Annotated in this window: 51 protein-coding genes (2 of these 51 cut by a window edge); 21 read left to right on the top strand and 30 right to left on the bottom strand. The window is 72.6% G+C overall.

Going from position 1 to position 55686, the window contains the following annotated elements:
* Both ACFYP3_RS21135 and ACFYP3_RS21140 read right to left on the bottom strand, forming a co-directional pair.
* Positions 1–1394, bottom strand: partial view of a serine/threonine-protein kinase gene (locus tag ACFYP3_RS21135; RefSeq protein WP_388834618.1) — the 5' portion only. Its footprint begins 412 nt before the window's first position; the window shows 1394 of its 1806 coding nt (coding positions 1–1394); the start codon lies at positions 1392–1394; its stop codon lies beyond the left edge, outside the window.
* Between the two features lie 200 nt (positions 1395–1594).
* Positions 1595–2458: a menaquinone biosynthetic enzyme MqnA/MqnD family protein gene (locus ACFYP3_RS21140; protein WP_388834620.1), complete on the bottom strand. Its 864-nt coding sequence runs from the start codon at positions 2456–2458 to the stop codon at positions 1595–1597.
* Positions 2459–2695: 237 nt separating this feature from the next.
* Here ACFYP3_RS21140 and ACFYP3_RS21145 point away from each other — a divergent pair, with 237 nt between their 5' ends.
* Positions 2696–2899: a cold-shock protein gene (locus ACFYP3_RS21145; RefSeq protein WP_030162033.1), complete on the top strand. Its 204-nt coding sequence runs from the start codon at positions 2696–2698 to the stop codon at positions 2897–2899.
* A gap of 255 nt (positions 2900–3154) precedes the next feature.
* Here the strand turns inward: ACFYP3_RS21145 and ACFYP3_RS21150 are convergent, their stop codons facing one another.
* Positions 3155–4816 carry a lytic transglycosylase domain-containing protein gene (locus ACFYP3_RS21150; protein ID WP_388834621.1) on the bottom strand — a complete coding sequence of 554 codons (1662 nt, stop codon included), beginning with the start codon at positions 4814–4816 and terminating at the stop codon, positions 3155–3157.
* 230 nt (positions 4817–5046) lie between these two features.
* Positions 5047–7788 carry a PKD domain-containing protein gene (locus tag ACFYP3_RS21155; RefSeq protein ID WP_388834624.1) on the bottom strand — a complete coding sequence of 914 codons (2742 nt, stop codon included), beginning with the start codon at positions 7786–7788 and terminating at the stop codon, positions 5047–5049.
* 311 nt (positions 7789–8099) lie between these two features.
* On the opposite strand from ACFYP3_RS21155, the gene ACFYP3_RS21160 reads away from it, so the two are divergent.
* From ACFYP3_RS21160 to ACFYP3_RS21170, 3 genes are all read left to right on the top strand, one after another.
* Positions 8100–8696 (top strand): dihydrofolate reductase family protein, encoded by a 597-nt coding sequence (locus tag ACFYP3_RS21160; protein WP_388834627.1) that lies wholly within the window; start codon positions 8100–8102, stop codon positions 8694–8696.
* Positions 8697–8823: 127 nt separating this feature from the next.
* Positions 8824–10191: a kelch repeat-containing protein gene (locus ACFYP3_RS21165; protein ID WP_388834630.1), complete on the top strand. Its 1368-nt coding sequence runs from the start codon at positions 8824–8826 to the stop codon at positions 10189–10191.
* Positions 10192–10384: 193 nt separating this feature from the next.
* Positions 10385–11584, top strand: coding sequence for a Kelch repeat-containing protein (locus ACFYP3_RS21170; protein ID WP_388834632.1), 1200 nt, complete (start codon positions 10385–10387; stop codon positions 11582–11584).
* 58 nt (positions 11585–11642) lie between these two features.
* Here the strand turns inward: ACFYP3_RS21170 and ACFYP3_RS21175 are convergent, their stop codons facing one another.
* The 3 genes from ACFYP3_RS21175 to ACFYP3_RS21185 form a co-directional block, all read right to left on the bottom strand.
* Positions 11643–12191 (bottom strand): hypothetical protein, encoded by a 549-nt coding sequence (locus tag ACFYP3_RS21175; RefSeq protein WP_388834634.1) that lies wholly within the window; start codon positions 12189–12191, stop codon positions 11643–11645.
* Positions 12192–12291: 100 nt separating this feature from the next.
* The gene (locus ACFYP3_RS21180) at positions 12292–12915 is read right to left on the bottom strand and encodes a histidine phosphatase family protein (RefSeq protein ID WP_388834636.1); all 624 of its coding nucleotides are present in this window, start codon (positions 12913–12915) and stop codon (positions 12292–12294) included.
* 602 nt (positions 12916–13517) lie between these two features.
* Positions 13518–15380 (bottom strand): AMP-dependent synthetase/ligase, encoded by a 1863-nt coding sequence (locus ACFYP3_RS21185; protein WP_388834639.1) that lies wholly within the window; start codon positions 15378–15380, stop codon positions 13518–13520.
* Positions 15381–15531: 151 nt separating this feature from the next.
* On the opposite strand from ACFYP3_RS21185, the gene ACFYP3_RS21190 reads away from it, so the two are divergent.
* From ACFYP3_RS21190 to ACFYP3_RS21200, 3 genes are all read left to right on the top strand, one after another.
* The gene (locus tag ACFYP3_RS21190; protein WP_388834641.1) at positions 15532–16542 is read left to right on the top strand and encodes an AraC family transcriptional regulator; all 1011 of its coding nucleotides are present in this window, start codon (positions 15532–15534) and stop codon (positions 16540–16542) included.
* Positions 16543–17422: 880 nt separating this feature from the next.
* A complete protein-coding gene (locus ACFYP3_RS21195) occupies positions 17423–17608 on the top strand; it encodes a hypothetical protein (RefSeq protein WP_388834644.1) in 186 nt (61 codons plus the stop codon).
* A gap of 146 nt (positions 17609–17754) precedes the next feature.
* Positions 17755–18924, top strand: coding sequence for a lipase family protein (locus ACFYP3_RS21200; RefSeq protein WP_388834646.1), 1170 nt, complete (start codon positions 17755–17757; stop codon positions 18922–18924).
* A gap of 89 nt (positions 18925–19013) precedes the next feature.
* Here ACFYP3_RS21200 and ACFYP3_RS21205 read toward each other — a convergent pair whose 3' ends face one another.
* From ACFYP3_RS21205 to ACFYP3_RS21215, 3 genes are all read right to left on the bottom strand, one after another.
* Positions 19014–20924: an AMP-dependent synthetase/ligase gene (locus ACFYP3_RS21205; RefSeq protein WP_388834648.1), complete on the bottom strand. Its 1911-nt coding sequence runs from the start codon at positions 20922–20924 to the stop codon at positions 19014–19016.
* Between the two features lie 170 nt (positions 20925–21094).
* Entirely contained in the window at positions 21095–22093 is a 999-nt protein-coding gene (locus ACFYP3_RS21210; protein ID WP_388834651.1) for a DUF1648 domain-containing protein, read from the bottom strand.
* A gap of 158 nt (positions 22094–22251) precedes the next feature.
* Positions 22252–23097, bottom strand: coding sequence for a helix-turn-helix domain-containing protein (locus ACFYP3_RS21215; RefSeq protein ID WP_388834653.1), 846 nt, complete (start codon positions 23095–23097; stop codon positions 22252–22254).
* Between the two features lie 431 nt (positions 23098–23528).
* Between ACFYP3_RS21215 and ACFYP3_RS21220 the strand changes: the two genes are divergently transcribed.
* From ACFYP3_RS21220 to ACFYP3_RS21235, 4 genes are read left to right on the top strand one after another with little or no spacing between them, the layout of a single operon-like run.
* Positions 23529–23957: a hypothetical protein gene (locus tag ACFYP3_RS21220; protein WP_388834656.1), complete on the top strand. Its 429-nt coding sequence runs from the start codon at positions 23529–23531 to the stop codon at positions 23955–23957.
* Positions 23954–25342, top strand: coding sequence for a hypothetical protein (locus tag ACFYP3_RS21225; protein WP_388834659.1), 1389 nt, complete (start codon positions 23954–23956; stop codon positions 25340–25342). Before ACFYP3_RS21220 ends, ACFYP3_RS21225 begins: the two co-directional genes overlap by 4 nt.
* The gene (locus ACFYP3_RS21230) at positions 25339–25659 is read left to right on the top strand and encodes a hypothetical protein (protein ID WP_388834662.1); all 321 of its coding nucleotides are present in this window, start codon (positions 25339–25341) and stop codon (positions 25657–25659) included. The genes ACFYP3_RS21225 and ACFYP3_RS21230 overlap by 4 nt, the downstream gene beginning before the upstream one ends.
* Positions 25656–25970, top strand: a complete 315-nt coding sequence (locus tag ACFYP3_RS21235) for a hypothetical protein (RefSeq protein ID WP_388834665.1) — start codon at positions 25656–25658, stop codon at positions 25968–25970. Before ACFYP3_RS21230 ends, ACFYP3_RS21235 begins: the two co-directional genes overlap by 4 nt.
* 112 nt (positions 25971–26082) lie before the next feature.
* Here the strand turns inward: ACFYP3_RS21235 and ACFYP3_RS21240 are convergent, their stop codons facing one another.
* The 5 genes from ACFYP3_RS21240 to ACFYP3_RS21260 form a co-directional block, all read right to left on the bottom strand.
* The gene (locus tag ACFYP3_RS21240) at positions 26083–27405 is read right to left on the bottom strand and encodes a dicarboxylate/amino acid:cation symporter (protein WP_388834668.1); all 1323 of its coding nucleotides are present in this window, start codon (positions 27403–27405) and stop codon (positions 26083–26085) included.
* Positions 27406–27779: 374 nt separating this feature from the next.
* A complete protein-coding gene (locus ACFYP3_RS21245; RefSeq protein ID WP_388834808.1) occupies positions 27780–28052 on the bottom strand; it encodes a DUF4229 domain-containing protein in 273 nt (90 codons plus the stop codon).
* 151 nt (positions 28053–28203) lie between these two features.
* A complete protein-coding gene (locus ACFYP3_RS21250) occupies positions 28204–28728 on the bottom strand; it encodes a GNAT family N-acetyltransferase (RefSeq protein WP_388834671.1) in 525 nt (174 codons plus the stop codon).
* Between the two features lie 108 nt (positions 28729–28836).
* Complete coding sequence (mqnE, locus tag ACFYP3_RS21255) at positions 28837–30000, bottom strand: aminofutalosine synthase MqnE (protein ID WP_069920704.1); 1164 nt, start codon at positions 29998–30000, stop codon at positions 28837–28839.
* Between the two features lie 60 nt (positions 30001–30060).
* Positions 30061–30516: an Lrp/AsnC family transcriptional regulator gene (locus tag ACFYP3_RS21260; RefSeq protein ID WP_030710106.1), complete on the bottom strand. Its 456-nt coding sequence runs from the start codon at positions 30514–30516 to the stop codon at positions 30061–30063.
* A gap of 122 nt (positions 30517–30638) precedes the next feature.
* Between ACFYP3_RS21260 and ACFYP3_RS21265 the strand changes: the two genes are divergently transcribed.
* Positions 30639–30773 (top strand): hypothetical protein, encoded by a 135-nt coding sequence (locus ACFYP3_RS21265; protein ID WP_267884487.1) that lies wholly within the window; start codon positions 30639–30641, stop codon positions 30771–30773.
* Here the strand turns inward: ACFYP3_RS21265 and ACFYP3_RS21270 are convergent.
* A complete protein-coding gene (locus tag ACFYP3_RS21270; protein WP_388834674.1) occupies positions 30770–31459 on the bottom strand; it encodes a UbiX family flavin prenyltransferase in 690 nt (229 codons plus the stop codon). The genes ACFYP3_RS21265 and ACFYP3_RS21270 overlap by 4 nt on opposite strands.
* Before the next feature lie 91 nt (positions 31460–31550).
* On the opposite strand from ACFYP3_RS21270, the gene ACFYP3_RS21275 reads away from it, so the two are divergent.
* Positions 31551–32171 carry a rhomboid family intramembrane serine protease gene (locus ACFYP3_RS21275; protein WP_388834677.1) on the top strand — a complete coding sequence of 207 codons (621 nt, stop codon included), beginning with the start codon at positions 31551–31553 and terminating at the stop codon, positions 32169–32171.
* Positions 32172–32236: 65 nt separating this feature from the next.
* Here the strand turns inward: ACFYP3_RS21275 and mqnP are convergent, their stop codons facing one another.
* From mqnP to ACFYP3_RS21295, 4 genes are read right to left on the bottom strand one after another with little or no spacing between them, the layout of a single operon-like run.
* Entirely contained in the window at positions 32237–33160 is a 924-nt protein-coding gene (gene mqnP / locus ACFYP3_RS21280; protein ID WP_388834680.1) for a menaquinone biosynthesis prenyltransferase MqnP, read from the bottom strand.
* Positions 33157–33447: a hypothetical protein gene (locus ACFYP3_RS21285; protein ID WP_388834683.1), complete on the bottom strand. Its 291-nt coding sequence runs from the start codon at positions 33445–33447 to the stop codon at positions 33157–33159. Before ACFYP3_RS21285 ends, mqnP begins: the two co-directional genes overlap by 4 nt.
* Positions 33444–33923: a hypothetical protein gene (locus tag ACFYP3_RS21290; RefSeq protein ID WP_388834685.1), complete on the bottom strand. Its 480-nt coding sequence runs from the start codon at positions 33921–33923 to the stop codon at positions 33444–33446. Before ACFYP3_RS21290 ends, ACFYP3_RS21285 begins: the two co-directional genes overlap by 4 nt.
* A complete protein-coding gene (locus tag ACFYP3_RS21295; RefSeq protein WP_388834688.1) occupies positions 33920–35377 on the bottom strand; it encodes a menaquinone biosynthesis decarboxylase in 1458 nt (485 codons plus the stop codon). Before ACFYP3_RS21295 ends, ACFYP3_RS21290 begins: the two co-directional genes overlap by 4 nt.
* A 90-nt stretch (positions 35378–35467) precedes the next feature.
* On the opposite strand from ACFYP3_RS21295, the gene ACFYP3_RS21300 reads away from it, so the two are divergent.
* The gene (locus tag ACFYP3_RS21300; RefSeq protein ID WP_388834691.1) at positions 35468–35791 is read left to right on the top strand and encodes a PLD nuclease N-terminal domain-containing protein; all 324 of its coding nucleotides are present in this window, start codon (positions 35468–35470) and stop codon (positions 35789–35791) included.
* A 10-nt stretch (positions 35792–35801) separates the two neighbouring features.
* Here ACFYP3_RS21300 and ACFYP3_RS21305 read toward each other — a convergent pair whose 3' ends face one another.
* Positions 35802–36173 carry a cupin domain-containing protein gene (locus ACFYP3_RS21305; RefSeq protein WP_388834694.1) on the bottom strand — a complete coding sequence of 124 codons (372 nt, stop codon included), beginning with the start codon at positions 36171–36173 and terminating at the stop codon, positions 35802–35804.
* Between the two features lie 159 nt (positions 36174–36332).
* Here ACFYP3_RS21305 and ACFYP3_RS21310 point away from each other — a divergent pair, with 159 nt between their 5' ends.
* Positions 36333–36734, top strand: a complete 402-nt coding sequence (locus ACFYP3_RS21310) for a MarR family winged helix-turn-helix transcriptional regulator (RefSeq protein ID WP_388834811.1) — start codon at positions 36333–36335, stop codon at positions 36732–36734.
* A 30-nt stretch (positions 36735–36764) separates the two neighbouring features.
* Here the strand turns inward: ACFYP3_RS21310 and ACFYP3_RS21315 are convergent, their stop codons facing one another.
* From ACFYP3_RS21315 to hemL, 8 genes are all read right to left on the bottom strand, one after another.
* On the bottom strand, positions 36765–37268 hold the full coding sequence (locus tag ACFYP3_RS21315; RefSeq protein ID WP_388834697.1) for an SRPBCC domain-containing protein: 504 nt from the start codon (positions 37266–37268) through the stop codon (positions 36765–36767).
* A 25-nt stretch (positions 37269–37293) separates the two neighbouring features.
* Entirely contained in the window at positions 37294–38418 is a 1125-nt protein-coding gene (gene ccsB / locus ACFYP3_RS21320) for a c-type cytochrome biogenesis protein CcsB (RefSeq protein ID WP_388834700.1), read from the bottom strand.
* Positions 38415–40157, bottom strand: a complete 1743-nt coding sequence (locus ACFYP3_RS21325) for a cytochrome c biogenesis protein ResB (protein ID WP_388834703.1) — start codon at positions 40155–40157, stop codon at positions 38415–38417. The genes ccsB and ACFYP3_RS21325 overlap by 4 nt, the downstream gene beginning before the upstream one ends.
* A 13-nt stretch (positions 40158–40170) precedes the next feature.
* Positions 40171–40944 carry a cytochrome c biogenesis CcdA family protein gene (locus tag ACFYP3_RS21330; RefSeq protein ID WP_388834705.1) on the bottom strand — a complete coding sequence of 258 codons (774 nt, stop codon included), beginning with the start codon at positions 40942–40944 and terminating at the stop codon, positions 40171–40173.
* Positions 40945–40948: 4 nt separating this feature from the next.
* The gene (locus ACFYP3_RS21335; RefSeq protein ID WP_388834708.1) at positions 40949–41587 is read right to left on the bottom strand and encodes a TlpA family protein disulfide reductase; all 639 of its coding nucleotides are present in this window, start codon (positions 41585–41587) and stop codon (positions 40949–40951) included.
* 132 nt (positions 41588–41719) lie between these two features.
* Complete coding sequence (locus tag ACFYP3_RS21340) at positions 41720–42946, bottom strand: hypothetical protein (protein WP_388834711.1); 1227 nt, start codon at positions 42944–42946, stop codon at positions 41720–41722.
* A 180-nt stretch (positions 42947–43126) separates the two neighbouring features.
* Positions 43127–43807, bottom strand: a complete 681-nt coding sequence (locus ACFYP3_RS21345; RefSeq protein WP_388834714.1) for a histidine phosphatase family protein — start codon at positions 43805–43807, stop codon at positions 43127–43129.
* The gene (hemL, locus tag ACFYP3_RS21350; RefSeq protein ID WP_388834717.1) at positions 43804–45126 is read right to left on the bottom strand and encodes a glutamate-1-semialdehyde 2,1-aminomutase; all 1323 of its coding nucleotides are present in this window, start codon (positions 45124–45126) and stop codon (positions 43804–43806) included. The genes ACFYP3_RS21345 and hemL overlap by 4 nt, the downstream gene beginning before the upstream one ends.
* Positions 45127–45260: 134 nt before the next feature.
* On the opposite strand from hemL, the gene ACFYP3_RS21355 reads away from it, so the two are divergent.
* A complete protein-coding gene (locus ACFYP3_RS21355; RefSeq protein ID WP_078892851.1) occupies positions 45261–45869 on the top strand; it encodes a hypothetical protein in 609 nt (202 codons plus the stop codon).
* A gap of 504 nt (positions 45870–46373) precedes the next feature.
* Here the strand turns inward: ACFYP3_RS21355 and ACFYP3_RS21360 are convergent.
* The gene (locus ACFYP3_RS21360) at positions 46374–47795 is read right to left on the bottom strand and encodes a hydrolytic protein (protein ID WP_388834720.1); all 1422 of its coding nucleotides are present in this window, start codon (positions 47793–47795) and stop codon (positions 46374–46376) included.
* Between the two features lie 166 nt (positions 47796–47961).
* Between ACFYP3_RS21360 and ACFYP3_RS21365 the strand changes: the two genes are divergently transcribed.
* The 5 genes from ACFYP3_RS21365 to ACFYP3_RS21385 form a co-directional block, all read left to right on the top strand.
* Positions 47962–48633 carry a response regulator transcription factor gene (locus tag ACFYP3_RS21365; protein WP_388834724.1) on the top strand — a complete coding sequence of 224 codons (672 nt, stop codon included), beginning with the start codon at positions 47962–47964 and terminating at the stop codon, positions 48631–48633.
* Positions 48634–48821: 188 nt separating this feature from the next.
* Entirely contained in the window at positions 48822–52004 is a 3183-nt protein-coding gene (locus ACFYP3_RS21370; RefSeq protein WP_388834726.1) for a hypothetical protein, read from the top strand.
* Entirely contained in the window at positions 52001–52765 is a 765-nt protein-coding gene (locus ACFYP3_RS21375; RefSeq protein WP_388834729.1) for a DUF4255 domain-containing protein, read from the top strand. Before ACFYP3_RS21370 ends, ACFYP3_RS21375 begins: the two co-directional genes overlap by 4 nt.
* The gene (locus tag ACFYP3_RS21380) at positions 52762–54855 is read left to right on the top strand and encodes an ATP-binding protein (RefSeq protein ID WP_388834731.1); all 2094 of its coding nucleotides are present in this window, start codon (positions 52762–52764) and stop codon (positions 54853–54855) included. The genes ACFYP3_RS21375 and ACFYP3_RS21380 overlap by 4 nt, the downstream gene beginning before the upstream one ends.
* A gap of 157 nt (positions 54856–55012) precedes the next feature.
* Positions 55013–55686, top strand: partial view of a phage tail sheath family protein gene (locus tag ACFYP3_RS21385; RefSeq protein ID WP_388834734.1) — the 5' portion only. The gene runs 883 nt beyond the window's last position; the window shows 674 of its 1557 coding nt (coding positions 1–674); its start codon is at positions 55013–55015; its stop codon lies off the right edge, out of view.

A 55686-nucleotide genomic window follows, 5' to 3' on the forward strand; every position in this document is an offset into this window, starting at 1 on the left:
GTGGCGCCGGGGGCCGCGGAGCCGGAGGGGCGCGGGCCGCCGTCCGAGGCGACGTCCCGCCCCTTGTCCCCCTGGCCGGGCAGCAGGCCCATCCCGTACAGCCCGCCGGACAGCCCAGCGAGCACGGCGGCCGCGGCGAGGACGAGGGTGCAGCTGAAGCGACGGCCGGCCGCCCTGACGCTGACCTGCCGGCCCCCCGTCCCCTCCGCGGCGGTCCGCTGCCCTGGCAGGCCGTACGGGCCGGCGCCGCCGGCGCCCGACCCCGAGCCCGCGGTCTCGGTCGGCGCCCCGAACACCCCGGGCGCCGAGCCCTGGCTGCCGTGGCTCCCCTGGCTCCCGTACGACTGGTACGGGCCGGGCGCGGCGAAGCCGGCGCCCGCCGGGCCCCCGTACGAGGCGGCCGTGAACGGCACCGGACCCGACGGGGCGTCCGGCGCGGCGCCGCCGCCGTACGACGGGTCGGGCGCCCCGAAGCCGGCCACCTGCCCGGTCCCGCCCCCGGTGGAGTCGGCGTCGAGGTCCAGCAGGGCCACCGCGGCCCGGCTGGCCTCCTCGACCAGGGGCGCGGGAAGCCAGCCGGGGGCGCCCAGCGCACCGCCGAGGGCCGCCGCGACCGCCTCGGGGGACGGGCGGTCGGCCGGCGCCTTGGCCAGGCAGGCCGCGATCAGCTCGCGCAGTTCGCCGGCGGCCAGCGCGCCGAGCTCGGGCGGCTCGTGCACCACCTTGTAGAGGAGGGTCGCCGAGTTGTCCCCGGTGAAGGGCGGCCGCCCGGTCGCCGCGAAGGCCAGGACCGCGCCGAGCGAGAACACGTCGGCCGCGCCGGTGACGCCCTTGCCGAGGATCTGCTCGGGCGACATGTAGCCGGGCGAGCCGACGGAGACCCCGGTGGAGGTGAGCGAGGCCGTGCCGTCCGTGGCCCGCGCGATCCCGAAGTCGATCAGGCGCGGGCCGTCGAGGGTGAGCATCACGTTCGACGGCTTCACGTCCCGGTGGACGAGGCCCAGCCCGTGCACGGCCACCAGGGCGCGGGCCAGACCCGCGCCGACGGCCCGTACCGAGGACTCCGGGAGCGGCCCGTGCGCGGCCAGCGCCCGGTCCAGGGAGGGCCCGGCCACGTATCCGGTGGCCACCCACGGCACCGGTGCCTCCGGGTCCGCGTCCAGCACCGGCGCGGTCCACTCGCCGCCCACCCGCCGGGCCGCCTCCACCTCGCGGCGGAACCGGGCGCGGAACTCCTCGTCGGAGGCGAAGTGCGGGTGCACGATCTTGACGGCGACGGTCCGGCCGCCCGCACTGCGCCCCAGGTAGACCCGGCCCATGCCACCCGCGCCGAGCCGGCCGAGCAGCCGGTACGCGCCGATGGTCCGCGGCTCGCCGGCTTCGAGCGGCTGCATCGCGTCCCCCAATCCCCCGTGATCGCGGGCGCCTTGTGCCACCCGGCCGAGCAGCAGCCTAGGCCGTGCGGGCAGGGGGGAAGGGCCCCGTCACCCTTTTGCATTTCCCGTCCGCGATCAGAAATGCAAAAAGGCGTGAATTCCCGGGAAACTTCGCATTCGCCCGACCGAACCCGCGGTCTACCGCTCGGTAAACCGGATCAGCACTCCTGGACCACCGAGCTCAGCAGCTCCACGGCCACGTCGGCGGCATACCCCGTCGTGGCTCCGGTGCGGCGCGCGAATTCCCGTACGCCGGCCAGCTGATCGGGGCCGAAACGGAAGTCGAGCGTCGTGAAGTACCGCTCCAGCAGATCCGCGTCGAAGGCCTCCCAGCGGGCCGCCTGCTCGGCGACCTTGGTGACCTCTTCCAGGGAGACGTCGCGGGAGGCGAGGAAGGCCTCGTGGACCTCGCGCACGACGCCGGGCTCACGGGCGAGGTAGTCCTTGCGGGCGGCCCAGACCGCGAAGACGAACGGCAGTCCGGTCCACTCCTTCCACATGTGTCCCAGGTCGTGCACGGTCAGCCCGAGCCGGGGCGCGTCGTGGAGCGAGGCGCGCAGCGCGGCGTCGCCGATCAGCACGGCCGCGTCCGCCTCCTGCATCATCACGCTCAGGTCGGGCGGGCAGGTGTAGTAGTCGGGACGTACCCCGTACTGCTCGGAAAGCAGCAGCTGAGCGAGTCGTACGGACGTACGCGAGGTGGAGCCGAGGGCGACGCGGGCTCCGTCGAGCTGCTCCAGGGGCACCTGCGAGACGATCACGCAGGACATCACGGGGCCGTCGCAGCCGACCGCGATGTCGGGGAAGGCGACGAGCTGGTCGGCGTTGCGGAGGAACTCCACGAGGGTGATCGGACCCATGTCCAGGTCGCCCTGGACGAGGCGCTCACTGAGCTTCTCGGGGGAGTCCTTGCTCAGCTCCAGGTCCAGCAGCGTGCCGGTTCTGGCCAGGCCCCAGTAGAGGGGAAGGCAGTTCAGGAACTGAATGTGGCCGACGCGGGGCCGGCTGCGGTAGACGTCCACATCGCGAGACTAGCCCCCGCATCCGCGTCAGCCTTCGGGCGGGTCTCAAACGTCCGGGTGACGTGATCTTTCCCTCTGGTCTCCGCCGCAGGGTGCGTGCTAGGCTCGACGCAAGTTGCAGTTTGGTTTCCCTTGCAGTACGAGGCCTGCGGAGAATGTGACCCGCAGGCTTTTGTAGTTTTCAGACTTCTTAGCAGGTTCTGGAGCAGGGCGACCCTTTGGCCCATAGGAGGGCTCATGGCTACCGGAACCGTGAAGTGGTTCAACGCTGAAAAGGGCTTCGGCTTCATCGCCCAGGACGGCGGCGGCCCGGATGTCTTCGTCCACTACTCCGCGATCAACGCCTCTGGCTTCCGCTCCCTCGAGGAGAACCAGATGGTGAACTTCGACGTCACGCAGGGTCCGAAGGGCCCGCAGGCGGAGAACGTCACCCCGGCCTAGTCGCCTGGGCCAACCTGTCGCGGGTTGGAAAAGCAGTACCCAAGGAGCCCTGTCACCTCTGCGCGAGCGGAGCGGCAGGGCTCCTGCCTTTTCCCTCCCGGGGTGGGGGGCGGGTACGGCAGTGGCCCCCGGCACCTTGACGGTGCCGGGGGCCACTTGCCGTACGGGCCGGGGCCCGGGCCGGTCGGCGCCGCGGGCCCCCTTGCTGCCGGGTGCCCCGGGGACCGGTGCGCGGCCTTGGGGCGCGCGGTCGGTCTAGGCCGGGGGCTGGGGCGTGGTGGGGGCGGTGATCTTGATGTCCAGGATCAGGGTCACGTTCTCCTTGGTGGTCAGGCGCAAGGAGTACGTGCCCGGGGCCACATCCGTGGTGAAGAGCTCCGGCAGGACGATCTTGCCGTCGGCGACCGTCTTGGGGAGCACGCGGCCGAAGACCTTCTTGCCGTCCTCGTCCTTGAAGTACGGGGCCTTCGCGGTCGCCGCGTCCACCGGCACCCACCTGCCGTCCGCGTCCTTCACGACCAGGTCGGCGACCGTCTCCGTGCCCGCGACGGCCTTGCCCGCGGCCGTGGCGAGGACCTCCACGCCCTTGAGGCTCGTACCGGCGACCACCTCCAGCGGCTTCGAACCCTCCGGGCGCGACAGCTTGTCGGCGACCGTCACCGTGACGCGGCCCTCGAAGTTCTTCGTGAGCCTGGTGGTGGTGTCGTAGGCGGAGGCGCGCAGCGTGAAGGTGCCCGCCCTGGGGCCCGCTTTCAGGCCGGGTGCGGCGGCGATGCCGTCCGCGTCCGTCTTGATCACCCGGGACTTCTCCGTCCCGAAGAGGGTGCCGCCGGTGGTGTCCTCCTCGACCGCGAAGATCACTTCGCGGTCGGCGGCGGGCTTGCCGTCGCTCAGGAGCAGCTTGACCTTCGGGACCACGGTGAAGGCCGCGCCGGCCTCGGCCGTCAGCCCGGGCCCGTCGAGCACCGTCAGGTCCTGCAGGTGCGGGGCCGGCTTCTCCGGGGTCGGAGTCGGGGTCGGCGTGGGCGTGGGCGTCGGGGTGGGGGTCGGCGTCGGGGTCGGCGTCGGCTTGGGCGTCGGGCTCGGCGTGATCGGGGTGTGCGGCGGGGTCGGCAGGGTGCCCGGCTGCACGGGCGGGTAGTTCCCCGCCGGCGGGTTCGGGACTTCGGCGGCGCCGCCGTTCTGGTACTGCCGCATGTAGCCGAGCACGGTGTTCACGTACTCGCGGGAGTTGTTGTAGCTGAGGATGGCCGCGTCGAGCTTGGCCTGGTTCGACAGGTCCCGGTCGCCCGCGCACAGGTAGAGCCCGGCGCCGAGCGCGGCGTCGTAGATGTTGTTCGGGTCGCGCTTGGCGTCGCCGTTGCCGTCGGCGCCCCAGGTGGCCCAGGTGGACGGGATGAACTGGAGCGGGCCGACGGCGCGGTCGTAGACGGTGTCCCCGTCGAACTCGCCCTTGTCGGTGTCCCGGATCTCGGCGAAGCCGTTGCCGTCGAGGCGGGGGCCGCGGATCGGCTTCTCGGTGTAGCCGTCGGCCTTGAGCCCGTAGCCGGACGCGTGGACGGACTCGACCCGTCCGATGCCGGCGAGCAGCTGCCAGGGCAGCTTGCAGCCGGGGAGCGCGGCCGCCACCGAGAGTTCGGCGCGGTGATAGGCGTCGAGGGCGGTCGCGGGTATCCCGCTGGCCCCCTCCTGCGCGCCCGCGCCGGTGGGCGGCGGGTCCGCGACGATGTCGGGCAGGTCCAGCCGGGCGTCACCGCGGTCGGTGGCCTGCGGGCTGTCCGGAGTCGGCTCGGACTCGCCCGCGTCGGCGGTCGACGGATTGGTCACGACCGCGGCGGTGGTCAGGCTGGCCGCGAGGGCGGCCGTGCACAGGACCTTGCGCGAGGTGTTGACGAGGTGACGGTGAAGCGGCTTCACAGTGCGGCGATCCCCCCAGGAGCCGTCAAAGGTGTACGGCAGGTCTAGCCGTGAATATCCACTGTCTATCAGGTATTAGAACCCGACTCGCCGTCACGCCGACAGATGTGACGCACCATTCGTCTCGGCTTCACCGGGCTCTCGCGGCCGAACGGTCCGACACCTCAACTCCCCTGACCGGATTGCCCCGATCGGAAGTGGTTTCCGATCGGGGCTCCGGTGTGCACCGCTTACGGCCGACTGTAGGTGAAGTAGCCGAGCAGGTCGGTGATCACGTGGTTGCTGCCGCCCCAGCTGTTCCAGATGCTGACCTTGCCGTCCCCGACGGGGGTGATGACGTGGTTGGGAACGGTCTCGCCGGGCCGGGTGTTGAGGCTGCTCGCGTCCGTGCGGGCGGTCCCGTACCCGTGGACGGTGAGGAAGCCGGCGTCGCTCGTGTCGGTCGCGGTGACGTTCAGGGCCGCGCCGACGGCGTCGGCCGGCAGACCGGCGACGGTGGTGGTCGCGCCGGGGGCGAGCTTGCCGGTGGTGCGGGTGTCGGCCAGCCGCTTGGGGACGACGGGGGTGAAGAAGGCGCCGCCGCCGCCGTCGAGGTAGTAGCCGACCGCGTCGACGATCAGGTCGGTGGAACCGGCGTTGTTGTAGAGGGTGATGGTGCCGTCGGGGCCGACCGGGACGATGACCTGGTTGGACTTGTCCTTGCCCGGCTCCGGGTTCAGGTTCGAGGTGGCGGGCCGCTTCGCCGGGTCCGCGTAGGCGATCACGTGCGTGGGGGCCGTGGCACCGGTGCTGGTCAGGTTGAGCGCGACGGCGGTGGCGTCCGGCGGAATGCTCCGCACGCCCGCGACCTTCACGGTCCGGGTCTGGCCGCCGCCCAGCGCGCCGCCCGCGGTACGGGTGTCGGCGAGCCGGGTCGGGGTGAGCGGGGTGAACCGGTGCCCGGTGTTGGGCTGGTAGTAGCCGACGAAGTCGACGACGACGTGCCCCTGGCCGGAGTTGAGCTGGGCGAGGACCTTGCCGTCGGCGCCGATGGGCACGGTGACGGTGTTGGACGAGGTGCCGCCCGCGCGGACGTTCACGTTCGAGGTGGCCGGGCGCGGCTGGCCCGAGGGCCAGACGTTCAGGTGGGTGTCCTGGGCGGCGCCGGTCACGGTCACGTTCAGGACGGCCGCGGTCGCCCCGCCCGTGTGGTGGGGGCCCGAGCTGTAGTAGACGATCGGCAGGGTCACCGGGGTCGCGGTGCCGGCCTGCACCGGGGTGCCCGCGGTACGGGTGTCCAGGACGCGGAACGGGTGCAGGGGCACGTAACCGGACGCGGCGTACGCGACCGGCACGGTCCGGCCGACCGTGGAGGTGGCGCCCTGGGCGTCCTTGAGGGTCACGGTCACCTGGTAGTCGCCGGGCTGCGCGTAGGCGTGCCGGACGGGTTCCAGCGCGGACACCCGCTCCTTGGCTCCGTCGCCGAAGTCCACGTCGACCTGCTGGACCGGCCACGGTGCGGCGGAGGTCCGCGGGTCGACCTCGACCGTCAGCGGGGCGACGTACGCCCGCGGGTCCTCGGCGGTGGGCAGGAACGGCTTGGAGGTGAGGGCGGCCGTCAGCGGACCGGGCGCGGTCACCTTGGCCGGGGACCCGGCGCCGACCTTCTGGTTGGCGTCGTTGTACGCGGTCACGGTCGCCGTGCACGCGCAGGGCGCGCCGTACACGTGCGTGGCGGTGCGCTCCTTGGTGACGACCGGGGCGGACCCGTCACCGAAGTCGAAGTGGTAGGTGAGCGGACCGGACCACGCGCTGACCGCGGTGGCCGTCGCCTTCACGGTGGTGCCGGCCGGCGCCCACGGCTGGTCGAGCTCCAGCCGGACGCTCTGCAGCCAGTCCTGGGCCTCGCGCGCACCGCGGTCGAGGTATCCGCCGTCCTTGCCGGTGTTGGGCACCCGGGGGTCGTCGACGACCGGGTATCCCTTGGAGTCGGTGAGCAGCACGCCGGGTGCCGTCGCGTCCGCGGAGTCGACGGCCTTCGTGCCGACTTCCTCGGCCGACGGGACCACGATGTCCCGGCCGCCCTGGCCGGTCGCGGCGTGGAACGCCGCCTGGTCCTGGTGGGCGGCCCCGCCCCACTTGTAGACCTGTCCGGCCCGGAAATCGCCCGCGACCAGGTTGTAGTCGGATCGGGTGCCGTCCGCGGCGCTCTGCGACACCGTGATACCGCCGCGTCCCAGGGCCGGGTCGCACGGACCGGACAGGGTCTTGGCGTTGATCAGGTTGTTGAACACGGCGGAGCCGGACGAACCGCCGCTGAGCGAGACGGCCGTGCCGCAGCCCAGGGAGACGGAGTTGTTCGTGACGACCGTGCCGGGGGCGTCCACCACGGCGAGCGGATCCGGCTTGTCGCCCTGGATCTCGTTGCGGCTGAGTACGGTGCGCTGGGCGCCGCCCTCGATCCGGACGTGGCCGTACAGCACGGCCCGGCTGACGCGCACGTCCGTGCTCGCGTCGCCGACCACGAGGGACGCCGCGCCCGTCGGGGCGATCGTCCTGATCCGCTCCAGCTCGACGTCGGTGGAGCGGCTGACCTTGAGGCCGCCGTTGGCGTTCAGGTCGCGGAGGACCACGTGCGCGGCACCGCTGAGGGTGAGGGCGTGCGGGCCCAGGCTCACCGCGCTGCCCACCGGCCCGTCGGCCACGAAGCTGACCGGCTTGCCCGGTGCGCCGGAGCTGCCGATGGTGAGGGCCTCGTCGTAGGTCCTGCCCGTCTTGATCCGCACGGTCTGACCGGGAGCCACGGCCTTGGCCGCCGCCGAGATGGTGCAGAAGGGCACGGCCTGCGAGCCGGGGCCGCTGTCCGCGCAGGAGGAGCCGGCGGAGTTGTTGACGTAGAGCGCGGGCGGGGCCTCGGCGGCCGCGGCGGACGGAACACCGAGAAGGGGGACGAGACCTGCGGTGAGCAGGACCGTCGCACGAGTGGGACGCACCAGGGGGTTTCCTTCAGGCCAGAAGTGACGTGGGGTCACGCCGGTCGCGGCGCCGCACGACTGGTAGACGTTCTGTTCCCCCAGCGTCAGTCGGGCGCGCGCGAGCTCGGACAGACATCGATCATCATCCCTCGCCGAACCGGCCACTGTCACCGTTTTCGGCCACGGTCGGCAGGTGTCGGCGTGACCCACGTCACCGCCGCGAGCGCGTGGGACGCGATGAATTCCGGCGAGCGCGGCAGTCTCTCCTTCGTACGCACCGACCGCGTACCCGCCGACCGGCGTGAAGAGCTCGTAGAAGAGGAACCGCCATGCGCGTCGTCGTCACCGAATTCATGAGCCTCGACGGCGTCGTCCAGGCCCCCGGCGGTCAGGGCGAGGACGACGACGGCGGCTTCGCCCACGGCGGCTGGTCGCACCCCTTCTTCGACGCGGAGGTGGTGGGCGGCGCCTTCGCCGAGGCCGTGGCGAAGGCCGAGGCACTGCTCTTCGGCCGCCGCACCTGGCAGACGATGGCCGCGGCGTGGCCCGACCGCGCCGGCGACCCGTTCGCCGACCAGATGAACGCCATCCCGAAGTACGTGGTGTCCGCGACCCTGGGCGAGGACGAGCTGACCTGGAACAACACCACGCTCATCGCCGGCGCCGAGGCGGTGGACCGCATCCGCGAGCTGCGCACGGGGGACGGCGGCGACCTGGTGGTCATGGGCAGCCCCACCCTCGTGCGCACCCTGCTGGGCGAGGGCCTGGTCGACGAGCTCCGGCTCATGATCATGCCGGTGCTCCTGGGCGGCGGTAAGTCGATCTTCCCGGCCGACGGCGGGCTGCGCACCCTCGAACTGGCCTCCACCACCATCAGCCCGGCGGGCGTCCACGTGTGCACCTACCGGCCGGTGACCCGGGGTTAGGTCGTCGCCGGGGCGTTGAGGCAGATGACCGTCACGGCGCGCGACATCATATGACCCTATGTAATTTCGCGAATGCCCAGCCTTCCACCTCGGCAGACCGTGCCGAGGCATGCCCGAGAGGTGCCCCATGAGGCGCATTGCGCGAAGTGACCAAGACGAATCGCCGCCCGGTCGGGCCGCTCCGGCCGGTCCGGCCCGCCGGACCGGGCATCGCGGCTGGCGGCGGCTCGCCGTCGCCGCCCTGGCCCCGCTGCTGGCCCTCTCGGCGACCACGGCGACGGCCCAGGGCGTGTGGGTGCACGTCCCGAACATGCCGACGGCGCGTTCCGGGCTGGCGAGCACCGGGGCGGACTGCCCGGAAGGGCTGCGCGGCACCTGCGTGTACGCCGCCGGCGGCAACCAGGCTCCGGAGAAGTTCGAGGCGTACAGCCCCGCCAGCGGCACCTGGGCCACGCTGCCGGCCCTGAAGACCCCCCGCCACCACGCCGCGGCGACGACGGCGCCCTGCCCCAACGGGGTGCGCGGCGACTGCGTCTACGTCCTCGGGGGTGCAGGCGGGGGTCCGGCGCTCGACGTCGCCGAGGCCTACAGCACCGAGACCAACGTCTGGCTGTCCCTGAGGGACATGAACGACGCCCGCACCAACGCGGCGGCGGCCACGGCGCCGTGCCCCGAAGGACTGCAGGGCACGTGCGTCTACGCCTACGGCGGCAACGACACCGGCTCGGCGGAGGCGTACAACCCGGCCACCAACACCTGGGCCTCCGTGGCGACCCTGCCGACCCCCCGCAGCGACCACGCCGGCGCGTCCGCGCGCTGCCCCGGCGACACGAACCCCCGGCACCTCTGCGTGTACGCCATCAGCGGGACCAACGCCAACCCCCTCTCGGTGGACTTCTACGACCCCGTCAACAACCAGTGGGGGCCCGCGGCCGAGATCCCGACCGCCCGTGTCTCCGGAAGGGCGGCGACGGCGCCCTGCCCCGACGGCATGAGCAACGGCTGCATCTACACCGTGGGCGGGAACGCGCCCGCTCTCACCACGGTCGAGGCCTACACCCCGGTGACCAACGTCTGGGTGACGCTGCCCTCCACACCGACGGGTCACACGGAACACGGCGTGGCTGCGGCGCCGTGCCCCAAGGACACCAGGAACCACTGCGTGTACGCCGTCGGCGGCGTCCTCGCCGAGTCCGGCACGAGCACGACCGAGGCCTTCGCGATCGAGCGGGAGAACGCCCGGCCCCAGACGAGGCCGGAGCCCCTCCCCGCGCCCACGACCGCGAACGGCCCGCGACCGGACCCCGCACAAGCCCCGCCGCGCAAGCCGGACGCGAAGCCGCAGCCCGACGGGAAGCCCTGGCAGAGGCCCGAGCCCAAGCCCGACGCCAAGCCGGCGCCCAGGCCCCCGGCCGCCGACCCGGACACGGGTCTCGACCCGGACCTCGACCCGGAGCTCGACCTTCCAACTGACGAGACGGAAGACGTCCGCTAGTCACACCCCTCCCCCCTGGGCCGGCGCCGCCACGGCGCCGGCCCTGCGCGTCGTACGGCCGACCGGGTAGGACTCCGGCATTTCACTCGTCACGCTCAGCAACCATCACATGATCCTATGTAACGTCGCGATGCCCCCTTTCCGCCGCGGCAGACCGTGCCGAGGCCGCCACGAGAGGTACCCCATGAGGCGCATGCAGCGAAGCGACCGACAGGACTCCCCGCCCGGCCGGAGCAGACGCCGCCCCACCTGGCGACGCCTCGCCGTCGCCGCCCTGGCCCCCTTGCTGGCCCTGACCGCGACGACCGCGACCGCCCAGGGCGTCTGGGTGACCGTCGCGCCCCTGCCGACGGTCCGCGTCGCCCACGCCGCTACGTCGGCGCACTGCCCGGAGGGGCTGCGCGGCACCTGCGTGTACGCCGTCGGCGGCAGCGAAGCCGGCCTTGACAGCGGCAAGGCCGAGGCGTACAGCCCCGCCACCAACACCTGGGCCACGCTGCCACCGCTGAAGACCCCCCGCTCCTTCCTCTCGGCCACGACGGCGCCCTGCCCCGGCGGGGTGAAGGGCGACTGCGTGTACGCCATCGGCGGCACCGGCCCCCTGGGCGCCCCTTCGAGGACCACGGAGGCGTACAGCACGGAGACCGGTGTCTGGCTGAGCCTGCCCCCCGTGCCGACCGCCCGTATCGCACCGGCCGCGGCCACCGCACCCTGCACCGAGGGGCTGGGTCTGGGGGGCACCTGCGTGTACGTCTTCGGCGGGAGCGTCGCCGCCGGCACGGGTCTCACCACGGTGGAGGCGTACAGCCCGGCCACCAACCACTGGGCCACGGTCACGTCCCTGCAGATCGGCCGTGCCAACCATGCCGGCGCCGCCGCCCCCTGCCCCGCCGATCTGGGCCTGCGGGGCACCTGCGTGTACGCCATCGGCGGAGTGCCCGCCAACGCCCGCTCCTCGGTGGAGGTCTACAGCCCGGTCCTGAACGGCTGGCGGCACCTCCCCGACATCCCGACGGGCCGCGACGACGGGCCCGGCGCGACCACCGCGCCCTGCCCCGAAGGCATCAGCGACGGCTGCGTGTACGTCCTGGGAGGCGCCGGCGCCGGCGGCCTGCTGAACAACTTCGAGGCCTACAGCCCCGTCTCCAACACCTGGGTGACCCTGCCCTCGATCCCCACGGGCCACCGGCAGACGGCCGCCGCCACGGCGCCGTGCCCCAAGCGGCCGAAGAGCAGCTGCGTGTACGCCGTCGCCGGCTTCGTCGACAGCACCCTGGACTCGGGCACCACCGAGGCGTTCGCGATCGAACGCCCGCCCGCCGGGCACCGTCCGCAACCCGCTCCCACCCGGCCGCCGACCGGCCCGGTCACCCTCCCCGCGCCCGCTCCGTAGACCGGGTCGCGCCGCACCGGCCCGCCTGCCGGAACAGCTCGCTCCGGCAGGGGGACCGTCAGAAGAGGAACGTGGCGATCCCGACCAGCATCCCGGCCACCGCACCGAGCACCATGGCGCCGAACAGGCCGACCATGCCCGCGAGGAAGTACACCTCTCCGTCCTCGACCCTGCCGCGGCGGGCACAGGAGAACAACCAGGACGCAAGCGTCAGGAACGGCACGAGGAGCAGCCCGGTGGCGGTGCCGAAGTCGAACACGGCGCTGCCCGAGAGCTCGTAGGCCTTCCCCCGGGCCGTCCTGACCTCCACGTCGGTGCCGAACCGATACTTCTCATCGGCCGTGTCCAGCACGATCTCGCGCCCCTGCTCCCCGGGGTCCCGGGGGGTGTACCACCCCGTGCAGTCGGTGCCCGTCGTGTAGCCCTCCGCGTCGGTGGCCTCCTCGCACCGGTGGATCGAGACGACCCCGTCCACCGGCCCGAAGCCGAGTACGGCGGCCATCTGCGGCCCGGGCAGCAGCCACACCAACCACCCGGCCACCGCGAGCGTCCCGACGACCCCGACCCCGGCCGCCCCCCGCCCCCACCTCCGCACGCCAGCGCGCACAACGCCCTCCCTCTCCCCCGGGGCGATACCCGCGCGGGGCGGCGCGTAACGCGCGGCGCGCGGCCGGGTCGAAGTCGAGCGGTGACGAGTCCGGACCGCCTTAGAAGTGCAGCTCGGGCGGGAAGCCGGTCCAGCGGAGTTCGGCGGGGAGGTGCCGCATGTCGTTGGAGAAGAGGACGGAGGCGGGCCGATCGGGCACGTACCGGATGACCGTCAGGGCGGCGTTGGCGTGGTTGAGGCCGAGCCAGCGCCACTTCGGCGCGTGCATGGCCTCGCGGACGAGCCAGGCGATCAGGAAGTTGTGGGTGACGACCAGTTCGTGGCGGTCCTCTTCGCCGTCCACCGGACCGGTGAACAGCTCCATCGCCTCCCGCACCAGCCCAGGTCCCCGCTCCCGCTCCTCGTCCGAGGCGCCTTCGAGAAAGCGGAGGTAGAGGTCGGCGGATTCCGGGGGGAACTCCTCCCTCTGCGGCACGTACGGGACGTAGTCCCCGGCAGCCTCCGACCGGTGCAGGGGAACGTCCTCCAGCTGGTCGACGATCAGCTGCGCCGTCTGCTCGGCCCGGGGCAGCGGACCGTGATGCACGGCAACGAGCGGGACGTCTCGAAGTCGTCGGCCGAGCAGCGTGGCCTGCCGACGCCCGTCCGCCGTCAGCCCGCTCTCGTCCGGCAGCGCCTCGCCGTGCCGGACGAGATGGAGGTACCGCGTGGCCGTGCCCGTCATTCCGAACTCCCCCGCCGTGATCGATCTTGTGCACCAGTGGACGCCACCCCTCCCCGTGCCGGTTCCTCGCCCCAGAAACGTGTGCCCAACCCAGGCCGGCGGCCAGCCGCCGAGCCGACCGAAGCGGTTAGCGATCGACGGCGGCTTATGCCCAACCCAGGAAGACAGCCAGCCGCCGAGCCGACCGAAGCGCGTAGCGATCGACGGCGACTTATGCCCAGCCCAGGAAGGCCGGCAGACGCCAAGCCGACCGAAGCGCGTAGCGATCGAAGGCGGCTTATGCCCAACCCAGGAAGGCAGCCAGCCGCCAAGACGGCCGAAGCGCGTAGCGATCCGGGGCGCACCCGGACCCCACCCCGGCCGGAGGTCACGGACGTGCCCGCCTCCCTCCCGCCCGCCCGGCCCGTTCCTTCAGGGGTTTCCCGGCTGTCTTCGTGTTTTCGTGGCGGGTCGGTCGGTCAAGGGTGGCCGCAGGCCATCGCGCAGCGACGCGACGAAGGAGCGCCCTTGAGGGACCGACCCGCCACGGAAGGACGATGAGACCGACGGGAAACCCACCCGCACCCGCACCGCACCGCACCGCACCCCCAACGCCCGCCCCCTCACCCCCCGTACAGCCCCTCGATCACCTCCGCGTAGCGTTCCGCCACCGCCGCGCGGCGGAGTTTCAGGGTCGGGGTCAAGGTGCCCGCGGCGGTGGTGAAGTCCTCCGGGAGGATGTGGAAGGCGCGGATGCGGGCCGGGCGGGAGACCGTGGCGTTGGCTTCGGCCACCGCCGCTTCGATCAGGGCGCGGACCGCCGGGTGCGTGGCCGGGGTGGGCCCCGGGTCGAGGCCCTCGCGCGTCGCCCAGGCCGCGATCTCCTCCGCGTCCAGGGTGATCAGGGCGACCGGGTAGGGGCGGCGGTCGCCGATCAGGACCGCGCGGGAGACGTAGCGCGAGCGCTGGACGGCGAACTCGACCTCTGTCGGGGTGAGGTTCTTCCCGGCGGAGGTGATGATCAGCTCCTTCTTCCGGCCCGTGATGCGCAGGTAGCCGTCCGCGTCGAGTTCCCCCAGGTCACCGGTGTGCAGCCAGCCCTCCCCGTCCAGTGCGCGCGCCGTCGCGGCGGCGTTCGCGTGGTAGCCCGGGAACACCATCACCCCGCGCGCCAGCACCTCACCGTCCTGCGCTATCCGTACCTCGCAGCCCGCGATCGGGCGCCCGACCGTCCCGTGGCGCACCGCCTCCGGGTGGTTGAGGGAGATGACCCCGCCCGACTCCGTCATCCCGTACCCCTCGAAGACGGTGATCCCGCAGGCGCGCAGGAAGTCCAGGGTCGCCGGGGCGATCGGGGCGCCGCCGGTGAGCGCCCACTTCAGCCGGCCTCCGAAGGCGGCCCTGACCAGGGAGTAGAGGGACTTCTCCGCCGCCTCGTACGCCGCCCGCCGGTCCTCCGGCAGCCGGCCGTCCGCCGCGAGCACGCCCACCCGTACCGCCTCCTCGAAGCGTTCGCGGCCGCCCTCCCGGGACTCCGCCAGCGCGAGCACCACCGAGTGCAGCTTCTCGAACAGCCGCGGGACGGAGGGGAGATGGGTCGGCGCGACCTCCGCGATCTCCGTGAGCACGTCCTCGATCCGGCCGCCGAAGTAGCACAGCTCCCCGCCCTCCAGCAGGGTCGTGTACTGGATCAGCTGGGCGAGCATGTGCGCGAGGGGCAGGTACAGGTACGTGGAGTCGCCCGGCCCGCCCTTGATGAGGGGGACGGTGGCGTCCTGGATGGCGCCCAGGTTCCCGTGGGTGAGGGGGACGGTGGCGTCCTGGATGGCGCCCAGGTTCCCGTGGGTGAGGCGGCAGCCCTTGGGCAGGCCCGTCGTGCCCGAGGTGTAGACGATCGACGCGTCCGCGGCGGGGGTCACGGCCTCCGCGCGGGCCCGCAGCACGGCCTCGGCACACTCCACTCTCTCCACCCCCTCGACCCCAGCCACCCCCTCGTCCCCAACCACCCCCTCGACCCCAACCACCCCCTCCACCTCGACCAACCCACGCCCCACCCCCGGCAGTTCGTCCATCAGCACCACCGACCGCAGCGCGGGCAGTTTCGCCCGGAGCGCCCCGACGCGTTCCGCTTGTCGCCCGTCGTCGCAGACCACGACGACGGCTTCCGAGTCCGAGAGGACCCAGGCGAGTTCCTCCTCCCCCGCCGTCGGGTAGACCGGTACGAGGGCCGCGCCCGCCGCGAGCACCCCGAAGTGCGTGTACGTCCACTGCGGCCGGGTCTCCGCCAGTACGGCGACCCGCTCCCCGGCGGCGACGCCCAGGCCGAGCAGCGCGCACCCGACGGCCCGTACCTCCGCGGCCAGTTCCCCGTACGTACGGGTCTGCCACCCGCCCTCCGGCGACCGGAACCGCAGGGCCGTCTCCGGCCCGTACCGCGCCTCGGTCCACTGGGTGAACACCGCCAGCGTGCTCGGCCGACCGTCCATCGCATGCCCTCCGGGGAGTTGGTGACCCCCGACGCTAGGCAGGCGCACGGCCGCCACGGCATGACCGGAAGCGTCACCCCCGCTGACCCGAGCGCTCACCGGTCCGCGCACGTCCGTATCGCCCCGCGCCGCCGCGGGCTACCGTCGAAGCATGGGGAGGCGGACGATCACCGTGCACCACGTACGCGCCCTGCTCGCGGGGGCGCGCGGCAGCGGCATCGACACCGTGCCGCTGCTCCAGGAGGCGCAGATCCCGCCGCTGCTGCTGGGCGACGACCGGGCACGGATCACACCCGCGCAGTTCGCCCGGCTGTTCCGGGCGCTGTACCGGACCACGCAGGACGAGTTCCTCGCGCTGAGCGCGGTGCCGAGCCGTCCCGGCACCTTCGCCATGATGTGTCACGCCTCGCTCGGCTGTGGTGACCTGGGCGCGGCGACGGAGCGGGCGGCGGCCTTCTACGGGCTGTTCCCGGGCGGGCCGGAGCTGGCGCTCGAAGTGGCGGGCGGCGAGGCCCGCTTCACGGTGCGCAACGACTTCGCGCGGGACGAGGACCGTTTCCTCACCGAGTGCGTGCTCGCGATCTGGCACCGGCTGAGCAGCTGGCTGGTGGGGCGGCGCATCCCGCTGGCGTACGCCGCGTTCGCCTATCCCCCGCCGCCGCACGAGGAGGAGTACGAGGTCCTCTTCGACTGCCCGGTCCGTTTCCGCGCGGACCGTACGGGCGCCGCCTTCGACGCGCACTGGCTGACCGCGCCGCTCGTACGGGACGAGCCCGCGCTGGACGCGATGCTCCGGCGCGCGCCGTTCGACCTGCTGTCGCGCCCCGAGTACGGGACCACGGTCGCGGAGCAGGTACGCCGGACCCTGACGCAGCGGCTGCGGACGTCGCCGCGGCTGCCCGCGCTCGGCGAGGTGGCGGCGCGGCTCGCGGTGTCCCCGGCGACGTTGCGGCGCCGGCTCCAGCAGGAGGGGACCTCGTTCCAGCAGCTGAAGGACCACGTGCGGCGGGACGCGGCGATCGCGGGCCTGGCGGAGAGCGGCGAGCCGATCGCGGAACTCGCGGCGCGGCTGGGCTTCTCGGAGGACACGGCCTTCCACCGCGCCTTCCGCCGCTGGACGGGCACGACCCCGGGCGCCTACCGCATCGCGTCGAGCGGCTAGCCGGAGCCGCCCCGCCCAAAGGCCGGGGCCCTCCGGGCCGGGAACCCGAGAGCCCGGGAACCCGGGAACCCGGGAACCCGAGAGCCCGGGAACCCGAGAGGCCGGGAGGCCGGGAACCCGAGAGGCCGGGAGGCCGGGAACCCGAGAGGCCGGGAGGCCGGGAGGCCGGGAACCCGGGAGGCCGGGAACCCGGGAGGCCGGGAACCCGGGAGGCCGGGAACCCGGGAGGCCGGGAACCCGGGAGGCCGGGAGGCCGGGAGGCCGGGAGGCCGGGAGGCCGGGAACCCGGGAGGCCGGGAGGCCGGGAGGCCGGGAGGCCGGGAACCCGGGAACCCGGGAACCCGGGAACCCGGGAGGCCGGGAACCCGGGAGGCCGGGAACCCGGGAACCCGAGAGGCCGGGAGGCCGGGAGGCCGGGAGGCCGGGAGGCCGGGAGGCCGGGAGGCCGGGAGGCCGGGAGGCCGGGAACCCGGGAGGCCGGGAGGCCGGGAGGCCGGGAACCCGGGAGGCCGGGAGCCCGGGAGCCCGGGAGCCCGGGAACCCGGGAGGCCGGGAGGCCGGGAGGCCGGGAGGCCGGGAGGCCGGGAGGCCGGGAGGCCGGGGAGCCCGGGAGGCCGGGGAGCCCGGGAGGCCGGGAGGCCGGGGAGCCCGGGAGGCCGGGAGGCCGGGAGGCCGGGGAGCCCGGGAGGCCGGGGAGCCCGGGAGGCCGGGCTCGGGGCGATTTGGGCAGCTCCGGGCTGCTGTCAAGTCCCGGGATTCAGTGGCGTGACGCCGGGTCCCGGGTGGAGCGCAATGGATGCACCGGCTCGGGCCCCTCTACCCGCTACCCGCTCGCCACCGCCATCGGCATCGCCATCGGCATCGCCTGAAGGAGAACGTCATGACCAGCATCCATCGCCTCGCTCTCCTCAGGGCCGCCATCGCCGTGGGAGCCATACGCGTGGCCCCCAGTGCCATCGGCGACTCCACCCCGGCCATCCCCTCCACCGGGACCCTCATCCCCATGAGGCCCGCCCGCACCGGGCCCGATTCCGCCGAGGGGACGGCGCAGGCGAGGGCCGCCTGAGACGGCAGCCCAGGCGGGGTGCGGCCTCGGCCCCGTGCGTTTTCGGGCCAGGAAAGCTGAGCTGCGCGGTCAGCGACCTTCCTGCTGGTCGGTCACTACCTTCGGCTCACCGATCCCCGCACGGAACGAGCCTCCGGGAGCCCCCCATGCGTTTGCGCAGCACCGCCCTCGCCGCCGTGGCCGCCCTGGCCGTCTCGGCGGTTCCGGCCGCGATCCCCACCGCCGGCGCCGCCCCCGCCTCCGCCCCCGCCTCCGCCTCCGCCCCCGGTGACATCGTCGCCAGCGCCCCGTCCGCCTTCCACCCGTTGCCCGGCCAGCCCACCAACACCCGGGCCTGGAAGATCCACTACCGCTCGACCACGGCCGACGGGGCCCCGAACGTCGTCTCCGGCACCGTCATCGTCCCGCAGGACGGCCGGACCGGCCCGCGCCCCCTGATCACGTACGCCGTCGGCACGGTCGGCCTCGGCGACTCCTGCGCGCCGAGCGACAACCTCCCGCGCGGCACCGCCATGGAAGCCAACCTCATCCAGCAGCTCACCCTCCGCGGCTGGGCCGTGGTCGTCACCGACTACGAGGGCCTCGGCACGCCGGGCGTCCACACCTACACGGTCGGCCGCTCCGCCGGGCACGCCGTCCTCGACGCGGCCCGCGCCGCCCAGCGGCTGCCCGGGACGGGCCTGTCGCCGACCGACCCGGTCGGCATCATGGGCTACTCCCAGGGCGGGCAGGCCAGCAGCTGGGCCGCCGAGCTGCAGGGCGCGTACGCCCCCGAGCTCCAGGTGAAGGGCACGGCCACCGGCGGTGTCCCCGCCGACCTGCTGGAGGTCGCCGACTTCAACAACGGCTCCTACGGCGCCGGGCTCATCTTCATGGCGGCCGCCGGCCAGGACGCGGCCTTCCCGGAGCTGAAGCTGGACTCCTACCTCAACCCGGCGGGCCGGCTGCTGGTCGCCGGGATGAAGGAGAACTGCGTGGCGATCGACGCCGTCGCCGGCTCCTTCAAGCGGATCTCCGACCTGACCACGCGTGACCCGCTCGCCCAGCCGGACTGGCGGGCCCGGCTGAACCAGAGCCGCCTCGGGCGGACGGCCCCGGCCGCGCCGGTGTACCAGTACCACGCGCTCGGCGACGAGTTGATCCCGTACGGGGTGGGCCGGCGGCTGCGCTCCGACTGGTGCGCCCGCGGCGCGAACCTCGAATTCGACACCGTCTGGGTCGGTGAACACGTCAGCGGCGTGATCACGCACTCGCTGGCGGCGGGGGACTGGCTGGCGGACCGCTTCGCCGGCCGTACCACGCACGCCAACTGCTGATCCGGCACGCCGCACGACGCCCCGTCGGGGGGATCACTCCCCCACGGGGCGGGGGCAGCAGAGCCCGGCCACACCCGCCCGGCCCGCCGCTAGGCGTTCCGCGGTCCGCGGTACAGCTCCTCGATCCGGTCCGCGTAGTCGCGGGCGACCGCGCCCCGCTTGAGTTTCATCGACGGGGTCAGGTGGCCGCGCGCCTCCGTGAAGTCGCCGGGCAGGACGGCGAAGCGGCGGATCGACTCGGCCCGCGACACCAGCCGGTTCGCCTCGTCGACCGCCCGCTGGAGGTCCGCCAGCAGTGCCTCGTCCCGCACCAGCTCGCGCATCGGCACGCCCTGCTTCTTGTGCATCTGGCGCCAGTGCTGCAGTCCGTCCGGCTCCAGGGTGATCAGCGCGGTGATGTACGGGCGGTTGTCGCCGACCACCATGCACTGGCCGACCAGCGGGTGGGCGCGCAGCCAGTCCTCCAGGGGGGCGGGGGCCACGTTCTTGCCGCCGGAGGTGATGATCAGGTCCTTCTTGCGGCCGGTGATGGTGAGGTACCCGTCGGCGTCGAGCTCCCCGATGTCGCCGGTGGCCAGCCAGCTGCCGTACGGGAGGGCGTGCCCGCTGTTCCAGTAGCCGGCGAAGACGTGTCCGCCGGCCAGCAGCACCTCGCCGTCTTCCGCGATGTGTACGGCCGTGCCCGGGAGCGGCCAGCCCACCGTGCCGAGTCGGGGGTGCTGGGGCGGGGTCACGGTGCTCGCGCCGGTGGTCTCCGTCAGTCCGTAGCCCTCGAAGACCTCGATGCCGGCGCCGGTGTAGAACGCGGCGAGCCGCCGGCCGAGCGGGGAGCCGCCGCTCAGGATGTAGCGGACGCGGCCGCCGAGCGCGGCCCGGATCCGTCGGTAGACGAGCGGGTCGTACAGGGCGCGGCCGGCGCGCAGCGCGAGCCCGGGGGCCTTGCCCTTGGCCAGCTCGCCGAGGCGCTGTGCGATGCGGGCGGCCCGGTCGAAGGAGGAGGCCCGGCCCATGCTCTCGGCGGTGGCCCGGGCGGTGTTGTAGACCTTCTCCAGCACGTACGGGATGGCCAGGAGGAAGGTCGGCCGGAAGCCGGCGAGGTCGGCGAGGAGGTCGTCGGTGCTGATGCTGGGCGCGTGTCCGAGCTTGACGCGGGCCCGCAGGCAGCCGACGGCGACCATGCGTCCGAAGACGTGGCTGAGCGGGAGGAAGAGGAGGGTGGAGGCCGGGTCCCTGCTGACGGACTTGAAGACGGGGTGCAGCAGTTCGACCGCGTTGTCGACCTGGGCGAAGAAGTTGGCGTGGGTGATCACGCATCCCTTGGGCTGCCCGGTGGTGCCGGAGGTGTAGATGAGGGTGGCGACGCTGTCGGGGGTACGGGCGGCCCGCCGGTTGTGCACCACGGCGTCGGGGATGCGTTCCCCGGCCTTGATCAGCCGGGCCACGGCGCCGGTGTCGAATTCCCACAGGTGCGCGAGCCAGGGCAGGTGGGCCCGCTCGTTGCTGATGAGCCGGGCCTGTGTCGTGTCCTCGACGGCGCAGGCCGCGGCTCCGGAGTCCTGGATGATCCAGCGGGCCTGGAGGGCGGAGGACGTGGGGTAGATCGGTACGGTGACCAGCCCGGCGGCCCATCCGGCGAAGTCGAGCAGGGTCCACTCGTAGGTCGTGCGGGCCATGATCGCCAGCCGGTCACCCTCGCGCAGTCCCTCGGCGATCAGGCCCTTGGCGACGGCGAGCACCTCGGCCGCGAACTCGGCGGCCGAGACGTCGCGCCAGGACCCGTCCCGCTCCTTGCGGGCGAGGACCGCTTCGCGGGGGGCCTGGTGGGCGTTGTCGAAGGGGATGTCCCCGAGGGATCCCTGCTGCGGCGGTCCCACGAGCGCGGGGACCCGTACCTCGCGCACCACCCCGTCGATGACGGTCTTGACGGGTTCGACGGGGCTGACGCGGCTGGCGGTACCAGCGGGGCTGACGGGGCTGGCGGGCTTCAGCTCGGCTCCCATGGCGCACTCTCCTTGGCTCGGCACGAGCGTTACCGCGGGTAATTTACGGAGCGGTAACCCGGTCCGACCAGCCCCCGGAGCCCTTCTTCACGGACGCTCCACCCCACTGACACCGATCGGTGCCACTGCCACCGATCTGTGTGCACACGTGGAGATCACCGCCGAACCCGTCACGTGGCGCGCGGGTGTCTCGCCTGGGGTGCCTGACGGGCGCCGGTCACGAGGGAGTTGAGGAGGGCCGCGCCGCGGGCGGCGTCGTCGACGCTCACCGCGAAGTCCTTGCCGCGGGAGCGGACGACCAGGCATTGCCCGGCGCGCAGCATCACCGTCGTGCCGAGCCCGCTGAGCCTGTAGCCCCAGCCGCCGACCTGGGCGGGCGTCCGTTCCTCGGCGCGGGCCGATTCGATGTCCGCGGCGGCCCAGCGCCGTACGGGCCACCCGAGCGGCCCGAAGCCGACCTCCAGCCCCCGCCCCGTGACCCGTGCCCGTACGGAGGAGAAGGCGAGCGTCAGAGCCGCGGCGACGCCGAACGGCGCGACGAGCCGCCACGCGGGCCCGAGCAGCCCGCCCGCCCCGGCGACCGCGGCGACGGCCGCGACGGCTCCGAGGACGGCGGCGGTGAGCCGGAGCCACGGGTTCGAGGTCCGGGCGAGCCATACGAGCCGCTCGCCCGCGGGGACGTCCATGACGGGAGCACCGGCGGACGGGCTCACGGGCGCCACCCGCCCCTGACGGTGGACCCACGCGCCGGCAAGGGCCGCCAGGACCGCCGCGGCGAGCACCGCCGCCCCCACCCGGCCGTCCAACGGATCGGCCTGCCGCCAGTCCTCGTGGTCCAGGTTGGCCCGTACGATCGCGGCCTGCGTGCCGGCCAGGAGCACACCGCCGGGCAGCAGTACGACCCGGGCCCGGGGCCGAGCCACGGCGAACACGGCGACCCCCAGGGCCAGTACGGCCCAGATCGCCACCGGGAGGGCCAGCGACTCCCCGAACGACATGGAGCCGTCGGGCACCCCGGACGCGCCGACCCCGCCGCCCCAGTGGGTGGCCAACCGATCGGGCAGCCGTGCGCTCGCCGTCAGGGGCAGTGCCACCAGCACCACCCCGACCCCGGCCACCCAGGCGGCCAGCCCTAACGCCCCGCCCCTGCCCGTGCCCGTCCAGCTCACGGCGCCCCCTTGATCAGTTCGATGAGATCGTCCTTGCCGTAGCCCAGGCGCGCCCCGTCGGCCACGGTCACCCCGCGCCCCGCCGGAACTCCGGCATCCCTTCGTCGCGCAGGGCTGGCACCATATTGCTCACCCGCTCCAGCTGGTGGGGAGACGGCCTAGGCGGCGGCCGGCGGACAGTCGCGGCACCAGCCCGGGGCCGGGGCGCGGAAGGCGCGATCGCAGTTGTCGCAGTTCTGGAGGGGATCCGGCCGTCTGGGCCGCCGGACCACCGGGGTGGGCGGCAGGTGCGGCGGGAGCAGTTCGGTGAGCCGGTACGCGAGGACGGCCGCGGGGTCGCGCATGCGGTCGGGGAGGCCGCCGGACAGCGCTCGGGCCACCGCCTCCGGGTCGGCACCGCGCTTCAGCCAGGCCGACACCCCCGGGACGAGCCGCCGTACGTCGCGCTCGGCCAGCAGGAGCCGCGGGTCGTGCCGTCGCAGCCCGGCGAGCAGATCGGCCGCGCCGTGGTGCAACGCCCGCGGCACGGGCAGACCATCGAAGGCCCGGTCCCTCCGAGCCGACGCCGGCTCCGCACCCGGCTCCGGACCCGGCATCGGCCCCGGACTCGGCAAAGGCCCCAGGACCGGTGGAGGCGCCGCGAGCGGGGGCGGGGGCGGGGCAACCGGACCCGGCGGGTCGTCGCAGGGCAGCGGGTCACCGGAAGGCGGCGGGGGACCGTCCGGAGTCGGCGGGCGGTCGGGATCAGCGACGCCCCCCGGCCTGTTGTACGAGAACGTCCGGGTCACCACCCGCCCGCTGGCCAGCCGCTCGCGCCGCCGTTCCAGGTAGCCGTACCGCTCCAACTCCCGCAGGGCGGAAGCGATCCGCACCTCCCCCTCGCGAAAGCGTTCCGTGAGCGCCTTGATCCCGACGGGGGCCCCGTCGGGCAGCGACTGGATGTAGCTGCCGACCCCGATCGCCGTCGCCGACAGATCGGCGTGCTGGAGGAGGTGGTTGCCCACCACGGTGAAGTCACGCCGGTGCGGCGTGTTGACGTGAATGACACCGGATCGGGGGGTCCCGGATCGAACACGGGCCGCTGCGCGCGTCGGCGCGCTAAGGTGCTGGGGAGCCATTGGGAAGTGGTTTCGACTTCCTTGTTGGTCAGGCCCTCGGCCGGGATGCCAGTCCCGCCGGGGGCCGTCTCGTGTCTGAGGTGGTCGGGCCGAGCATATGCCCGCCAACCCTCCCCGAATCCAGCCCTGTTGGCACGTTTCACCCATCCGAGCGACATGCTCCGGGTTTGGTGGGGTTGGTTGGTTCTTTCCCCCGGTTCTTTGGGTCTTCACACGTCCGCCCCCACCGCATCGCGGCTCTCCGCGACCCCGTGCGAGCCATCCCGCACCCCCCTGCGATTTAACATGCGCATGACCACCACAGCAGGGGGGAAGTCATGACGTTCGACGCGGAGTGGGCCGAGTGCAAGGCCGCCGCGCAGGCCGGGGAGCAGCCCGTTCCCCCGCGCCTCCCCGGACCTGCGCCCGCCGGGGACCTGGTGGTCGGGGCGCCGTCCGTCAACGGCAACGCGAACCTGCTGATCGAGATCGCCGCACTGCTGCACGAGGGCCGTCCCGACGGCGACGCCAGCACGATGGCCCGCGCGCCCCGCGCGCACCCCGATGTCGCGGCGCAGGCCCTGCGCTTCGCACGGTTCGCCGACGACCAGTTCAAGGACACGGTGGCCCTGTTCGCCGGCCTGGCCACCCGCCTGAAGACGGCCGGCACCGGCTTCGCCCGCGTCGACGACGACACCGCCGCCGCGTTCCTCCGCATGGTCGTCGACGCCGGCGTGTACGTGAAGCCGGAGGACAAGGACCGTTGAGCGGCGGCCTGAGCCACCACGCGGACGTCCGCTTCCTCGCCGAGTGCAGTCCCGCGCTCGTCGAGCGCAACGCCGACGAGTTCCGCCGGCTGCGCGAGCTCCTCGTACAGGTCGAGGAACCCGCCCTGCGGGCGGAGCGGCACACCCATTGGCACAGCGAGGGGAGCGAGACGTACCGCTCGCGCCTCACCGACGCCCGGGAGTTGGTGACGCACATGGCCGAGGCCTTCGACAAGGCCGCGAGCGCCCTGCACGCCTACGCCCTGGCCCTCGCCACCGCCATGTCCCACTACGGCAACGGCACGCGGTCGGAGCGGGCGCTCGCCTCGCTCATCGCCACCAAGGGCGTCGCGATCACCAAGGTCGCGCAGGAGGCGGAACCGATGCGCCAGTGGGAGGACATGCGCGCGACGACCGGCGTCCTCGACTTCCTGGCCGAGGTCACCCTGGACGTGGACGACATCCGCGACGAGGCGAACCGGCTCCACGACGACGCGGGCGGCAGCTTCCACCTGGCCCGGACGGTGGAACGGGAGGCGCGCGAGGCCTGTGTCCACGCGCTGAAGCAGGCGTACGAGCTGATGCCCGCGCTGCGGATCCGCGGCGGCGAACGGCCCGACCTGTACGCCGCCATGGCGGACCTGCGCCGGGAGGGCGAGGAGGCGCGCACCAGCCCGCTGACGCACCTGCCGGGCGGCGCCCCGAAGCGGGAGGTGCACGGGACGGTCGGGGACACCTACATGTCGCCGGAGCTCAAGGACATCCGCACGCGCATCGCCGGCCTGCCGCAGGGCGAGGACATGTACTGGAACCCGCCGGAGGGAGACGCGGAGAAGGCCCGGTGGATCTCCCGCAACAAGGAGGTCCTGCGGGCCGCCGCCGAGCACGCGGGACTGCCCGAGGAGCTGGTCGCGGGCATCGCCTGGAACGAGATATCCGGGCAGCCCGGCTACGCCGACGACGTCACGGACCACCTGCGCCGCGCGGCCGCCTTCCCACTGAGCCCCCTCACGCCCGAGAACCTTCCCCACCGGCTCGGCGGCGTGCCCGACCAGACCTCCTTCGGGCCGATCGCCATCCAGCTGCGGCGCGGCGCCGAGGTACTCGGCTACGACCCCGAGCACCTCACGGACGCCCAGCGCGACCTGGTGGAGGAGTCCCTCCAGGACCACCGGCAGAACGCGTTCATCGCCGCCGGCCACCTGGCCAGGATCAAGGCGGAGACGGCGTACGCGGACGTACCGGCCGACCAGTTGACCGGGGCCCAGATGCGCGAGATCGCGGCCCGCTACAACGGCGGCCCGTACTGGGAGTCGCGGAAGGCCCAGAACTACGGCGATGATTTCACCGACGGACTGGGCCAGGTGAAGGAAGCGATGCGATGACGCACCCGCGCGCGGGCGTCGACCTGCCCGGGGACCACGGCCCGCTGAAGTGGGTCGTCGGGGTCCCGCTCGCCCTCGTCAACCTGCTCGACGCCTTCTTCGTCTACACGGCGGTGCGTTACGGGCCTGCGGCCGGGTGGGACGACCAGGGGTACGCGGGGACGACGGCGGTGTGTCTGCTCGCCCTCGGCCTCAGCGTGACCGGGTTCCTCCTCACCCTCGTCCCGCCGGTCCGTCGGATGCTGGGCCCGTGGTGGTTCGTCCCGCCGGTCGTCCTCGGGGCGGTCGCCTGGATCCGGATGGTGACGCTGTCATGAGGCTCCCCCGCGAGAGCGTCGACCTGCCCGAGGACCGGGGCTGTCTGCAGTGGGTGCTCGGCGTCCCGCTCGTACTGCTCTACGTCCCGGCCGCGTTCGCGTGCTACGTCGCCCTGGCCCTGCGGCCCGGGTCGCCGTACGACCCGATCCGCGACGACGCCCGGTTCATGGGCGACTGCTCCGTCGTGCTGTGTCTGCTCGGGCTGCTGATCACGATCACCCCGGTGTTCCGGCGGACGATGGGCCGGTGGTGGTTCGCCGTGCCGTTCCTGCTCGCGACGGTCGCGTACTTCCGCGCCCGGACCGTCTGACGGCCCGGAACCAGGGACCGGAACGAGGGATTGGGACCAGGATCCGGAACCCGCTCCGGACGCGCCGCAGCCCCCGCCCGGACGGGGGCGGGGGCTGCGGCGAGAGCGGTGATCAGGCCGCGACGGCGACCTGGGTCGGGGCGGGGGCGGGCTCCTCGTCCAGCGGGGAGGCCGAGGCGGAGGCGTAGGCCTCCTTGTCCAGGATCCCCTCGCGGGCCGAGACGATGACCGGGACCAGGGCCTGGCCGGCCACGTTCGTGGCGGTGCGGATCATGTCCAGGATCGGGTCGATCGCCATCAGCAGGCCGACGCCCGCGAGCGGCAGGCCCAGCGTGGAGAGGGTCAGTGTCAGCATGACCGTCGCGCCCGTCAGACCGGCCGTGGCGGCCGAGCCGATGACCGAGACGAAGACGATGAGCAGGTACTCCTTGATGCCCAGCTGTACGTCGAAGATCTGCGCGATGAAGATCGCGGCGAGCGCCGGGTAGATCGCGGCGCAGCCGTCCATCTTGGTGGTGGCGCCGAACGGGACGGCGAAGGAGGCGTATTCCTTCGGGACGCCGAGGCGTTCGGTGACCTTCTGGGTGACCGGCATGGTGCCGACCGAGGAGCGGGAGACGAAGGCCAGCTGGATCGCGGGCCAGGCGCCCTTGAAGAACTGGACGGGGTTGACCTTGGCGACCGTGGCGAGCAGCAGCGGGTAGACGCCGAACATCACGAGGGCGCAGCCGATGTAGATGTCGGCGGTGAAGGTCGCGTACTTGCCGATCAGGTCCCAGCCGTACGTGGCGATCGCGGTGCCGATGAGGCCGATGGTGCCGATCGGGGCGAGGCGGATGACCCACCACAGGGCCTTCTGGAGCAGTTCCAGGGCGGACTCGGCGAGGTCGAGGACGGGCTTCGCCTTGCTGCCCAGCTGGAGGGCGGCGATGCCGGCGACGACGGCCAGGAAGACGATCTGAAGGACCTTCAGGTCGGTGAACGGCGTGACGATGTCCGTCGGCACGATCCCGGTCAGGAAGTCGATCCAGGAGCCGGTCTTCTTGGGCTCCTTGCCGTCGGCCGCGGTGAGGCCGGTGCCCGAACCCGGGTCGGTGAGCAGGCCGATCGCGAGGCCGATGCCGACCGCGATCAGCGAGGTGATCATGAACCAGAGCAGCGTGCGGGTGGCGAGCCGCGCGGCGTTGTTCACCTTCCGCAGGTTGGTGATCGACACCAGGATCGCGAAGAAGACGAGCGGGGCGATGGCCAGCTTCAGCAGCTGGACGAAGATGTCGCCGGTCTTCTCCAGCGTGGTGGCGAGCCAGCTGATGTCCTGGCTGCGGGCTATCCAGCCGAAGAGGACACCGAGGGCGAGACCGGCGACGATCTGGGCCCAGAAGGGGAACTTGAACGAGGCCTTGGCAGGGGCCTGGGGGGTCGCGGACACGGACACTCTCCGGAGGTGGCGCACAAAGACGAGGGGGGAAGTGCTGCGGTTTGTGATGCGGTGCGGCAGCAGCCGGAAGGAGCCGGCCGGGACCGCTGCTGTATCGATTCAGCTCAACAGCAACAGGCCGCGGGCGCGCGGCGGCAGAGGTCGACGTGCAGGCGCGTCACGAGCAGGAGGCTCGTGGTCATCGGGTGCGCAGCTGTGGTCAACATGTTCAACACGCTAACACTTCTCCTTTGGGAATCTCAAAGGGGCCCTTTGAGACAACGGCGCACGAGGCCCTCTTGCGCCGACCCGGAAAACACCACCGCCCCAGCGTTACGGGCGGTATTCCCGGTGCTGGGGCGGTTCGGTGTGTGATGAACCCGACTGTGGCGTTACGAGCGCACGCGCGCCGCGTCGTCGACCTCGTCCTCCTGGCTGCGGTTCGCGGCGAGCTTCTCCTTCGCACCCGCTACGCGCCCGGAGATCTGCCGGGACATCTCGTCGCGCTGCTTGCGCAGGAGCACGAAGGAGAGCGGCGCGGAGAGGACGAGGGCGAGCAGCACGATCCAGGCGGCGTTGGCGTCGCCGAGGCCGGCGGGCACCCAGCCGAGCCGGACGAGACCTGCGACGACGACGAGGCATCCGACGAAGATGCCCAGGCGCATCGCGGTGTATCGGATCGCTGCGCTCGGCTTGAGGGACACGGTGACCCCTTCTCTCTCGTCGTGGTCGTACGTCGGCTGGTGCCCGTCCAGTGAAGCACGTCGGGCCCGCACCGCGGCCCTCCGGGGTACGGGGCGGGCGGCACCCGGCCCGTCAGTACAGCGGCAGCAGCATCGTGATGTCGTCGCGGTCGTCGCCCGGGGCCACCCGGACGGCGCCGGGGACGCGGCCGACCTCCTTGTAGCCGCAGGCCGCGTAGAAGTGCTCCAGGCCGTGACCGCCGCGGCAGGTGAGGCGGATGGCGTCGACGCCCCCGAGGGAGCGGGCCGCGGCCTCCGTCGCGGCCATCAGGTCGCGCCCGTAGCCCTTGCCCTGATGGCGCGGATGGACCATGACCGTGTACGCCCACAGCCAGTGGAGCTGCAGCCGGTGGGCGTTGCGGGTGAGGAAGGCGGTCGCGGCGACCGAGCCGTCCTCGTCGTGCCCGACGAGCAGGCGGCAGCTCCCGTCGGCGACGCCGACGAGGTGCTTGTCGAGTGCGGGGCGGATGTCGTCGAAGGTGACCGGCGGTACGAAGCCCACGGCGCCGCCCGCGTTCGAGACGTCGGCCCACAGCCCGAGGATTCCATCACGCAGGGAAGGGTCGACGACCGGGTCCAGGGTGAAAGTAAGGGTCATTTTCCAAGTTTACCCATTACCTCATCGGCCCGTCCAGAAAAAGTTAAACCCCGGCCCATGGGCCGGGGTTAACTCGCCGGGAGGGGGTCGGACCAGGCCGACGGGGCGTCAGACGCGCATGGCCTGCGGGGTCTCGCGCAGCCCCGCGTCCGGACCGGGGTACTCACGGATGATCTCGTAGCGCGTGTTGCGCTCGACCGGGCGGAAGCCCGCTTCCCGGATCAGCTCCAGCAGGTCCTCGCGGCCCAGCTTGTTCGGGGTGCCGTAGTTGTCCGCGTCGTGCGTGATCTTGTACTCGACGACCGAGCCGTCCATGTCGTCCGCGCCGTGCTGGAGCGCGAGCTGGGCGGTCTGCACGCCGTGCATCACCCAGAAGACCTTGACGTGCGGCACGTTGTCGAAGAGCAGGCGCGAGACGGCGAAGGTCTTCAGCGCCTCGGCACCGGTCGCCATCGTCGTGCGCGCCTGGAGCTTGTTGCGCACCTTGCCGTCCTGCATGTCCACGAAGTCGTGCTGGTAGCGCAGCGGGATGAAGACCTGGAAACCGCCGGTCTCGTCCTGGAGCTCGCGCAGCCGCAGCACGTGGTCCACGCGGTGGCGCGGCTCCTCGATGTGCCCGTACAGCATCGTCGAGGGGGTCTTGAGGCCCTTCGAGTGCGCCAGCCGGTGGATGCGCGACCAGTCCTCCCAGTGGGTGCGGTGGTCGACGATGTGCTGGCGGACCTCCCAGTCGAAGATCTCCGCACCGCCGCCGGTGAGCGACTCCAGGCCGGCCTCGATCAGCTCGTCCAGGATGTCGGAGGCCGACATGCCGGAGATCGTCTCGAAGTGGTGGATCTCGGTCGCAGTGAACGCCTTCAGCGAGACGTTCGGCAGCGCCTTCTTCAGCTCCGAGAGCGAGCGCGGGTAGTAGCGCCACGGCAGGTTCGGGTGCAGGCCGTTGACGATGTGCAGCTCGGTGAGGTTGTCGTTCTCCATGGCCTTGGCCAGGCGCACGGCCTCCTCGATGCGCATCGTGTACGCGTCCTTCTCGCCCGGCTTGCGCTGGAACGAGCAGTACGCGCACGAGGCGGTGCACACGTTCGTCATGTTGAGGTGCCGGTTGACGTTGAAGTGGACGACGTCACCGTTCTTGCGCGTGCGCACCTCGTGGGCGAGGCCACCGAGCCAGGCCAGGTCGTCCGACTCGTAGAGGGCGATGCCGTCCTCACGGGTCAGCCGCTCGCCGGAGCGGACCTTCTCCTCCAGCTCACGCTTGAGCCCAGCGTCCATGTGCCGGTCGCCTCCTCTAGATGCCTCTGCCTGTCCTGCGAACCCTGCCCCACCGTACTCTCAGGCTTCCTCGGGCAGCTCCCCGACCCGGTTCTCCCACTTCGTGGAGAGCACGATGGTGGTGCGGGTGCGCGAGACGCCCTTGGTTCCGGAGAGCCTGCGGATGATCTTCTCCAGGCCGTCCACGTCGTTGGCGCGCACCTTGAGCATGAACGAGTCGTCGCCCGCGATGAACCAGCAGTCCTCGATCTCGTTGAGGTCGCGCAGCCGCCGGGCCACGTCCTCGTGGTCGGCGGCGTCCGACATGGAGAGTCCGATCAGCGCCGTGACGCCGAGGCCGAGCGACCGCGAGTCCACGGTCGCGCGGTAGCCGGTGATGACGCCGGCCGTCTCCAGACGGTTGATGCGGTCGGTGACGCTGGGGCCGGAGAGGCCCACGAGACGGCCCAGCTCCGCGTACGAGGCACGACCGTTCTCCCGGAGTGCCTGGATGAGCTGCCTGTCCACCGTGTCCATTACGTGGAGCCTTCCATTATTCGGCGATCCTGCAAGTCTAGGTATAGAATCTAAGGCGCACAGGGTCAACACCCTGTGAAATCTTTCAACAGATCAATGACGATCTTCAGGAGTGGTTCACCGTGTTCACGATCGAGATGGCCCACGCACACATGCGACAGCTCCAGGAGCTGGCCAACCGATCCCGTGCCCACCAGCCCGCCGCCGCCTACCGCGTCGACAAGGCCCGCAAGCCGCTGTCCGGCAAGAAGGCCTAGTCACCACCGTTCGCCTCCCGGGGAGCACGGGACCCTCCCAGCTCCCCCTCCCAACGGCGGTACAGCCGGTGCGGCACCCCTGCCGCGTCCAGCACCCGCCCCGCGACGAAGTCCACCAGATCCTGGATGTGCGTCGCACCCGCGTAGAACGCCGGAGAGGCGGGCAGCACGACCGCGCCCGCCTCGTCCAGCGCCACCAGGGCCCTGAGCGTCTGCCCGCTCAGCGGGGTCTCCCGCACCGCGACCACCAGCCGGCGCCGCTCCTTGAGCGTCACGCTCGCCACGCGCTGGAGCAGGTCCTTCGACAGTCCGAGCGCCACCCCCGCCACGCAGGCCGTGGACGCGGGGACGATCAGCATCCCCCGGGCCGGGTACGAGCCCGAACTCGGGCCCGCGGCCAGGTCCCCGGCGCCCCAGTACCGGACGTCGTCCAGCGCGGGCCGCGCGAAGGTCCCGGGCTTCCCGTCGGCTCCCCGCTGCAGCCACTCCCCCAGATCGTCGCGCCAGTGCGCGTCGCGGAAGGCGATCCCGGTCTCGTCCAGGAGGGTGAGCCGCGAAGCCCGGCTGACCACCAGGTCGACACTCTCCCCCGCCGCGAGCAGTCCGCGGAGCACCGCCGCCGCGTACGGCGTCCCGGACGCCCCCGAAACCCCGACCACCCACGGGGTGCGCTTGCGCTCAGTCATACCTCCGAGACTATCCGGCCACCCCGGGCGGGCACTCGGTAAGGTGCCCGGACGTTCCGCACTCGGGGCGCGACGAGGGGGTACGGAGACCATGAGCACGACCAGTACGACGGTGCGTCAGGGCGAGTGGCGCCGGAGCGACCGGGCGAAGGCGGCCGGAAAGCTCATGCTGGGCTGGGTCGCGCTCCTGTGGGCCCTGGAGGCCGTGGACCACGCCACCGGGCACGCGCTGGACGCGTACGGGATCGTGGCCCGTGACCCGGACAGCCTGCCGGGCGTCGTCACGGGTTCCTTCCTCCACTTCGGCTTCGACCACGTCGCCGCCAACAGCGTCCCGCTGCTGGTCCTCGGTTTCACGGCGGCCCTGTCCGGGATCCGGCGCTTCCTCGTGGTGTGCGGGCTGATCATCCTGGCCGACGGCATCGGCACCTGGCTGATCTCCCCGCCGAACACCATGACCCTGGGCGCCTCGGGCGTCGTCTTCGGCCTCTTCGGCTACCTGCTGGTCCGCGGCTTCGTGGAACGCAAGGTGCTGGGCGTCGCCGTCGCCGTGGGCATCGTCGCCGTCTGGGGCGGCACGATCGTGACGGGCATCCTCCCCACGGACGCGGGCGTCAGCTGGCAGGGCCACCTCTGCGGCCTGGTCGGCGGCGTCCTGACGGCCCTCTTCCACCGCCGCCCGCCCCGCCACCGCCCCGCCCTCACGGGCTGACGACACAGGGGTCCACGGGCGGCGCGGAGGCGTCGACCGTCAGCCGGCCCGCTCCGGGCCGCCGCTCAGAAGGTCAGGCCGCGGACCACGAGGTCCAGCGAGGCGCACACGAACAGCGCCATGCCGATGAAGCCGTTGACCGTGAAGAAGGCGCGGTTCAGGCGGGACAGGTCGTGCGGGGTCACGATGGTGTGCTCGTAGAAGAAGGCCACCACGACGATCACCAGGCCCACCCAGAACAGCGCGCCCGCGTCGGTGGCGAGGGCGTACCAGGCCAGCAGGGCCGTGGTCACGACGTGCGCGCCGCGGGCGCCCCACAGGGCGGCCGGGACGCCGAACCGGGCCGGGACGGACTTGACGCCGTCCGCGCGGTCCGAGGCCACGTCCTGCGAGGCGAAGATCAGGTCGAAGCCGCCGATCCACACGCCCACCGCCAGGCCCAGGATCACCGCGTCCCAGGACCACGCGCCGGTGACGGCCAGCCAGGCCCCGATCGGCCCGATGGCCTGGGCCAGGCCCAGGATGGCGTGCGGGAAGTTCGTGAACCGCTTGCCGTACGGGTACACCACCATCGGGATCACCGCGACGGGCGCCAGCATCAGGCAGAGCGGGTTCAGCAGCGCCGCCGAGCCGAGGAAGACCAGGAGCGCGATCCCGGCGCCGGTCCAGGCCGAGCGGACCGACACCGCGCCGGTGACCAGTTCGCGGCCGGCCGTGCGCGGGTTGCGGGCGTCGATCTCGCGGTCGATGATCCGGTTGGCCGCCATCGCGAAGGTCCGCAGCCCCACCATGCAGACGGTGACGAGGAGCAGCTCGGCCCAGTGCACGTGCCGGTCGAGCCGGAACATGGCGGTGAGCGCCGCGATGTAGGCGAAGGGCAGCGCGAAGACCGAGTGCTCGATCATCACGAGCCGAAGGAACGCCTTGACCTTGTTGCCCGCCTCCGGCGCGGGTCCCGGTCCGAGGACACCCTCGGCGGTCGTCATCATGCGAGATCCCTCCGGAACTGTTCGAGTTCGGCCCTCAGCCCGTCGAGGGGTACCGGCCCTGTCTCCATGTCGAGGTGATTGGTCTCGTCGTGCCCCAGCGGGGTCAGCCGGACCGTGAACGCGACGGCGTCGTCGCCGACCGGGACGCCGGACAGCCGCAGGGGGTTGCCCCGGCCCTCGCTCACCTCGGCCCGGAAGGCCTCGGATCCGGCCGTACGGGTGCGGGCCGGCAGGCCCTCCGCGAAGGCGGTGACCTCGTCGCCGCCGATCCGCAGGCTCGGGGTCACGCGAGGCTCCGGTGGAACGTTTCCAGGTGGGCCAGGAGCGAAGCCGTGGGGGTCGGTTCCAGTTCCAGGGTCGCGGGCTCCGCCTCCTCGTCCTCGCCCTCCGGCGGGGTGACGTGGGCGGTGAAGGCGTAGCCGTCGGTGCCGGCCGGGCGGGCGTCGACGCGGAGCACGGCGCCGGCCTCGACCGTGCAGGCCTCACCCGTGCCCAACGCGAGCCGCAGCCGCTCGGCGAAGTCCTCCGCCTCGGCGTCGCGCAGGCCGGGCAGCTCGAAGCCGCCGCCCTCGCCGTCCTCCTGTTCCCACATCAGCGCCCAGACGTCGCCGGGGCCGGCGAACTCCTCGGGTGTGACGCCCGCCTGCTCGGCGGCCAGCCGGACGCCGGGGTCCGCCGGGTCGATCTTCGGGCGCAGCAGGGCCACGTAGGCGCTGCCGGTGCCGAGGAAGAGCTCGGGACCTCCGGCCTCGATCGGGCTCACAGGCCGTACTCCTTCCAGCGGCTGTCCACGAGGGCGGCGGTCGCCGGGTCGGACTCGACCATGTCGGGCCAGCCGCCGTCGCGGGTGTAGCCCTCCTCGGGCAGCTTCCTCGTCGCGTCGATGCCCGCCTTGCCGCCCCAGAACTGCTGGTACGAGGCGTGGTCCAGGTGGTCCACCGGGCCTTCCACGACCGTGAGGTCGCGGGAGTAGTCCGTGTTGCCGAGGGCCCGCCAGGACACTTCGTGCAGGTCGTGGACGTCGCAATCGGCGTCCACCACGATGATCAGCTTGGTCAGCGACATCATGTGCGCGCCCCAGATGGCGTGCATGACCTTCTGCGCGTGCTTGGGGTACTTCTTGTCGATCGAGACGATCGCGCAGTTGTGGAAGCCGCCCGACTCCGGCAGGTGGTAGTCCACGATGTCCGGCACGATGATCTTGAGGAGCGGGAGGAAGAAGCGCTCCGTCGCGCGGCCGAGCGGCCCGTCCTCCGTCGGCGGCCGGCCGACCACGATCGACTGGAGCAGCGGACGCTTGCGCATCGTCACGCAGTCGATCTTCAGTGCCGGGAAGGGCTCCTGCGGGGTGTAGAAGCCGGTGTGGTCGCCGAAGGGACCCTCCGGAAGCATCTCCCCCGGCTCCAGCCAGCCTTCGATCACGACCTCCGCGTTGGCCGGGACCTGGAGCGGGACCGTCTTGCAGTCGACCATCTCGATCCGCTTGCCGGCGACGAAACCGGCGAACAGGTACTCGTCGATGTCGCCCGGCAGCGGCGCGGTGGACGCGTACGTCACCGCGGGCGGGCAGCCGAAGGCGATCGCGACGGGGAGCCGCTCGCCGCGCTTGGCGGCGACCGCGTAGTGGTTGCGGCTGTCCTTGTGGATCTGCCAGTGCATGCCGATGGTGCGCTTGTCGTGGCGCTGGAGGCGGTAGAGGCCGAGGTTGCGCACGCCCGTTTCCGGGTGCTTGGTGTGCGTCAGACCGAGGTTGAAGAAGGACCCGCCGTCCTTGGGCCAGGTGAAGAGCGCCGGCAGCTGGTCCAGGTCCACGTCGTCGCCGGTGAGGACGACTTCCTGGACGGGCGCGGCGTCGCCCTTCACCTTCTTCGGGGGCACGTGCACCATCGAGCCGAGCTTGCCGAAGGCCTCGCGGACCCCGATGAAGCCCTGCGGCAGCTCCGGCTTGAGCAGGCCGCCGATCTTCTCGCTGATCTCGCCGTACGACTTGAGGCCGAGGGCCTTCAGCAGGCGGCGGTCGGTCCCGAAGACGTTCATGGCCAGCGGCATCGCCGAGCCCTTGACGTTCTCGAAGAGGAGCGCCGGGCCGCCCGCCTTGTTCACTCTGTCGACGATCTCCCCGACCTCCAGGTACGGGTCGACTTCGGCCTTGATGCGCTTGAGGTCGCCCTCCCGCTCCAGAGCCCGGAGCAGCGAGCGGAGATCGTCGTAAGCCATAGGGGCAAGTATCCGTCACCAACTACTCTGGAGGTGTCACCGGGGCCCCGAGCGGGCCTGCCGTCACTGCCCGGGAGTCGGTTCCACACCGTGCTGCGCTATCTGCCGTTCCTGCTGGTCCTCGCGCTCACCATCTACGCCTTCATCGACTGCCTGAACACGCCCGAGGACGAGGTCAAGCACCTCCCGAAGGTGGTCTGGGTGATCATCATCCTGCTCTTCTCGATCGTCGGGCCGGTGGTGTGGCTGTTCGCGGGCAAGAAGCGCTCGGCCGTCGGAGGTGGCGGCCGCGGAGGCAGGGGGCGGACCCAGTGGGTCGCGCCGGACGACAATCCGGAGTTCCTGAAGTCCCTGCGCGAGGAGCAGGAGAACAAGGACAAGAAGGACAAGGGACGGGACCAGGACCAGGACTAGGCCCCGGCCGTCACCGCGCCCAGGGCAGGACGCGGGTGTCCTCGGCGCCCGCCACGGTGACCACGCCGTCGGCGCGCATGGCGACGTACGCCTCGAAGTGCTCGCAGGCGTGGATCCGGCGCGGCACGTCGGGCGGCAGGACCAGGGTCTGGCCGGCGGCCACCTTCTCGGTGCGGCCGTCGCAGGTGACCTCCAGGGAGCCGGCGGTGAGCAGCCAGACCTGCTCGCGGTTGACGGAGTGCTCGGGTCCGGTGTTGCCGGCGGCCATGTCGACGTGCCAGGTGCTGAGCTCGGAGCTGCCGCGGCTGGGGGCGGCGCGGCCGGTCATGGTGGCGTTCGGGGTGGCGGTGACGTGCTCGGGCGAAACGGTGATGACGTGCACGGCGGGTCCTCGTCTTCTTCTCGGGCAACTGAGTCAAGCTGCTTTACTCGATGGGTTGAGTAAAGCAGCTTGACTCGGCCGTGTCACCATATTTGCGTGACGAGAGAAGAGAACGAGGGCGTCGAGCTGACCTTCCTGCTCGGCCTGGGCTTCCAGCTGATGCTGGGAGAGTTCACCCGGCGCGTGGCCGAGGCCGGATACCCGGACCTGCGCCCCCTGCACGGCATGGCCTTCCAGGCCCTGAAGGGTCCCGGCGCCACGGCGACCGAGCTCGCCGAACGGCTCGGGGTGACCAAACAGGCCGCCGGACAGATCGTCGACGACCTGGAGAAGCGCGGCTACGTCCGGCGCGAGCCGCATCCGGGGGGCGGCCGCCGCAAGCTGGTCGTGCTGACGGCGGCGGCCTACACCCACCTCGCCGTCGCGGGCCGGATCCTGCACGGGCTGGAGGCCGAGCTGGCCGGCAGCGCCGACCTCACGGTCCTGCGCCGGGAGCTCTCGCACCTCGTACGCGCCCTCCACGGGGACGACGGACTGCCGCCCCTGCGCCCGGTGTGGTGAGGGCGGCCCCGGTGGGTCGGGCGCCGGCGGCTACGCCCTGGTGAAGGAGGCGTAGGCCTCGCGCAGCTGCGACCAGCGGGCGTCCGTCCAGGCGGCCCAGTTCACCGGCCGCCCGGACAGGGCGGATTCCAGCAGCTCGAAGTGTTCGTGCCAGCCGGCCAGGCAGTCGAGGCGCTCGTCCTCCGACCCGCCCCGCTCGTTCACGAACCGGATCACCGTCGAATCGGTGCCGACCGCCTCCAGGTGGAAGCGGATCCGCCCGTGCTCGGTGAGCGTGTACTCCACGACCCGCTCCACGTCCCAGGCGGTGACCCGCCCGGTCGCCACGGTCCCGGTGTTCAGCCAGCGCAGCGTGACCGCCCCGCCGAGCCTGCGCTCCAGGACGTCCGCCGCGGCCAGCCAGCCGCGCAGCCCCTCCGGTGTGGTCAGGGCGGGCCAGAGCGCCGCGTAGGAGTACGGCAGGTGCAGCTCGAAGCGGAGCAGCCAGCGGTCTTCGCCGCGGCGCTCGCTGGTGGCGTGGCTCACGAGAGACATGCCACCAGCGTCCCACTCCGGCCGGTCAGACGCCCGAGTAGGAGTGCAGGCCGTTGAGGAACATGTTCACGCCGTAGTAGTTCCAGATCCAGCAGGCGAAGGCGAAGAGCGCGAGGTACGCGGCCTTGCGGCCCTTCCAGCCGGCGGTGGCGCGGGCGTGCAGGTAGCAGGCGTACGCCACCCAGGTCACGAAGGACCAGACCTCCTTGGGGTCCCAGTTCCAGTAGCGGCCCCAGGCGTCGCCCGCCCAGATCGCGCCCGCGATGATCGTGAAGGTCCACAGCGGGAACACGGCCGCGTTGATCCGGTACGAGAACTTGTCGAGCGAGGCCGCGGAGGGCAGCCGCTCCATGACCGACGCGTAGAACTTCCCCGCGGTCCGGCCGTTCGCGATCCGGCCCTCGTAGGCGTCGCGGAAGAGGTAGAGGACCGCGCCGGCCGCGCCGATGTAGAAGACGGCGCCGCAGAAGATCGCGGTGGAGACGTGGATCCACAGCCAGTACGAGTGCAGGGCGGGGACCAGCTGGTCGCTGTCGGTGTAGAGGATCTTGACGGCGATGCCGAGGTCCAGCAGCACGCTGGTGACCAGGATCAGGCCGAGCCAGCGGACGTTCTTCTTCAGCGCGAGCAGGGCGAGGTACGTGCCGACGGCCACCGTGGAGAAGGTGATCGAGAACTCGTACATGTTGCCCCACGGGGCCCGCTGCACCGACATCGCGCGGGCGAGGACGCCGCCCGCCTCGATGAGGAAGGCGAGCGCGGTCAGCGAGATCGCGATCCGCCCGTAGAGGTCGCCCTGGACGGTGCCGCCGCCGGCGCCGGGGCCGTCCGGTACGTCGCGGGTGCCCGCGGCCGAACGGGTGACGACCTTCGGCTGGTCGAGGACGGCGGTGCTGCCCCCGGTCTCACCGGCTCCACCGGAGCTTCGCGCCCCCTTTTGGCGGACCTGCACGGCGGGCGCGGCGGCGGCCCGGTCCTGCGCGGACCCGGTCAGCGCGGCGGCCGTACGGGCCACCTTGCTGCGGCTGCCGAAGGTCCACTCGGCGATGTGCGCGAAGAAGGCGAGCGTGTAGACCGCCATCGACGAATAGATCAGGTAGTTGCTGATCTGAGCCAGGTTCTCATTGGCTGCGGCTGCGAGCGGCGTCATCCGCGCTCTCCTTCAGGGGTTTCTTCGACACGTGGTTCGGCAAGTGCGGCGGGCGCGGACGGCGCCTGCTGGTGCAGCGCGGCGGCCAGGGCCGCCAGCTCCTGCGGGAGCCTGGTGGACTCGCTGCGGCCCAGGCCCGCCATCTCGACGACGGTCACGCCGTCCGGGCCGGCCACCGCGCGGACCCAGATCCGGCGGCGCTGGATGAACAGGGACCCGGCAAGGCCCGCGATGGCGGCGATCGCGCCGGCGAGGGCGAGGCCGCTGCCGGGCTGGTGGGTGACAGAGAAGGTGGCCCACCGCTCGATGCCCTCGAACTTCACGGTGCCCGCGCCGTTCGGCAGGGTCATCGTGTCGCCGACCTTCAGCTTCTGCTTGAACGGCTGGCCGGACTCGTCCTTGAAGGACTGCATCTTGTCCGTCTTCAGCACGTACACGTTCTGCGGCAGGCCCGAGTCCACGCCGAGGCTGCCGTGCCAGGCGTTGAGCATGAGCCGCGGCTGGAGCAGGGCGGGGAACTGCGAGAACATCGTGCCCATGCCCTCGCCGGCGTAGCTCGGCACGAAGACGGCGTTGAAGCCGAGCTGCTCCGCCTTGCCGTCCTTGTCCTTGTAGCCGTCGGTGACCTTGACGGCTCCGGTGGAGGTGAGGTTCGAGTCCTGCGGGAGCATCGGCACGGCGTCCTTGTAGATCACCTTGCCGGTGGGGTCGGTCACCGAGAGGATCGGCGCGTACCCGTGCCCCAGCAGGTAGACCTTGGAGCCGTCGACCTGGAGCGGCTTGTTGACCTGGATCTCGCGCTGCTCCGGCTTGCCGTCGGCGCCCTCGCTGAAGGTGACGTACGCCTTGAAGTCGCGCGGGGTGCCCTTCTGCGGGCCGCTCAGCTCGTACGTCGCGTCGAACCGGTCCAGGGTGAAGCTGAACGGCGGCAGGTCGTCGGGGCGGAAGAGGGTGCCCGCCTTGAAGTCGTCGTACTGGGTGAGGGTGTTCGAGAAGCCGGTGCCGCGCAGGACCAGCTTGCCGCCCTCGGACTTGAAGTACTGGCCCCAGGCGAAGGCCACCAGCATCACGATCAACGCGACGTGGAAGATCAGGTTGCCGGCCTCGCGGAGGTAGCCCTTCTCCGCCGCGACGTGCCCCTTGCCGGCCTCGGTGCGGAAGCGGCGCCCGCGGAGCACCGTCGTGGCGTACGAGAGGACCTCGTCCGGGGTCTTGCCGGTGCGCCAGGTGGTGTGGGCGGGCAGCCGGTCGAGCCGCCTGGGGGCGGCCGGCGGACGGCCGCGGAGCTGGCCGACGAACTGCCAGGAGCGCGGCAGGATGCAGCCGACCAGCGAGATGAACAGCAGCAGGTAGATCGCGGAGAACCACACCGAGCTGTAGACGTCGAAGAGCTGGAGCTTTTCGGCGACGGTCACCCAGGAGGCGTGGGTCCGCTTCCAGTCGGCGACCTTCATCTCGTCGACGTTGCGCTGCGGGATCAGGGAACCGGGGATGGCGCCCAGGGAGAGCAGGAAGAGCAGGATCAGCGCCACCCGCATGGAGGTGAGCTGCCGCCAGAACCAGCGGGCCCAGCCGATCACCCCGATGCCGACGGCCGGCCCGCTCGGGGCGTCGTCCAGCGGCGCGGTGGAGAGCTGGGCTCCGGCCACGGCGTCCGCGGCGTCCGCGGCGGAGTCGGTGGCGTCCGCCGCGGCGGACTCCGGCGACGTCCCGGTGGGTGCCTTGTCAGTCGTACTCATGTCCGTGTAGTCCTCAGATCCCCACCGTGAAGGTTTGGGTCCAGCTCTGCATGTCACTGACGATGCCGGCCCACATTCCTGTGACGAGCAGCAGACCGGTCAGGATCAGCATGCCGCCGCCGATGCGCATCACCCACGCATAGTGCTTCTTCACCCAGCCGAACGCACCGAGCGCCTTGCGGAAGGCGATCGCGGTGAGGATGAACGGCAGGCCGAGCCCGAGGCAGTAGGCGACGGTCAGCAGCGCGCCCCGGCCGGCGCTCGCCTGGTCGAGGGAGAGCGTGGTGACGGCCGCGAGGGTCGGGCCCATGCAGGGGGTCCAGCCGACGCCGAAGAGCACGCCGAGCAGCGGGGCGCCGATCAGGCCTGCCGTCGGCTTCTTGTGGAAGCGGAACTCCCGCATCGTCAGACCCGGGATCGCGCCCATGAAGAAGAGGCCGAGAACGATCACCAGGCCGCCCAGGACCCGGGAGATGATCTCGTTGTTCTCCCGGAGGGTCTCCCCGAAGTAGCCGAAGAGCGCCCCCGTGGAGACGAAGACGACGGTGAAGCCCGCGATGAACAGGGCCGCGCCCGCCAGCATCCGGCCGCGCCGCGCCTCGGCGAGGTCGGCGCCGCTGACGCCGGTCACGTAGGAGAGGTAGCCGGGGACCAGCGGGAGGACGCAGGGCGAGAAGAAGGAGACCAGCCCGGCGAGGACCGAGATGGGCAGCGCCAGCAGCAGCGCCCCGTTCAGGACGGTGGTGTTCACCCCGGTCGCCTCGGCGGCCAGCACGTACTCGACCACGAGGTCACTGCTCCGCGAGGATCGGGTCGATCATCGAGCGCAGTCGCTCCTCGCCCAGCGGGGCCAGGGTGCGGGCGGCGATCCTGCCCTCCCGGTCCAGGACGATCGTGGAGGGGATCGCGTTCGGGTTGAGGGTGCCCTTGGGGAAGCGGAGCATCAGCTTCCCGGCGGGGTCGTAGAGGCTCGGGTAGGTGATCCCGAAGGTCTCCTCGAAGGAGACCGCGTTCTGCGGGCTGGTGTCGCGGGTGTTGATGCCGACGAAGGCGACGTCCTTGCCGGCGTCGGCCAGCTCCTTGGAGACCTTCGCGAAGTCGGGGGCCTCGGCGCGGCACGGCGGGCACCAGGAGCCCCAGATGTTGAGGACGACGACCTTGCCCTTGAGGGTGGTGGTGTCGAGGGTCTTGCCGTCGACGGTCTCCCCGTCGAGCTTGGGGGCCTCGTCGCGCTCTCCCTTGGCGGCGGTGGTGATGCCGGTCGCGCCCGTGACGTAGTTGCCGCCGGTGGAGGTCGTCTTGCCGCCGCCCGAGCCGCCGCAGGACGTCAGGGTCATGACGCCCGCTACGGCCACCGCGGTCAGCAGGGTGGCACGGCCGCCGGTCGAGCGGCAGCTACTTCGGCGGGCACGGGCGCGGCTAGGGCTCATGTGAAAAGTTTCGCATGAGCAATTCGCGGATCTACCGCGCCCCCCGCGGGGATGTCAATGCCCTGGTCAGGCAATGGACGGGCGGAGACCGGCCGCGGTCAGGCCGCGGCCGGGGCGCGGCCGGGGCGCCGGTCAGGCCGCCGTCAGGTACGCGTTCCAGCCGCCGGCCGGCGACTGGCCCGGGCCGAGCCCGCGGAGCCTGGCCAGCAGGTTCGGGTCCTGGACGTCCAGCCAGTCGGTGAACTGCCGGAAGGATACGAGCCTTACATCCCTTTTGTCTGCCATGCCCTTGAGGGCTTCCTCGACGGCGTCCATGTAGATGCCACCGTTCCACTCCTCGAAGTGGTTGCCGATGAACAGCGGCGCGCGGTTGGTCTCGTAGGCCCGCCGGAAGCCGCCGAGGTAGGTGGCCGTGGCCTGGGTGCGCCAGGCCGGGTAGTGGGCGGGCACGCCCCGCGTGGTGTTCTTCGACTGGTTGGCGAGGATGTTGTAGTCCATCGACAGCACCTCGAAGGAGTGCCCGGGGAAGGGCAGGGACTGCAGGGGCAGGTCCCAGACGCCGGACCGGCGCACCGGCCAGACCTGGAGGCCGCCGGGCGAGCTGGAGTCGTAGCGCCAGCCCAGCCGCTGCGCGGTCGGCAGCAGGGCGTCCCGGCCCAGGAGGCAGGGGGTGCGGGCGCCGGCCAGCTCCTTGCGGTAGTCGAAGGGCAGGGGGTCGAGGTCGGTGAAACCGGTGTGGGTGCGCCAGTTGGTGACGAAGGACACGGCCTGGTCGATCTCGCTCTGCCAGTCCTCCGGGGTCCACCGGTCGACGGAGCCGGAGCCGCCGCAGAAGTGGCCGTTGAAGTGCGTCCCGATCTCGTGCCCGTCGAGCCACGCCTCGCGGACGTACGTGAGGGTGGAGCGGACGTTCTCGTCCTTGAGGTAGCCGATGTCCGAGGCCCCGACCGGGTTGTTCGGCGGCTGGTAGAGGCTCCGCTTCGCCTCGGGCAGCAGGTAGATGCCGGAGAGGAAGAAGGTCATGCCCGCGCCGTGGTCCTTGGCCAGCTTGAGGAAGCGGGGGAAGAGGCCGTTGCCGATCTCGCCCGCGCCGTCCCAGCTGAAGACGACGAACTGGGGCGGGGTCTCGCCCGGCTGCAGCGGCACGGGCCGGTCCGGCTGGTTCGGCTGGGGGCCGGTGTCGGCCGTGGAGCCGTCACCGATCAGCTTGGCCGCCGGCTTCCCGCCGGGCTTGGGGTTCTTGACCGGCCCGGGGGTGCCGGGCCCGGCCTTGCCGGGCGCGCCGCAGCCCGCGATCCCCACCGCTGCGGCGGCCCCAAGTCCGAGCCCGAGCACTCCCCTTCGACTGAAGTCGCGCACGCCACCCTCCCCGTCGTCCCTCGCAAGCCCACGTCGAAATCCATATAAACGGACAATTCGGAGCGACTTGCAGCACTGGAACGGTGATTCCCGGCGCAACTTGTATTTATTTAGGTAAAGCTGTAACGGTTCGTAACAGAGCGTCGATCAAGAGCGGTGTGCGAACGGCGTAACGATCCGTCAGGCGCCGAAGGCCTTGGACGCGCCCTTCACCGGCTTCGCCCCGGCCAGCAGGTGCGCCGGGACCAGGTCCCGGGCCGGCTCGCTGTAGCCCACCGACACCAGCTTGTCCCCCTGGAACGTGAAGGACGTCAGCGAGGCGAGCGTGCACTGGCGGCGGCGCGGGTCGTGCCACAGCCGGCGCTTCTCCGCGAAGCTGCGCACGATCCAGATCGGCAGCTGGTGGCTGACCGCCACCGCCTCGTGGCCGCGGGCCGCGTCGCGCGCCGCCTCCAGCGCGCTCATCATCCGGACCACCTGGTCGACGTACGGCTCGCCCCAGGAGGGCTTGAACGGGTTCGTCAGGTGCTTCCAGTTGCCGGGCTTGCGCAGCGCGCCGTCCCCGACGCCGAAGGTCTTGCCCTCGAAGACGTTCTCCGCCTCCAGCAGCCGGGCGTCGGTCGCCAGGCCCAGGCCGTGGGCCTTGGCGATCGGCTCCGCCGTCTCCTGCGCCCGCTCCAGCGGGGAGGACACCACGTAGGAGATGTCCCGGTCCTTGAGGTGCTCGGCGACCCGGTCGGCCATCTGCCGGCCCAGCTCGGAGAGGTGGTAGCCCTCGCGGCGCCCGTACAGGACCCCGTCCGGGTTGTGCACCTCGCCGTGGCGCACCAGGTGTACGACGGTGATCTCGTTGCTGCTCATGCGGTGGCCTCCGCGGCCGCTCGGGCGGCGGCGGGCAGCGCCGCCGCGATGCGCTCGATCGCCCGCTCGTCGTGGGCGGTGGACACGAACCAGGACTCGAAGGCGGACGGCGGCAGGTAGACGCCCTGCGCCAGCATCGAGTGGAAGAAGCCGTTGAAGCGGAAGCTCTCCTGCTTCTTGGCGTCGTCGTAGTTGCGCACCTCGTCCTCGGTGAAGAAGACGGAGAACATGTTCGACGCGGTCTGCAGCCGGTGCGCCACGCCCTCCTTGGCCAGCGCCCCGCTGACCAGGCCCTGGATCTCCTTCGAGACCGCGTCGACCTTCTCGTACGCGGCCGCGTCGAGCAGGCGCAGCTGGGCGAGGCCGGCGGCGGTGGCGACCGGGTTACCGGAGAGGGTGCCGGCCTGGTAGACCGGGCCGGCGGGCGCGAGGTGGCCCATGACGTCGGCGCGGCCGCCGAAGGCCGCGGCCGGGAAGCCGCCGCCCATGACCTTGCCGAAGGTCATCAGGTCGGGCTTGACCCCGTCGACGCCGTACCAGCCGGCACGGGAGGTACGGAAGCCGGTCATGACCTCGTCGGAGATGTACAGGGCGCCGTTCTCGCGGCACAGGTCGGCGAGACCCTGGTTGAAGCCCTCGGCCGGGGTCACGACGCCCATGTTGCCGGGCGCGGCCTCGGTGATCACGCAGGCGATCTCGCCGGGGTGCGCGGCGAAGGCCGCCCGGACCGCTTCGAGGTCGTTGTAGGGGAGCACGATCGTGTCGCCGGCCTGCGCGCCCGTCACACCGGGGGTGTCCGGCAGCGCGAAGGTCGCGAGGCCGGAACCGGCCGCGGCCAGCAGCGCGTCCACATGGCCGTGGTAGCAGCCGGCGAACTTGACGACCTTGGCACGGCCGGTGAAACCGCGCGCCAGCCGGATCGCCGACATCGTGGCCTCCGTCCCCGAGGAGACGAGCCGCACCTGCTCGACGGGCTCGATGCGCGCCACGATCTCCTCGGCGAGCGCCACCTCGCCTTCGCCGGGCGTGCCGAAGGAGGTGCCGCGGGCCACGGCCGCCTGGACGGCCGCGATCACCTCGGGGTGGGAATGGCCGAGGATCATCGGTCCCCACGAGCACACGAGGTCGACGTACTCGCGACCGTCGGCATCGGTGAGGTACGGACCGGTCCCGGACACCATGAACCGGGGCGTACCGCCCACGGCGCGGAAGGCGCGCACGGGAGAGTTCACGCCGCCGGGGGTCACGAGGGAGGCGCGCTCGAAGAGCGTCTGCGAAACTGGGGCTTCATACGGGTACGGGTAGCTCACACCAGCCATGGTCTCAGAGGGCCGGGACAGACTTGCGGACGGGCGTTTCACCGCGTCGCCGCGGGGGAGGTCACTGCCATGATGATCAGGCTGCGTGGCGGGGGCCGCGGAGCCGGGGCGAGCAAGACCAGTCGGGTGGAGATATGCAACGCGGTGGTGGACCGGGCGAGGGTACGGACGGCCTCGATCCGCAGCGCGCCCGCGAAGCCCGCGAGGCCCGGCGCCGGGGCAAGCACCGCCGGCGTGCCACCGAGGCGGCCGACGCCGTCCCGGAACCCACGACGCCGGCGGAGGACCTGCCCAAGGGTCGTGGCATGGGAGTGACGTACAAGTACTTCGGCGCGCCCGACGGCGCCACGGCCGCCCGCGTGCCGGTCACGATGCGGCCCGAGGAGCTCGGCGGCGACGAGCTCGGCATGGGCGGCCTCTTCACCAAGATCAAGCCGGAGACGGTGGCCGCGATGGTCCTGACCGGCATCGAGGGCATACCCCTCCACAAGGTCCCGCCGCTGGAGCTGGTCGTCCTCCACCCCGACTATGCGGTGGTCAAGCTCCCCATGACGGTGGTCGACCCGCTGCGCGGCATCGGCGAGGAGTCCGTGGGCGCGGCGGCCTTCATCTGGTCCACGGTCCCGGACCGCGGCGGCCCGAGCGACGCCTTCAACGTCTACCAGCTGCTCCACGAGTGGCAGGACTTCTCCCACCGCCTGCACGAGGCGGGCCACCAGCCGTACTGCCTGGTCTGGCCCTGACCCGACCCGAACCTCCGCGCCGAAGCTCACGCCGACGACGGGCGGCCCCGCACGGGCCGCCCGTCGTCGGCGTGTGGCCGCGGCGCGGCGGGCACGCCCCCGCGTCCGGCGGGCCCGGAAGCTACTGGGGCGGTTGATGGGGGGCACCCGGCGGTGATCGCCAAGGTGGCCGAAAATGGGTCCCCGATGTCCGGACCGAGCAGGAGCCGGGATCAGCTGATGATCGGCGCCTTCGCGCGGCGCGCGTATCCCGGTCAGCGGGTGGGGGTCCCCGGGTACTGACCGGAGCAAAAGGGAGAGTCCCGATCAAGCCATCTTTGGCGACCCGTCAATTGTGACCATCCGTACCGGGGTTAACCGTTCCGGGCACTGACGAAAACGAAAGTGCACGGACGTTCGGGGAACGTCTGATCGCTACTCAGGAGTAGTGGTTTCCGGACGCCGGGGCAAAGGGCACCTTTGCCCCGGCGTGCAACCTGACCGACTATGTCCGTGCCGCTCGGGTCACCGGAGGTCGCTCAGCACACCACTCACGTTGAGCACCTCGTGGCACTCCTGCGCCTGACGGCCGGTGGCCGGGGTGCCCGGCTTCGCACAGGTCACCTGCACGGTCACAGTCTGGCTCTCGGTGATGCTGATGGGGGTGACCCAGTGGTAGTCCTGGTTGCGGAACGTCTCCAGCGCGATCGTCGTGATCTTGCGGTCGCCGAAGTCGATGGTCACCACCCCTTCGTCGCCCTGGAAGTTCGCGACGACGATGTCCGTGATGCCGAAGGTCTTGCCCGCGGGCACCGTGTAGGTGCCGGTCTTGGCCTGTCCGGCTCCGGTCTGCAGGTCGATGGTGGCGGAGCTCTGCTGGCCGCCGCCTCCCGTACCGCCACCGCCTCCACCCGTTCCGGTGCCGGTGCCGGTGCCGGTTCCCGTACCGGCTCCGCCCGCACCGGGTTGGGTGCCCTTGCCCCCGCCGGCCGGCTGCTTGCCGTCGCCGGTCACCGGGGTCTGCCCGTTCAGGTCGGCGCTGGGCGTCGGCTTGTTGCGGACCTCCTCGGCGGCCTCCTTCGCCGTGCTGCGCACGGCCGGGCGTACCAGCAGGAACCAGGCGAGCAGCAGGGCGAGCAGCGCGGCCAGGACCGCGAGCAGCCACCGCGGGAAGATCGGGATCTGGACGAACTCGGCGTCCAGCGGCACCCGGACGCGCTCCGACGCGGGCCGCTCCGCGCCCTCCTCACGCCCGAGCCCACCGCCGGCGCCAGCGCCCGCGCCCGTGCCGGCGCCGGTGCCGGTGTCACGGGGTGCTGCCTCGACCTCGGCCACGTCCACCGTGAACGGCCAGGTCACCGGGGTGCCGAACCACACCGGCTTGCCGGTGCGGACCCGCAGTCCCACCTCGGCCGACTCGCCCGGCTCCAGCTTCTGCGTCGCGGGGGTGAAGGCGAACTTCAGCTCCTCACCCGGCTGGGCGGGCGTGAAGCCCAGCTGCACGGGGCAGTTGCCCTCGTTGCGCACGGCCAGGCGATAGCGTCCGCGCAGCCAGCCCCGGCGCCGCTTGGGAGCGCTCTCAGCCCTGAGCTCCCGGAACTCCTCGACGTGCACGGTGGTCTCGGGGACCCGCACGGCCTCGGGGTGCTCGGTGGGCAGCACGCGCACGGCGAGCGGCACGTCCCCCGCCCGTACCTGCGGCGAACGGGGCGGCGCCAGCCGGATCGTCACCGTTTCCGAGGTGCCCGGGTAGAGGGAGACGCGCTCGGGCTCCACCGTGGCCCAGGCAGCGCAGTCGCCGACGACCTCCAGGCGGTACGCCTCGACGATGTCGCTGTCGTTGCGGACGGTCAGGCTCGTGGACGCGGTACCGCCCGGCGTCACGGAGACCGGCGGGATGTCGAGGCCGGGCGCGCCAGGGCTGGAAGAGGCTGCTGGGGATATCACGCCACGACGCTACGGCGCCGCTCCGGCCACTTCCACGGACGCGAGGGCAAGGCCCCGGGCAGCCCCGATGCCCCCGCGGACGCCCATCAACTCCCCGCACAGACCGACTCGTTGAACCCCCCTTCATCCGTAACCCCACCTACGCATCACGGAACAGGTACGCCACATGCCTCAGCCTGAGAACAACCGACCCGTCTCCTCATCCGGCGCCGGCGAACGGGTCACCGTGGCCGTGTATGCGCCGGACCCGGTCCTGCACGTCGGGGTCGTCCACCAGCTGCGCCAGCGACCCGAGATCGAACTCGTCGACCTCGCGGACGCCGATGACGCACAGGTGTCCCTCGTCGCCGTGGACAGCGTGGACGACGAGACGGCCGCGCTGCTGTACCGGCTGCGGCACAACTCCGGCACCCGCACCGGGCTCGTGGTCGGCACGTTCGAATCGGGGGACGCCCTGCAACGCGCCATCGAATGCGGGGTCACCGCCGTGCTGCGACGCACCGAGGCCGACCAGGACCGGCTCCTGCGCCTGGTCCTGGCGATAGCCAACGGCGAGGGCGTGCTGCCCGGCGACCTGCTTGCGAAGCTCCTCGACCACGTGGGCAGCCTCCAGCGTTCGACGCTCGACCCGCACGCCGTGTCCCTGTCCACGCTGACCTCGCGCGAGGCCGACATGCTGCGCCTGGTGTCGGAGGGCCTGGACACCTCGGAGATCGCGCGCAAGACCTCGTACTCCGAACGGACCGTCAAGAACGTGCTGCACGAGATCATCACGCGGCTGCACCTGCGCAACCGCACGCACGCGGTCGGCTACGCCCTGCGCCACGGGCTGATCTGACCCGCACGACCAGGCGCCGGTGGCCCGTCGGCGGCCCGCCGGCCCGGACGGGCTGCACCCCCGCTGCCCGAAAGCGCACCGGGTGCTTCCCCCGGGTGCGGCCCCGCGGCCCTGCCGGCGGCGCCCGCCCGGCCGAAGGATGGCGAGGTCATACGTGAATGCTGTACCTGACTGTGAGGTGGACCGTGATGGGCACGGGTGGCTCCGGCAGTCGTCGACGCCGCTGGGGGAGGGCCGGCGCGCCGCTGCTGCTGCTGGTGCCCTTGCTCGCGGTGACGGCGGCCGCCGGCCCGGGCGACGCCGAGGCGCGCCCCCTGGCGGCCGACGCCGGTGACGGCCGGGTCGTGTACGCCGGTACGCGCCACCGGAGCCTCGGCCGGGTGGCGAGCGACGCCTCCAGCACACCGCTGTTCGGTGAGGGCCCGGCCCACCTGGACACCCAGCCCGCCGCGCTGGGCGACCAGTTGGTGTTCGCCGGCCGCCGCGACGAGAAGACCCCGCAGGTGTACCTGCGCGCCGCGGACGGCTCGGTGCGGCGCCTGACCTCCGGCCTGGACGCGGCGAACCCGCGGCTGACCCCGGACGGCCGGTCGGTCGTCTTCGACGCGGCCCAGCCCGCGCCCGCCGGCGGCATCCAGCGCGACCTGTGGCTGGTGCGCACCGACGGCACGGGCCTGACCCGGCTGACCGACTCCCCCGCGAACGAGGAGCACCCCACCGTCTCGCCGGAGGGCGGGCGCCTCGCCTACTCCTCCGACGGTGACAAGGCCGTCGGCCGGCAGGTCTACGTACGGCCCCTGCGCGGCGGCGCCGCCACCCGCGTCACCGACCCGGCCAACGGCACGGCCACCGAGCCGGTGTGGAACCCGGTCGACGACAAGGCGAACCGGGACGTCATCGCCTACACCGCCACCCCGACCACCGCTGATTCGCCCGGGCCCCGCCTGCGCTGGACCGACGGGCGCGGCGACGGCCCGCTGCTGTCCGGCGCGCAGGCCGACTGGCGTACCCGCGGGGCAGCGTGGCTGCCCGACGGGGACGGTGTGCTCTTCCTCAGCCCGGACCGCACCTGTGACTGCAAGGGCGACTGGGACCACGTCTTCCGGGTGCCCGCGCACTCGGCGGACACCCCCCAGCTGGTGCTCAGCGAGGACCGCGAGGTCGGTTCGGCCACCTGGCTCGGCCCGCTGACCGGCGGTGGCGTCGTCGTCGAGCGGACCTCGGCGGCCGGGCCGCACGTGGTGACCTTGCAGGACGCCCGGATGGACGGCTCGGACCCGCGCGACCTCGGCCTGGAGATCCTCAAGGAGGACCCGGCGGCCGACACCAACACCGACCCGGCCAAGGACCCGCTGTTCCAGCCCGCTCCCGGCTCCGACCCGTGGACCGAGCGGCAGAACTACACGCCCGACGGGCGCAGGATCGTGCTGACCCGCTTCGAGGGCAAGCCCGACGCCCGGATCCAGCGGATCTGGCTGGCGGACGCCGACGGAACCAACGCGTTCGCCCTGCCGCTCGCCGGCCGCGGCCCCAAGGACTGGGACACCGACCCGACGTTCTCCCCCGACGGCAGGCTCCTCGCCTTCACCCGGACCTCGCCCGGCGGGGTCGGCGGTGACACGGGCGTCGCGCGCATCCTGATCGCGGACGCCGCCACCGGCGCGATCCGCGGCGAGGTCACCCCGCCGGCCGGTCAGGCCCGGCTGGGCGACGCCCAGCCGACGTGGTCCTCCGACGGAACGACCCTGGCCTTCACCCGCAACCTCGTGATCAACGGCAACGGCGCGAACAAGCACGTCTGGACCGTGCCCGTGGACCACCTGGACCGCCAGCGCGACCTGAGCGCCACCCTCTGTCCCGGTGCGTGCGAAGTCATCGACGACAGCCCGGCGTTCTCCCCGGACGGCGCCACCATCGCCTTCAACCGCAAGAACGGCGGCGGCCGCGTCGACGAGCGCAACGGCATCCTGCTCGCCTCCGCGACCGATGGTTCCTGCCGGGTCCTGCTGCCCGACGCCGCCCGCGACGTGCCGGGGGCCTGCGGGCGGGAACTGCCCGAGCCGCCCGCCAAGGGACCGTTCCAGCCCCGTGACGCCGCGTGGACCGCCGACGGCAAGAGTCTGGTGCTCAGTGCCCGCGGCTCCCGCGCCCCCAACAGCCCGGAGAAGCTGAAGCTGGTCGACGTGGCCTCCGGAAACCACACCCTGCTCGTCGGCGGCCTGCCGGGCCGCCAGAAGGAACCCGGCGTGCAGCAGTCCGTGGACCTCGCGGTACGGGCCCCCGAGAAGGCCGCGCCGGTCACCGTCGGCGGCTCCGCCACCGTCCGTGTGGACGTCGTCAACCAGGGTCCCGCCGCCTCACCCGGAACCCGGCTGACCGTCTCGCCCCCGCTCGGCGTGGGCGTCACCGGGCTCACCGCGCCCGGCGCCACCTGTGACACGGCCGCGCTGACCTGCACCCTGGGCGTGGTCCGCCCCGGCACCACCGTCCCGGTGACCGTCACCCTCACCGGCGTCACCCCCGGGGACCAGCCGGTGGACTGGTCCGTCACCGGCACCGTGATCGACCCCCGCCCCAGCGACAACTCCGGGCGGACCGTGGTGCCGGTGCGCGAGGCACCCGTACCCCCGAAGCCGACCCCGACCCCGCCGACCCCGACCCCGGCGCCGCCGACGCCCGCCCCGCCGACGACGCCCGCGCCGCAGCCCGAGCCGCCCGCACCCCCGGCCGGCCCCGGGCTGAGCATCACGGCGCAGCCCAACCCCGGCTACGTCGGCGGCCGCGTCGTCGTCACGTACACCGTCCGCAACGGCCGCAACGCCCTCGCCACCGGCCTGCGGCTGCGCATCGGCCTCCCGCAGGGCATACCGAGCACCGGAATGCCGCCGGGCTGCGACACGAACGGGGAGTGCGCCCTGCCGGACCTGGCCCCGGGCGCCCGGAACGTCCTGCGGGTCGTCCTCACCCCCGACAAGGCGCTCACCGCCCGGGTGACCGGCAACCTGACCACGACGGGCACGGACGCCGACCCCCGCGACAACACCGCCCAGCAGCAACTGCGCATCCTCCAGCCGCGCATCGTCGCCGTCCCGCCGATCGGCAGGCCCGGCTTCGTCACCTCCGTGCGCGGCGAGGACTTCCCGCCCGGCGTGCCGGTGCGCTTCGTGTGGAAGCCGGGCATCACGGCGGCCGCGGCACCGACGTTCCCGCAGCGCGACGGCACGTTCATCGGGCAGCTGCTGATCCTGGCCAAGGACCAGACGGGCCCGCGCACCATCACCGCGAGCGGCCCCGGCTTCTCGCCGGTGCAGACCGACTTCCTGGTGGTCAGCGGCTCGGTGCAGCCGCCCGACGAGGTGACCCGCCGATGATCCACGAAGTCGACGAGGGGCTGCGCCGGCTGCTGACGGAGTCCGGCCTGGAGGCCTCGGGCATCGAGGTGGTCTTCGACGCTCCGACGAGTGACTGGGCGGCGCGCCGCAGCGCGCCCACGGTCTGCGTGTTCCTGTACGACATCCGCGAGGACCACACCCGGCGCGGCAGCGGCGCCGGCGAGGTGTACGACGCGGACGGCTTCGTCGTCGCGCGCCGCACCCCGCCGCGCTGGTTCGAGCTGACGTACCTGGTCACCGCGTGGGCGAGCCGGCCGCAGGACGAGCACCGGCTGCTCTCCCAGGTGCTCTCCTGCCTCGTGAACACCGACACGCTGCCCCCGCGCCTGCTCACCGGCACGCTCGCCGAACTCGGCCTGATCGTGGACGTCGACGCGGGCGGCACCGGCATGGACGCACCGGCGGCCTCCGACGTGTGGTCGGCGCTGGGCGGCGACCTGAAGCCGTCCCTCGGGCTGCGCGTGAAGGCGCCGCTGGCCGGCATCAGCACGATCACGGCCCCGCCGGTCACCGAGGGGCTCGTGGTGAACTCCGTACCGCAGGTCGATCCGGACGGGTCCGCCGCGGGCGGGGCCGACACGGAAGGGGCGGAGCGGGACGGGGCCGAGCCGGACGGGGCCGAGAGCCGGCGCCGGCTGCGCTACGTCGGCCTGAGCGAGCCGGGCCCGGAGGGCTTCGGCGGCTCCCGGCCACGGCCGAACGTCCCCGCGCGCCGCCGACGGGGGGAGAGGCAGCCGTGACGCAGACCGTCCGGCCGGAGACCGCGCCCGCGGACCCGGCCGACACCACCCCCCACCTGTGGACCCGCCTGCGGCTCGTCGAAGAGCGGGTACGCCGCGCGGTGGAGCTCCGCCGGGCCGTCGACCCCGACCCCGACGACCCTTACCGGGGCCAGTACCTCACGCCCGAGGCCGCGGCCCGCGTCCTGGACGGACCGAACGGCCCCGGCCTGCCCGCCCTCGCCCCGGACGCGCCCCCGCCCGGCTCACCGCTCGACGTCCTCGCCACGCGCTTCGCGTTGGAGCCGCTCGACCTGGACCTGCTCCTGGTGGCGCTGGCGCCCGACCTGGACGCCCGCTTCGAGCGGCTCTACGGCTACCTCAACGACGACCTGACGCGCCGCCGGCCCACCGTCGGACTCGCCCTCGAACTGTGCGGCCGCACCGGCGTGGCAGCCGCGCGGTTCCGGCTCTCCCCCACCGCGCCCCTCGTCGCGGGCGGTCTGCTGGAGGTCACCGAGCCCGAACGGCCTCCCCTGTCACGGGTACTGGCCGTCCCGGACCGGGTCACCGCCCACCTCCTGGGCGACACCTCGCCCGACCCGCGGCTGGCCGACGTGCTCGCCGCGGCCACCGACGACCCCGCCGTCGAACCGGCCGAGCTGGCCCGGGCCGTCGCCGCGGCCGGCAGCGGCACCCGCCACGTCCACCTGCGGGCCCGCGGCGGCGACCCCGCCGGGCTCGCGGTCGCCGCACTGCACGCGTACGGGCCCGCTCCCCTCGCCCTGGACGCGGCGGCACTGGCCCCGCACGCCCGCGCGCTGCCCGAACTCGCCCGCGCCGTCGCCCGCGAGGCCCGCCTGACGGGGGCCGGCGTGCTGCTCGGGCCGCTGGAGGAACTGCCGGAGCAGCCCGACGAGCGGGTCCGCGTCCTGCGCACCCTGTGCACCGTGCTGCGCGGCATCCCCCTGTTCACGTACGGGACCAGCGGCTGGGAACCCGCCTGGGCGGCCGCCACCCCCGTCACCCTCACCGTGGCGGCCCCCACCCCCGAGCGGCACGCCACCCGCTGGCGGCACGCGCTGGAGCGGGCCGCCGGAGAGCACGGCGCGGCCGGGGACGCCGACGCGCTCGCCCGGTCCGTGTCCGCGCACCGCCTCGACGCCGGCCAGCTGCGGCGCGCCGCCGACACCGCGGTGCGCACCGCCGCACTCGACGGCCGCCCGCTCTCCCCCGACGACCTGCGCACCGCCGTACGGGCCCAGAACGGCGCGGGACTCGCCCGCCTCGCCCGCCGGGTGGAACCCGCGGTGGGCTGGGACGACCTGGTGCTGCCCGCCCCCACCCACCGCCGGCTGCGGGAACTCGCGGTGCGCGCCCGCCACCGCGACCAGGTCCTCGGCCAGTGGGGCATGCGGCCCGGCGGCGGCCGCGGACGCGGGGTGATCGCACTGTTCGCCGGGTCGTCCGGCACCGGCAAGACCATGTCCGCCGAGGTGGTGGCGGCCGACCTCGGCATGGACCTGTACGTGGTGGACCTGTCCACCGTGGTGGACAAGTACGTCGGCGAGACCGAGAAGAACCTGGAGCGGATCTTCACCGAGGCGTCGGCCGTCAACGCGGTCCTGCTGTTCGACGAGGCCGACGCGATCTTCGGCAAGCGCTCCGAGGTGAAGGACGCCCACGACAAGCACGCCAACATGGAATCGGCGTACCTGCTCCAGCGGATGGAGTCCTTCGACGGCCTCGCCATCCTGACCACCAACCTGCGGGCCAACCTCGACGAGGCGTTCACCCGCCGCCTCGACGTGGTCGCGGACTTCCCCGTGCCCGACGCCGCCCAGCGCCTGGCCCTGTGGGAGCGGTGCCTGGGCGGGCGGCTGCCCCGGGCCGGCGACCTCGATCTCGCCTTCTGCGCCGACCGCTTCGAACTGGCCGGAGGCTCGATCCGGGCCTGCGCCGTGACGGCCGCCTACTTCGCGGCCGCGGCGGGCGAACCCCTGACCATGGGCCAGGTGGTGAAGGCGGTCGCCCAGGAGTACCGCAAGCTGGGCCGGCTGGTCCTGGAGAGCGAGTTCGGTCCGTACCTGGGGCAGATCACCGAGGTGTGAGCGCGCTGCCTGGCCGGTCCGGCGGGGGCGACCAGGAGGGCAGCGCACTTGCCCCCGGCCAGGGCCGAACGTCTCTGCCCCCGACGGCGACCTCCGGAAAGGCTGTGGACAGACCTGATCAACCCTGATCACAGAGCCGTAACCCGAAGGAGCGAGCATGCCGACGTACCTCACCCCGGGCGTGTACGTGGAGGAGGTGCAGTCCGGTGCTCGCCCGATCGAAGGGGTCGGCACCGCCGTCGCCGCGTTCGTGGGCTTCGCCCAGACCGGCCCGTTCCACGAGCCGACCCTGGTCACCAGCTGGGACCAGTACTCCCAGCACTTCGGCGGCTTCACCGAGGGCACCTACCTGCCCCACGCCGTCTACGGGTACTTCGCCAACGGCGGCGGCGCCGCCTACGTCGTCCGCGTCGGCGGCCAGGCCCAGGACACCTCCGCGCCGGCCGCGGGCTCCGCCCCCCAGCCCCGTGCCGCGGAGCCCGTCGAGCTCGGCGGCTTCGCCATCACCGCCCGGCCGGGCGTCACCGGCGTGTCCGTGGAGATCGCCGACTCGGACGGCGAGAACCCGCCCGAGGACCGCTTCAAGGTCCTGGTCCGCCAGGGCGAGCAGGTGGCCGAGACCTACGAGGTGTCCGCCCGCAAGAACGTCAAGGGCTACCTCGTCACCCAGGCCCGCGCCTCGAAGCTGATCGAGGTCACCGAGCAGCGGGGCGCGGCCCAGACCCGGCCCGCCGGGCAGATCGTCGCCGTGCCCGACGCCGCCGTCGCGTCGCCCGCCCCGGCCGGCCGCGGCGGCGTGGCCCGCCTCGACCCCGCCGAGTACGTGGGCGA

Origin of the sequence: Streptomyces sp. NPDC005533 (assembly GCF_042871845.1) — a bacterium.
Lineage (GTDB): Bacteria > Actinomycetota > Actinomycetes > Streptomycetales > Streptomycetaceae > Streptomyces.

Coding starts and splice junctions, on each gene's coding strand:
- ACFYP3_RS21145 (WP_030162033.1), top strand. CDS start 2,696: ATGGCTACCGGAACCGTGAAGTGGTTCAACGCTGAAAAGGGCTTCGGC.
- ACFYP3_RS21160 (WP_388834627.1), top strand. CDS start 8,100: ATGCGCGTCGTCGTCACCGAATTCATGAGCCTCGACGGCGTCGTCCAG.
- ACFYP3_RS21165 (WP_388834630.1), top strand. CDS start 8,824: ATGAGGCGCATTGCGCGAAGTGACCAAGACGAATCGCCGCCCGGTCGG.
- ACFYP3_RS21170 (WP_388834632.1), top strand. CDS start 10,385: ATGCAGCGAAGCGACCGACAGGACTCCCCGCCCGGCCGGAGCAGACGC.
- ACFYP3_RS21180 (WP_388834636.1), bottom strand. CDS start 12,915: ATGACGGGCACGGCCACGCGGTACCTCCATCTCGTCCGGCACGGCGAG.
- ACFYP3_RS21185 (WP_388834639.1), bottom strand. CDS start 15,380: ATGGACGGTCGGCCGAGCACGCTGGCGGTGTTCACCCAGTGGACCGAG.
- ACFYP3_RS21190 (WP_388834641.1), top strand. CDS start 15,532: ATGGGGAGGCGGACGATCACCGTGCACCACGTACGCGCCCTGCTCGCG.
- ACFYP3_RS21195 (WP_388834644.1), top strand. CDS start 17,423: ATGACCAGCATCCATCGCCTCGCTCTCCTCAGGGCCGCCATCGCCGTG.
- ACFYP3_RS21200 (WP_388834646.1), top strand. CDS start 17,755: ATGCGTTTGCGCAGCACCGCCCTCGCCGCCGTGGCCGCCCTGGCCGTC.
- ACFYP3_RS21205 (WP_388834648.1), bottom strand. CDS start 20,924: ATGGGAGCCGAGCTGAAGCCCGCCAGCCCCGTCAGCCCCGCTGGTACC.
- ACFYP3_RS21220 (WP_388834656.1), top strand. CDS start 23,529: ATGACGTTCGACGCGGAGTGGGCCGAGTGCAAGGCCGCCGCGCAGGCC.
- ACFYP3_RS21230 (WP_388834662.1), top strand. CDS start 25,339: ATGACGCACCCGCGCGCGGGCGTCGACCTGCCCGGGGACCACGGCCCG.
- ACFYP3_RS21235 (WP_388834665.1), top strand. CDS start 25,656: ATGAGGCTCCCCCGCGAGAGCGTCGACCTGCCCGAGGACCGGGGCTGT.
- ACFYP3_RS21245 (WP_388834808.1), bottom strand. CDS start 28,052: ATGCGCCTGGGCATCTTCGTCGGATGCCTCGTCGTCGTCGCAGGTCTC.
- ACFYP3_RS21250 (WP_388834671.1), bottom strand. CDS start 28,728: ATGACCCTTACTTTCACCCTGGACCCGGTCGTCGACCCTTCCCTGCGT.
- mqnE (WP_069920704.1), bottom strand. CDS start 30,000: ATGGACGCTGGGCTCAAGCGTGAGCTGGAGGAGAAGGTCCGCTCCGGC.
- ACFYP3_RS21260 (WP_030710106.1), bottom strand. CDS start 30,516: ATGGACACGGTGGACAGGCAGCTCATCCAGGCACTCCGGGAGAACGGT.
- ACFYP3_RS21270 (WP_388834674.1), bottom strand. CDS start 31,459: ATGACTGAGCGCAAGCGCACCCCGTGGGTGGTCGGGGTTTCGGGGGCG.
- ACFYP3_RS21275 (WP_388834677.1), top strand. CDS start 31,551: ATGAGCACGACCAGTACGACGGTGCGTCAGGGCGAGTGGCGCCGGAGC.
- mqnP (WP_388834680.1), bottom strand. CDS start 33,160: ATGATGACGACCGCCGAGGGTGTCCTCGGACCGGGACCCGCGCCGGAG.
- ACFYP3_RS21295 (WP_388834688.1), bottom strand. CDS start 35,377: ATGGCTTACGACGATCTCCGCTCGCTGCTCCGGGCTCTGGAGCGGGAG.
- ACFYP3_RS21310 (WP_388834811.1), top strand. CDS start 36,333: ATGCTGGGAGAGTTCACCCGGCGCGTGGCCGAGGCCGGATACCCGGAC.
- ACFYP3_RS21315 (WP_388834697.1), bottom strand. CDS start 37,268: ATGTCTCTCGTGAGCCACGCCACCAGCGAGCGCCGCGGCGAAGACCGC.
- ccsB (WP_388834700.1), bottom strand. CDS start 38,418: ATGACGCCGCTCGCAGCCGCAGCCAATGAGAACCTGGCTCAGATCAGC.
- ACFYP3_RS21325 (WP_388834703.1), bottom strand. CDS start 40,157: ATGAGTACGACTGACAAGGCACCCACCGGGACGTCGCCGGAGTCCGCC.
- ACFYP3_RS21335 (WP_388834708.1), bottom strand. CDS start 41,587: ATGAGCCCTAGCCGCGCCCGTGCCCGCCGAAGTAGCTGCCGCTCGACC.
- ACFYP3_RS21345 (WP_388834714.1), bottom strand. CDS start 43,807: ATGAGCAGCAACGAGATCACCGTCGTACACCTGGTGCGCCACGGCGAG.
- hemL (WP_388834717.1), bottom strand. CDS start 45,126: ATGGCTGGTGTGAGCTACCCGTACCCGTATGAAGCCCCAGTTTCGCAG.
- ACFYP3_RS21355 (WP_078892851.1), top strand. CDS start 45,261: ATGCAACGCGGTGGTGGACCGGGCGAGGGTACGGACGGCCTCGATCCG.
- ACFYP3_RS21365 (WP_388834724.1), top strand. CDS start 47,962: ATGCCTCAGCCTGAGAACAACCGACCCGTCTCCTCATCCGGCGCCGGC.
- ACFYP3_RS21370 (WP_388834726.1), top strand. CDS start 48,822: ATGGGCACGGGTGGCTCCGGCAGTCGTCGACGCCGCTGGGGGAGGGCC.
- ACFYP3_RS21375 (WP_388834729.1), top strand. CDS start 52,001: ATGATCCACGAAGTCGACGAGGGGCTGCGCCGGCTGCTGACGGAGTCC.